The sequence below is a fragment of the Kitasatospora sp. NPDC002522 genome, from assembly GCF_053595195.1.
The window spans coordinates 1-55,344 of the sequence record NZ_JBSFXE010000029.1; the positions used below are offsets into that span (position 1 = coordinate 1).

A 55,344-nucleotide genomic window follows, 5' to 3' on the forward strand; every position below is an offset into this window, starting at 1 on the left:
TCCGGTGCGGTGCAGTCCTAGACAGCTCCACCACACCGGAGGTCTTCACGTTTGATCAAGCCAGACCACCGTCAACAACGCTCGTGGTCAATACATCTAGGGCCCCGAAAGGGGCCCGGGGAACGGCGGGAGTGCGTGGCAGTCGGAGTGACAGGGCGCTGAAGGTCTGGGCGCATAGAGGTCTCCAAGACGCCCAGCCGTACTGAGGCCATCCGCCACTCGCCTCGCAGTTCCCCGAGCCCCTGATAGTGCAACTTCCCCGAGCTCCCGAAGAAGATCCCCCCGGCGCGAAAGATCCTTCGCGCGCCGCCCCGCAGGGAATAGCGACCCGGGGTGCACCGTTCCGCTACCGGCGGTTCGCGCGCGACAATGGACGACGGCCGCTTTCCCCAGATCACCCGGAGGTGCCCCGCCATGCCCGACTCGTACCCGCAGGCGTCCGACCAGGACGGCACGCCGACCCAGGCCGCCGTGCCGGCCGTGCCGGGGCCGGGCGGTCAGGGGCGCCGGATCCGCCCGGCCCAGCTGATCTTCGAGCCGCCGGCCGAGGAGTCCGAGCAGGAGCGTTTCTTCGACCTGGAGTCGATCGCCGACCCGGCCGAACTGCTGACCCGTTCGACCGAGTTGGCGCTGGCGTTCCGCGCCGCGGCGGAGCGCGCCACCGACTTCCAGGCCATCGCCGCCGCCCAGCTCGCCGACCCGCGCCGGTTCGACGCCCTGTCCGCGGCCGAGATCGCCGCCCGCGCCGACTGGACTCCCGACTACGCGGTGAAGATGGTCGAGTACGGCCGGTCCCTGCAGCGCCGCCAGCGCGAGGAGTAGTCCGGCCGCCGAAAGGCCTCTGGCATATGCAGCGGGCGATGGTACGCCCGAGGACCACCCGCTGTCCGGCGAACGCCGCTTTCGCTCCGGTCGGCTTCGGCACCGGTCCACGCTGGTTCGGTGGACATCTGGACCTATCAATCCGTGGAGTACGTGACGGTGGCCGGGGAGGCCTGGCTGGCGTCCGCCAGTGAGTACCCCAGCAGCATGCGGGCGCTGTGGGGTGCCCGTCCGTGGGCGCCGGCGGTGCTGCCCTGCGGCCGGGTCTTCGACGTGATCAGCATGCCGGGCGTGTTCGGGCGGCGGGTGCTCGACGAGCTCTGGGCCTCCGGTCCGGGGTGCGGGCCGGTCGCCGCGTACCGCGGCCGCACGCTGCTGTTCGTCCAGCCCGGTACGGCCGGCCGGCTGCGCACCCTGCTGGCGTGGGAGGAGTGGGCGCGGGACGTGCCGCCGCTGCTGTGCCACGGCGTGGGGGACGCGGTCACCGTCCCGCCGGTGCAGCGCGAGATCGACGCGCCGGACAGCGGGACGGGCCGCTGGGTCGTCGCCCCGGACACCCGCGAGCCCTGGCTGCCGGGCGCGTCCGTGGTGCTGTGGGCCTGTGTCCGGGCGGCGCGCAGCCGGTCGCACGCCGGTGACGACGGGGCGCCGAACGCCTGCTGAACGCGGGGTGCCCGGCGCGTGCCCGGTCGGCGCGAATCGATTTTGGTTCCCGCCCGGGCCGCTGCTAGAGTCGTCACGTCAGCAAGCGCCGCTAGCTCAGTTGGTTAGAGCAGCTGACTCTTAATCAGCGGGTCCGGGGTTCGAGTCCCTGGCGGCGCACAGACGGTCGAAGGCCCCTCGCGGAAGCGGGGGGCCTTCGGCGTTCTTCCGTCGTGCCGACGTCCGTCATGTCCGGGTCTCCGGCGCGTAAAGGGCTGCTAATGTCCGGGTCATGGCGTCCGACGACCTCCACTCCGACTGGGCCGCCTGGCTCGACGCCGAGCTCGCCGACGCCGAGGCCGCCGCCCTTCGCGCCCACCACCGGGCCCGCCGCCACCGTTTCCTGCGCCGCGCCCTCGGCTGGACCGCCGCCGTCGCCCTGGCGGCCACGCTCGGCCTCGCCCTCGTCTACACCGCGCAGCACGGCCCTACTCCCGTCCCGGTCACCACGGCGTCCGCCGCCCCGTGACCGACGCACCGTCAGCCGGGCCGCGCCGGTCCGCTACGGCGTGATGACCACCGTCAGGCGGCGCGGGCCGTGGACGCCCTTGACCCGGATCATCTCGATGTCGGCGGTGGCGGAGGGTCCGCTGATGAAGGTGAGCGGGCGGCGCGGGTCGAGGACGGCGAGCGCGCCGGGCAGGGCGGAGTGGATCTGCGGCTCGCGGACCACGCAGACGTGCAGGTCCGGCAGGAGGGTGGCGGCGCGGCGGCCCTGACCGGGGCCGGCGTCCAGGACCAGCGTGCCGGACTCGGCGACGGCGGTCGCACAGACCGTCAGGACGGCGTCGGTGCCGTCGAGTTCGGTGGCGGACAGCGGCGGCGCGTCGGCACGCACCGCCCCCGGGTAGCCCTCCAGCCAGGCGGCGGGCAGCCCCTCGGGCACCACCACGCTCCGCACGCCGTCCAACGCGGCGGCCACCAGTTCGGCGGCGGACGGCCCGCGCAGCACCGTCGCGCCGTACTCCCCCACCCGCTCGGCGAACAGCTCCACCACGGCCGCCCGGTCTCCCGGCAGCTCCCGCAGGTACCCGCGCGGGACGTCGCCCGCCGGAGGCACCGCGGCGGCCCGGATCCGGCGCAGGATCTCCTCGCGCGCGCTCACTCGCTTCCTCCCTCGGACGGCACGTCGCTCCGCCTCTCGCCCTGCTTTTCGGCCTGCTTCACACCCTGCTTCTCGTTCCGTTTCCACCAGCTCCGGAACGACTCCTTCGGGACGGCGGGCACCGTCCGGCTGTCGGTCCAGCCGCCGAGGACGCCGGGCAGCCGCAGCCGCTCGGGCAGCAGCGGACCGACCAGGCCTGCGCTCTTCACGGCGGCCTTCCACGCCCGCTGATGCTCCATCACCGAGCCGACCGCGCCGAGTGCGACGCGCTCCACCGGGTGCCGGCCGCCGTCGGCGACCTGCGCGCGCAGGTCGAGCAGCACGTCGGTGAAGCGGATCCGGACGGGGCACACGTCGTTGCAGGCGCCGCACAGCGTGGAGGCGTAGGGCAGCGAGGCGGTCTGCGGTTCGTCGAGGCCGCGCAGCAGCGGGTTGAGGATGGCGCCGATCGGGCCGGGGTAGACGGAGCCGTAGGCGTGGCCGCCGGTGCGTTCGTAGACGGGGCAGATGTTCATGCAGGCGCCGCAGCGGATGCAGCGCAGGGCCTGGCGTCCGACCGGGTCGGCCAGGGCGCGGGTGCGGCCGTGGTCGACCAGGACCAGGTGGAAGGCGCGGGGTCCGTCGCCGTCGGTGACGCCGGTCCAGGTGCTGGTGTAGGGGGACATCCGCTCGCCGGTGGCGTTGCGGGCCAGCAGTTGCAGGAAGACCTCCAGGTCCTGCCAGGTGGGCACGGTCTTCTCGATGCCGACCACCGAGATCAGGGTGTCGGCGAGGGTCAGGCACATCCGCCCGTTGCCCTCGGACTCGACGACCACCAGGGTTCCGGTCTCGGCGACCACGAAGTTGGCGCCGGAGACCGCGACCTTGGCGGCGAGGAACTTCTCCCGCAGGTGCAGCCGGGCGGCCTCGGCGAGTTCGGCGGGGTCGTCGCTCAGCCCCTCCGGCGCGGGACGGCCGTGCCGGCCCATCTCGCGGACGAAGATGTCGCGGATCTCGGTGCGGTTGCGGTGCAGCGCGGGCACCACCACGTGCGAGGGCAGGTCGTCGCCCAACTGGACGATGGTGGCGGCCAGGTCGGTCTCCCGGGCGGTGATCCCGGCGGCCTCCAGCGCGGCGTCCAGGCCGATCTCCTCGGTCAGCATCGACTTGACCTTGACGATCTCCGTCTCGCCGGTGGCCCGGACCAGCCGGGTGACGATCAGGTTGGCCTCGGCGGCGTCCCGCGCCCAGTGCACGGTGCCGCCGGCCGCGGTCACCTTCTCCTCCACCTGGAGCAGGTACTCCTCCAGACCGGCCAGTACCCGGTCCTTGATCGCCGCGGCGGCGTCCCGCAGCTGCTCCCAGTCGGGGCGCTCCGCGGCCAGCACCGCCCGCTTGCCCCGGATGGTGTGGGTGGCCCGCCGCACGTTGGCCCGCAACTGCTCGTCCCCGACGGCACTCCGCGCGGCCGTCGGGAACTCCGGCCACCCCAGGAACGACCTGGTCATCGCACCGCCTCCACCGTCGGGACCCCGTCCAGCGGCCCGTCCACCTCGGTGCGGGCCAGGATCTCCGCCAGGTGCACGGTGCGCACCGGATGCCCGTCCCTGGTGAGCCGCCCGCCGATGTTCATCAGGCACGAGTTGTCGACGGCGGCCAGCACCGGCGCCCCGGTCTCCAGCACGTGCCGCGCCTTGTCGCCGTTCATCGCCCCGGACACCGCCGCGTTCTTCACCGCGAACGTGCCGCCGAAGCCGCAGCACTCCTCCTGCGCGGGCAGCTCCACGAAGTCGATCCCGCGCACCGCCCGCAGCAGCCGGTACGGCCGGTCCCCCAGCGCGGAGGCCCGCAGGCTGTGGCAGGTCGGGTGGTAGGTCACCCGGTGCGGGAAGTACGCCCCGACCTCGACCACACCCAGCCGGTCGGTCAGGTACGCCGTCAACTCCCATACGCGGGGCGCCATTTCCTCGACCGCCCGGAGCAGCCCCGGGTCGCCCGCCGCCTCCGCCGCGAGCGCGTACGCCTCCGCGGGCATCCCGGCGCAGGACGCCGAGGGCACCACGATCTCGTCGTAGCCCTCGAAGGTCTCCACGAAGTGCCGGGCCAGCCGCGCGGTCTCCCTGCGGTACCCGGTGTTGAAGTGCATCTGCCCGCAGCAGCTCTGTGCGGCCGGGAAGTCCACGGCCACGCCGAGCCGCTGCAGGAGCGCCACGGTGGCCCGGCCGGTCCCGGGGAAGAGCGTGTCGTTCAGGCAGGTCACGAACAGCGCGGTGCGCGGTGCCGGTGTCGGGGCACTCGGCGGTGTCGGGGCAACCATGCGGCACAGCATAGATGCAAGCTTGGATGCAACGATAGATGCATGCATGGATGCAAGACCGGGCCGCATGGCAGAATGACCACGTGACCGACGCCCAGACCACCGCCGACCGGGCCTACGACCACGTCCGCACCCGTCTCCTGGACGGCAGTTACCCCGGCGGCACCCTGCTCTCCGAAGGCACCGTCGCCACCGAGCTGGGTCTCTCCCGCACCCCGGTCCGCGAGGCCTTCCTCCGCCTCCAGTCCGAGGGCTTCCTGCGGCTCTACCCCAAACGCGGCGCCCAGGTCGTCCCGATCTCCCCCGGCGAGGCCAGGAACGTCCTGGACGCCCGGCTGCTCTTCGAACGCTCCGCGATCGAGGCGGTCGCCGCGCAGGGGCCGGACGCGATGCGAGCGGCTGCCGCCGAACTGCGCGCCGCCTGCGAGACCCCCGACCGCCACCCGGTCGAGGCCGGCCGCCGCTTCCACCTCACCCTGCTCCGGGCAGCCGGCAACCCCGTCCTGACCTCGCTGTACGAGTCCCTCTGGGACCGCCAACTCCGCATCTCGGCCGCCGCCACCGCCACCACCCGCCACGCAGCCACCGACCACACCGAACACCTCGCGATAGCCGACGCCCTCGCCGCAACGGACTCCGTCCTGGCGAACGAACTGGCCACCGCCCACGCCGAATCACTCCTGGCCAGAGTAGGCATCTAGGGACCCGGAACTGGCTTCGCCAGGGGCCGGGTGAGCGAAGCTCACAAGGGGCCCGGGGAACGGCGGGGGTGTGTGGCGGTCGGGGTCACGGGGCGCTGCGAGGTCTGGGCGCATGGAGGTCTCCAAGACGCCCAGCCAAGCTCAGACCACCAGTCACTCGCCTCGCAGTTCCCCGAGCCCCTGGATAGTGCAACTGACTCCTGGATTAACGGCCGCGCAGCGTCCGGTACGTGGCGACCAGGCCGGCCGTGGAGGCGTCCAGCGTCTCGGTGCCCTCGCCGGTGAGGAGGACGGGCTCGATGCGCTTGGCGAGGACCTTGCCGAGTTCGACGCCCCACTGGTCGAAGGAGTCGATGTTCCAGATCGCGCCTTGGACGAACACCTTGTGCTCGTAGAGGGCGATGAGCTGGCCGAGCACCCGGGGGGTGAGCTCGGTGGCGAGGATCGTGGTGGTGGGGTGGTTGCCGCGGAAGGTCTTGTGCGGGACCAGCTCGGCGGGGACGCCCTCCGCGGCGACCTCTTCGGCGGTCTTGCCGAAGGCCAGCGCCTGGGTCTGGGCGAAGAAGTTGGCCATCAGCAGGTCGTGCTGGGCGACCAGGCCGTCCTGCAGGTCGGCGACGGGGCGGGCGAAGCCGAGGAAGTCGGCGGGGATCACCTTCGTGCCCTGGTGCAGCAGCTGGTAGTAGGCGTGCTGGCCGTTGGTGCCGGGGGTGCCCCACACCACGGGGCCGGTCTGCCACTGCACCGGGTTGCCGTCGCGGTCGACCGACTTGCCGTTGGACTCCATGTCCAGCTGCTGCAGGTAGGCGGTGAACTTGGACAGGTAGTGCGAGTACGGCAGCACGGCGTGCGACTGGGCGTCGAAGAAGGCGCCGTACCAGACGCCGAGCAGGCCGAGCAGCAGCGGCGCGTTCTGCTCCGCCGGCGCGGTGCGGAAGTGCTCGTCCATGGCGTGGAAGCCTTCGAGCATCTCCTGGAAGTGCTCCGGCCCGATGGCGAGCATCAGCGAGAGGCCGATCGCCGAGTCGTAGGAGTAGCGGCCGCCCACCCAGTCCCAGAACTCGAACATGTTGGCGGTGTCGATGCCGAAGTCGGCGACGCCCTGGGCGTTGGTGGAGAGCGCCACGAAGTGCTTGGCCACCGCGTCGTCCCCGGTGCCGAGCTGGTCCAGCAGCCAGGTGCGCGCGGCGACGGCGTTGGTGATCGTCTCGATGGTGGTGAAGGTCTTGGAGGCGACGATGAAGAGGGTCTCCGCGGCGTCCAGGTCGCGGACGGCCTCGTGCAGGTCGGCGCCGTCGACGTTGGAGACGAAACGGACCGTCAGGTCGCGGTCGGTGTAGGAGCGCAGCACCTCGTAGGCCATGGCGGGGCCGAGGTCGGAGCCGCCGATGCCGATGTTGACGATGTTGCGGATCCGCTTGCCGGTGTGGCCGGTCCACTCGCCGGAGCGGACCCGGTTCGAGAAGGCGGCCATCTTGTCGAGCACGGCGTGCACGGCGGGGACGACGTTCTCGCCGTCGACCTCGATGACGGCGCCGCGGGGGGCGCGCAGCGCGGTGTGCAGGACGGCGCGGTCCTCGGTGATGTTGATCTTCTCGCCGCGGAACATCGCGTCGCGCAGCTCGGCGACGCCGGTGGCCTCGGCGAGTCCGCGCAGCAGGTCCAGGGTGCGGTCGGTGACCAGGTGCTTCGAGTAGTCGAGGAAGAGGTCGCCGACCTGGAGGGTGTAGCGGCTGCCGCGGTCGGCGTCGGCGGCGAACAGCTCGCGCAGGTGCTGTTCGCCGAGCTCGGCGCGGTGCTTCCCCAGCGCGGCCCACTGCGGGGTGCGGTCCAACGGGGTGCGGCCGTTGGCAGGGGTGTCCGACATCGGTTGCTCCTTGGTCGTCCGGGTGCAGATACCGGCGGGTTCCGGCGGGAGGGTCGCGCCTGGTCCGGCGGGTACGGTGCGTGCGCCGGCTTCGTCGACGGCCTTGCCCGGTCCAACCCTATGCCCTGCGGGGGCCCCGACCCGGTCGGCCGGCGAGTGGGGCGCGCAGGCGTCGACGGAGCGTCACTTCCGCGCCGACTGCAGGTCGAGTGCGCGCAGCACCTGGTCGGCCACCTCGGGGTCGGCGCCGAACTCGCCGCGGGCGACGAGCACCTCGCGCCGGGAGGCGGCGATCATCTCCTGTTCGACGGCGAACGCCTGACGCCACTTCTTGCCGCGGCGCTTGGCCTCCAGCGCCTCTTCCTCCTCGTACTTCTCCGGGCAGAGCCGGGCGAGTCGGTCGTGCTGGCGCTCGCGCAGGCGTTCGGAGATCTCGGCGGGGAGTTCGTCCTCGTCCTCGAGTTCGCCGAGCCGGTGCAGTCCGGCCTTGGCCGCACGCCACCAGAGTTCGCGGACGGCCTTCTCGTGGGCGTCGCTGCCGGTGTCCAGCCCGAGCAGCCGGACCACGTAAGGGAGGGTCAGGCCCTGGACCACCAGGGTGAAGAGGACGACGCTGAAGGCGATGAAGACGATCTCGTTGCGCGCGGGGAAGGGCAGCCCGTCGTGCAGGGTGAGCGGGACGCCGAGGGCGAGGGCGACGGTGGCGACGCCGCGCATGCCGGACCACCACAGCACGACGGTCTCCCGCCAGCTGATCGGGGTGTCCTCGTCGCCGTGGGTGACCCGCTTGGAGAGCCAGGCCGCGGGCAGCAGCCAGACCAGGCGCAGCAGGACGACCACGGCGATGACGATGGCGGTGTCGCCGATCATGGTCTCCCAGGTGTCGCGGACGTCGCGGAGCACGGTGGAGAGCTCCAGGCCGATCAGGCCGAAGGCGACGCCGGTGATCAGGGTCTCGACGATCTCCCAGAAGGCGTTGCCGACCAGGCGGTAGGAGACCTCGTCGGCGTCGGTGGCGCGGTCGGCGAGGTAGAGCGCGCAGACCACCACGGCGAGCACGCCGGAGCCGTGCGCCTCCTCGGCGAGGGTGTAGGCGGCGAACGGGACCAGCAGGTTGAGCGCGACCTGCTGGGTGGGGTCGTCGAGCAGTCCGGCGAGTTTGGCGTTGGCCCAGCCGAGGCCGATGCCGACGACGACCGCGACCACGGCGGAGAGCAGGAAGCGTTCGACCACCCGGCCGGCGGACAGGTTGCCGTCGACCACCGCCTCGACGGCGAGCGAGTAGATGACGATCGCGGTGACGTCGTTGAACAGGCCTTCGCTCTCCAGCACGGCGACCAGCCGGCGGGGCAGTCCGACCGAGCCGGCCACCGCGACGGCGGCGACCGGGTCGGGCGGGGAGACCAGCGCGCCGAGGGCGAGGGCGGCGGCGATCGGCGCGGCGGGCACCAGCCAGGAGAAGACGCCGGCCACGGCGGTGGTGGTGACCACCACCAGGGCGACGGCGAGCAGCAGGATGGAGCGGATGTTGGCCTTGAAGTAGCGCACCGAGGAGCGCCGGGCGACCGCGAAGATCAGCGGGGGCAGCACCATCGGCAGGATCAGTTCGGGGTTGATCTGCACGTTGGGGATCTGCGGGACGAGCGCGAAGACCAGGCCGACCAGGGTCATCAGCACCGGCTGCGGGATCCGGCTCCGGCGGGCGAGCGGCATCGTGATCACCGAGGCGAGCAGCACCAGGAAGAGCAGTGACAGCTGGCCCACGGTCGGTCCTCTCGGCAGGGCTGGGTTCGCCGGGCTCAGCATACGTCGGGCCCCGACCGGGCCGATTGTGTGTTTCGGCCGCTGACCAGGTAATGTTCTCTCCGTCAGCACGCGCCGCTAGCTCAGTTGGTTAGAGCAGCTGACTCTTAATCAGCGGGTCCGGGGTTCGAGTCCCTGGCGGCGCACAGACGGTCGAAGGCCCTCCGCGAGAGCGGGGGGCCTTCGGCGTGTCGCGGGGCGGCGCGGTCACTCGCGGAGCTCGTTGACGCACAGGACGTTGCCTTCGCTGTCCTTGAACCAGGCGGCGCGCATGCCGTCGTCCTCGGCGACCCCGTCGACGGTCTTCAGCCCGGGGAAGTCGTAGTCCTCGAACACCACGCCGCGGCCGCGCAGTTCGGCCATCTCGGCGTCCAGGTCGGAGACCTTCCAGCTGGCCAGGGTGTGTTCGGCCTTGCCTCCGTGGGGCGTCTCGTACAACTGGAACTCGCCGTCGCCGGAGCGGAAGCTGACAAACTCCGGACGATCGACGGCGAGGGTCAGGCCGAGCGTGTCGCGGTAGAACCGCTTGGCCCGGTCGAGATCGCTCGCGGGGATCACCGCGAACAGCGTGGCCTCTGCCAACATCGCCATCACCTCCTGCCCTCCAGGCTAGGCAGCGGCGCTGGGCCCCGCGAACGGCCGCGGGCCGGCCGCCGGGGAGGCGGCCGGCCCGCGGGGGGTGCCGGTGGAGCGGGGGGATCAGCCGAAGTACGAGTGGAAGTTGTTGGAGAACTCGTTCCCGTTGTACTTGTCCCAGTTGATCGACCAGGTCATCAGGCCGCGCAGGTTCGGCTGCTTGCCGGCCCGCGGGCTGTAGGAGCCGCAGCTGGTGCCCTTGGTGAGGCAGTCCAGCGCCTGGTTGACCGCGGCGGGCGCGACGTAGCCGTTGCCGGCGTAGCTGTTGGCGGGCATGCCGATGGCGACCTGGGACGGCTTCAGCGCCGGGAACATGTTGGCGGTGTTGCCGGCCACCGGGAAGCCGGCCAGCAGCATGTCGGTCATGGCGATGTGGAAGTCCGCGCCGCCCATGCTGTGGTACTGGTTGTCCAGGCCCATGATCGAGCCGGAGTTGTAGTCCTGGACGTGCAGCACGGTCAGGTCGTCGCGCAGTGCGTAGATCACCGGCAGGAACGCCCCGGCGCGCGGGTCCTGGCCGCCCCAGGGGCCGGATCCGTAGTACTGGTAGCCGAGTTGGACGAAGAAGGTCTCCGGCGCCATGGTCAGCTGGAACTTCGCGCCGTACTTGGCCTTCAGGCTCTTGACCGCGGAGATCAGGTTGGTGATCACCGGGGTGGTCGGGTTCTTGAAGTCGGTGTCGCCGGTGTTCAGCGACAGCGAGTGGCCCTCGAAGTCGATGTCGAGGCCGTCCAGGCCCCACTTGTCGATGATCGAGGAGACCGAGTTGACGAAGTTGTCGCGGGCGGCGGTGGTGGTGAGCTGCACCTCGCCGTTCTGGCCGCCGATCGACAGCAGCACCTTCTTGCCCTTGGCCTGCTTGGCGGCGATGGCCGCCTTGAAGTCGGCGTCGGACTCGACGCTCGGGCACTCGCTGACCGGGCAGCGGTTGAAGTGGATGGTGCCGCCGGTGATCGAGTCCGGCTCGCCGAAGGCGAGGTCGATGATGTCCCAGCTGTCCGGCACGTCCGCCATCCGCACGTAGCCCGCGCCGTTGGCGAAGCTGGCGTGCAGGTAGCCGACCAGGGCGTGGCCGCTCGGCGGCGGGGTGGTGGTCGGGGAGCTGGACGGGCTGGCGCTCGGGCTGGCGCTGGTCGACGGGCTGGCGCTGGCGGAGGGGCTGGCGCTGACCGAGGCCGACGGGCTGCTGGAGACCGACGCGGACGGGGACGGGCTGGGGGCGCCCGGTCCGTCCAGCGAGACGTCGTCCGCGTAGTAGGTGCCCTGGCCGTACCAGCCGTGGGTGAAGACGGTGGCGCTGGTCTGGGTGGCGGTGGTGGTGAAGCTCAGCGACAGCTTCTGGTAGGCGCCGCCGGTGCTCGGCGTCCAGGTCGAGCTGCCGCCGTTGACGCCGAGGTAGACGTACGCGCCGTTCACGTAGGCGCTCAGCGTGTAGGTGGTGTTCGGGGCGACCGCGACGGTCTGGGTGCACTGCGCGCTGTCGCTGGACGACGCCGCGCCGGCCAGCGCGTAGCCGCCGGTGTGCGCGTGGCCGGTGACCACGCTGCCGGTGCCGCCGGTGCAGCTCCACGGGCCCAGCGACCCGCTCTCGAAGCCGCCGTTCACCAGGAACTCGCCGGCCGACGCCGACGTGGCCAGCCCGAAGCTGATCGCGACAGCGCCCGCTGCCGCCACCGCCCAGGCCGTACCCGCGGCGAGCAGCCGCTTCCTACGGGGAGTACGCATGTGGGGATGCTCCTGCCTGTCTGTGGGGGACGCCTTCCTCCACCGGCCGGAGTGTGGGGTTTCCCGGCCGGGGCATGCCGCCGCACCGGCACGCACCAGGGAGTTGGACTAGACCACTGAAGCGGCTGAGCCCATCCCCTGTCAATGCGCCCGCAACCCCGGTTCACTGACCCCGCGTCAGCAGGCCACCGCCGCCGGAACCCGCTCGCGTTGCGACCCTCCACGCCGCACCGAACCATGGAATGGTGCCCGGTTACCTGCGATACCCCCATGTACGCGGCGGTCTGCTCGCCTTCACCGCCGAGGACGACGTCTGGGTCGCGCCGCTCGCGGCCGACGGGGAGGTGGGGCGGGCGTGGCGGGTGAGTTGCGACCGGACCCGGGTGAGTCATCCGCGGCTCTCGCCGGACGGCACGACGATCGCCTGGACCAGCTGGTTCGCGCTGACGCCGGAGGTGTTCACGGCGCCGGCGGCGGGCGGCGAGGCGGTGCGGCTGACCTACTGGGGCAGCCTGGACACCCGGGTGCGGGGCTGGCTGCCGAACGGCGAGGTGCTGGCGGTGACCTCGTACCACGAGCCGTTCGCGCACTACACCTGGGCGTGGGAGCTGCCCGTGGACGGCGCGCCGGGCCGCCGGATGCCGTGGGGGCCGGTCGCGGACGCCCAGATGGGCGAGGGCCACACCGTGCTGCTGACCGACGCGGCCCCGCACGAGCCGGCGTTCTGGAAGCGCTACCGCGGCGGCGCCACCGGCCGGCTCTGGCTCGACCACGACCTGCTGCTGCCCGGCCACCGCGGCCACCTGGCCTCCCCGATGCCCGTCGCCACCGAGCACGGCACCCGGATCGCCTTCCTCTCCGACCACGAGGGCGTCGGCAACCTCTACTCCGTCCGCCCCGACGGCGCCGACCTGCGCCGGCACACCGACCACGACGCCTTCTACGCCCGCGAGGCCGCCACCGACGGCACCCGGATCGTCTACCAGCACGCCGGCGACCTGTGGCTGCTGGACTCCCTGGACGCCCCCGCCCCGCGCCGCCTCGACGTCCCGCTCGGCGGCGCCCGCACCGGCCGCCGCCCGTACCAGGTGGGCGCCGCCAACAACGTCAAGGACCTGGCCTGCGACGCCACCGGCCGGGCCGGGGTGATCAACGTCCGCGGCAGCCTGTACTGGCTGACCCACCGGGACGGCCCGGCCCGAGTGCTCGCCGACACCCCGGGGGTGCGCTGCCGGCTCCCGGTCGTACTCGGCTACGGCGGCCAGGCCGCCTGGGTCACCGACGCCGAGGGCGAGGACGCGATCGAGCTCGCGCCGCTGCCGGGCAAGGACTCCGCGGGCGCCGAGGAGCCCGCCGAGCCCCGCCGGATCGCCGGCGGCCTGATCGGCCGCGTCCAGGAGCTGACCGCCGCCCCGGACGGCCGCCACCTCGCCGTCGCCTGCTCGGACGGCCGGCTGCTGCTGGTCGCCGTCGCCGACGGCGCGGTCACCGAGGTCGCCGCCTCCCGCTACGGCCCGGTCTCCAGCCCGTCGTTCTCCCCCGACTCGCAGTGGCTGACCTGGTCCCAGCCGGTGGCCGGCCGCTCCCTGCGCTCGATCCAACTCGCCCGGGTGGACCGCCCCGAGCGCACCGTCGACGTCACCGGCGGCCGCTTCGAGGACGAGCACCCGGTCTTCACCCGGGACGGCCGCTTCCTGGTGTTCCTCTCCTGGCGCGGCTTCGACCCGGTGCACGACGTGCACACCGGCGACCTCTCCTTCCCGCTCGGCTGCCGCCCGTACCTGGTGCCGCTCGCCGCCGACACCCCGTCACCGTTCGCCTCCCCCGCCGAGGGCCGCCCCCCGGTCGGCCTCGACCCGGAGGAGGCCACCGGCGACGGCACCGTGCACGTCGACGAGGAGGGGCTCAGCAAGCGGCTGGTGCCGTTCCCGGTGATCGCCTCCAAGTACTCGGCGACCGCGGCGGTCCGCGGCGGCGTGGTGTGGCTGCGCTGGCCGATCTCCGGCGCGCTCGGCCAGACCTTCGCCAACCCCGAGGACACCTCCGGACGCCCCGCCCTGGAGCACTTCGACCTGGCCCGCGGCCGCCGCACCACCCTGGTCGAACAGCTCGACGGGTTCGCGGTCTCCGCCGACGGCTCGGCGATCTCGGTCTTCTCGGCCGGCAGCCTCAAGCTCTACCCGCTGGCCGCCCCGTCCGCCCCGCTCCCGGTCGACCTGCGCCGGATCACCCACACCGTGCACCCCGCCGCGGAGTGGCGACAGTCCTACCACGAGGCCGCCCGGATCGTCCGCGACCAGTTCTGGGACGCCGACATGTGCGGCCTCGACTGGCCCGAACTCACCGACCAGTACGCCCCGTTGCTGGACCGCATCGCCTCCCCCGACGACTTCGCCGACCTGCTGCGCGAACTCCTCGGCGAACTCGGCACCTCGCACGCCTACGTCACCCCCGCCCGCCGCGGCGAGGGCCCCGCCATCGCCCAGCAGCCGCTCGGCCTGCTCGGCGCCAACGCGCACCGCGACCCGGACGGCCGCTGGCGGGTCGACCGCATCCTGCCCGGCGAGTCCTCCGACCCCAAGGCCCGCGCCCCGCTGGCCGGTTACGGCCTGCACGACGGCGACGAACTGCTCGCCGTCGACGGCCGCCCGCCCGACCCGGTCCGCGGCCCCTCCCCGCTGCTGGCCGGCACCGGCGGCACCACCGTCGAGCTGACCGTCCGCCACGAAGGCCGCACCCGGCGGATCGCGGTCACCCCGCTCACCGACGAACGGCCCATCCGCTACCAGGACTGGGTCGCCAAACGCCGCCACCTGGTACGGGAGTTCAGCAACGGTGTCTGCGGCTACCTGCACATCCCCGACCTCGGCGGCTCCGGCTGGGCCCAGTTCAACCGCGACCTGCGCTCCGAACTCGCGCGCCCCGCGCTGGTGCTGGACGTCCGCGGGAACGCCGGCGGGAACGTCTCCGAACTCGTCCTGGAGAAACTCCACCGCCGGGTCCTGGCCTGGGACTTCACCCGCGGCCGGCAGCCCGTCCGGTGGCCCCGCGACGCGCCCCGCGGTCCGGTGGTCGCCCTCGCCGACCACGCCACCAGCTCCGACGGCGACGTCATCATCACCGCCATCAAGGCCCTCGCCCTCGGCCCCGTCGTCGGCTCCCGCACCTGGGGCGGCGTGGTCGGCATGACCGGCCGCCACGCCCTCGGCGACGGCACCCAGATCTCCGTCCCCAAGAACGCCTCCTGGTTCACCGGCGGCATCGGCTTCTCCGTCGAGAACCACGGCGTCGCCCCCGACGTCGAGGTCATCCGCACCCCCCACGACTGGGCCCGCGGCGCCCACACCGACCTCGCCGCAGCGGTCACCCTCGCCCTCGACCTCCTCACCGCCAACCCCGCCGCCACCCCCCCACCCCCCTCCACCCCCCGCCCCGACCTCCGCCGCCCCCCACTCCCGCCCCGCGACGGCTGACGCGCAGAGCAGCAAGAACCGGGCGGCGGCCTGCGGCCGGCAGAGCGGAGAGGACGACCAGAGCTAGCCAACGGCCCGCGGCCTTCAGCCCGCGCAGCGACAAGTACCGGCCAATGACCTGCGGCCCGCGCAGCGACAAGTACCGGGCCACCGGCCTGCGGCCCGCGCAGCGACGAGAGCCGGGCGGCGGTCTGCGGCCTGCGGAGCGCGAGGCTGGTGCCCCGGGGCGGTGGGTGTGGTGTGCTGATCGCCGCGGGGCGAAACGCTTGGCGGGGCGAAATGCGGCGAACGCCGGTGCGAGGGGGTCGCAGCGGCGTTCGCCGGGGTGGGGGCGGGTCAGCCCCAGGGGTCTCCCTCGGCCGTCATGTCCTCGGCGGCCTGTTCGTCCTCGCGGGCCTGTTCCGCCGCGGAGCGGGCCTTCTCGGCACCGTCGCCGAACGCGTCGGCGGCTTCGTCGTGGGCGAGGGCCGCGCGCTCCGCGGACTCGGTGGCGGGCTGGGCCGCCTTGTGGCGGAACCTGTCGAAGATGCCCATGTCTCCTCCTCGGGTGGGCCTCCCCCCGGTGTCACTCACTGTTGTCACACTACGTCGCGGAACACGCCACCGGGACGGGCCGCCGTGGGCCCGTCCCGGTGTCACGGGGTTCGCGCGGGTTCAGGCGCCCTCGCCTTCCGGCGGTGCCTGCTCCGCGGACTCCTGGCCCTCGGGCATCATGCCCTCGGCCGTCTCGCGGGCTTTCCGTTCGGCCTCCTCGGCCTTCGAACTCCCGTCAGCGAGCGCCGACTTGGCCTGCTCGGCAAGCTGCTGCGCCTTGTCCTTGAACTGGTCAGACAGGCCCATCTCTCCTCCTGGGTTCTCCGGGCAACGGGCTCCACCCACCCTCGCACCGGCCTCCCGACCGCGCACCCGGGGCACCAGGAGTACCCCTGAGCACCCGCGAAAAGACCGCCGCCGAGCCCTCACCCGTCCGGCGGAAGCCCGCGCGCCGCCCGCACCGTACGCGAACTCCCCTGCGACGCACCGGAGAAGGACGTTGGTCCCGGGCACCTCGCGCCCAACGGCCGTCGCCGCCGAACGCCGTGCCGACCGAGGCTGGAGGCGTCAAGCCGGTCCCGGCAGCGCCGCCGGGGGCGCCCGCAAGCCGCATCCCCCAGCGAGGTGAGCGCGCATGTCCCGCCAGCCGTCCCCCGAGAGCGTCGAGACACCCGCCGAGACCGAGACCGAGACCGACACCGAGGCCGCCGCGGCGTTCGCCGCCGTCGACGCGCTGGTGCGCAACGGCCACAAGGCCCTGCAGGAGTACTCCGGGTTCACCCAGGAGAAGGTGGACCGGATCGTGAAGAAGGCGTCCCTGGCGGCGCTGGCCGCGCACACCCGGCTGGCGAAGCTGGCCGTCGAGGAGACCGGGCGGGGGGTGTTCGAGGACAAGGCGGTGAAGAACGTCTTCGCCTGCGAGCACGTCACGCACTCGATGGCCCGGATGCGGACGGTCGGGGTGATCAGCCGGGACGAGATCGACGGGATCACCGAGATCGCCGAGCCGGTCGGCGTGATCGCGGGCGTCACCCCGGTGACCAACCCGACCTCGACCACCCTGTTCAAGGCGCTGATCGCGCTGAAGACCCGCAACCCGATCGTCTTCGGCTTCCACCCGGCGGCGCAGCGCTGCTCCGCGGAGGCGGCCCGGATCGTCCGGGACGCGGCGATCGCGGCGGGCGCGCCCGCGCACTGCGTGCAGTGGATCGAGCAGCCGTCGATGGCGGCGACCGGTGCGCTGATGAAGCACGAGGGAGTGGCGACGATCCTGGCCACCGGCGGCAACGCGATGGTCCGGGCGGCGTACTCGTGCGGGAAGCCGGCGCTGGGCGTGGGGGCGGGCAACGTCCCGGCGTACGTGGAGAGGAGCGCGGACCTCAAGCAGGCGGTGAACGACATCGTGCTGTCGAAGTCCTTCGACAACGGGATGGTCTGCGCCTCCGAGCAGGCGGTGATCCTGGACGCCGAGGTGTACGGGCCGGCGCTGGCGGAGTTCCGGGCGCTGAAGGCGCACCTGGCGAGCCCGGAGGAGAAGGCGCTGCTGGAGCGGTACGTCTTCGGGGTCGGGGAGGACCGCAACTGCGCGGGGGCGAAGCTGAACGCGGTGGTGGTCGGGCAGTCGCCGACGGCGATCGCCGAGGCGGCGGGGTTCGAGGTGCCGGCCGACACCTCGATCATCCTGGTGGAGGTGGCCGAGGTCGGCGAGAGCGAGCCGCTGACCCGCGAGAAGCTCTGCCCGGTGCTGGCGGTGCTGCGCGCCGACTCCCGCGGGCAGGGCCTGAAGCTGGCGACCGAGATGGTGGAGTTCCACGGCCTGGGGCACTCGGCGGCGGTGCACACGGCGGACGCGGAGTTCGTGGAGGAGTTCGGCGCCGCGGTGAAGGCGTGCCGGATCATCTGGAACGCGCCGAGTTCGCAGGGCGGCATCGGGGACGTCTACAACGCCTTCATGCCCTCGCTGACGCTGGGCTGCGGCTCGTACGGCCACAACTCGGTGTCGGGCAACGTCTCGGCGCTGAACCTGATCAACGTCAAACGGATCGGGCGGCGCAACACCAACATGCAGTGGTTCAAGGTCCCGCCGAAGATCTTCTTCGAGCGGGGTTCCATCACCTACCTGGCGGACATGCGCGACACCCGCAGGGTCGTGGTGGTGACCGACCGGACGATGGTGGAGATCGGCCACCTGGAGCGGATCCGCGGCGTCCTGGGCCGGCGCGCCGAGCCGGTGGAGGTGCGGGTGGTGGACTTCGTCGAGCCGAACCCGAGCATCGGGACGGTGGAGAAGGGCGCGGAGCTGATGCGCGGCTTCCAACCGGACACCATCGTGGCGCTCGGCGGCGGTTCGCCGATGGACGCGGCCAAGGTGATGTGGCTGATGTACGAGCACCCGGAGGTCGAGTTCGCGGACCTGAAGGAGAAGTTCTTCGACATCCGCAAGCGCGCCTTCGCCTTCCCCGACCTGGGCGCCAAGGCGAAGCTGGTGTGCATCCCGACCACCTCGGGCACCGGCAGCGAGGTCACCCCGTTCGCGGTGATCACCGATCCGGAGAGCGGGCAGAAGTACCCGCTGGCGGACTACGCGCTGACCCCGACGGTGGCGATCGTCGACCCGGCGCTGACCACCGACCTGCCGACCGCGGTGACCGCGGACTCCGGCTTCGACGCGCTGACCCACTGCATCGAGACGTACGTGTCGGTGTACGCCAACGACTTCACCGACGGGCTCGCGCTGCAGGGCATCCGGCTGATCTTCGACCACCTGGAGTCGGCGGTCGTGAACGGCCCGCGGGACCCGGTGGCCAGGGAGAAGATGCACAACGCGGGGACCATCGCCGGCATGGCCTTCGGTTCGGCCTTCCTCGGCGTGGTGCACGCGATGGCGCACACCCTGGGCGCGACCTTCCACGTGGCGCACGGGCGCACCAACGCGCTGCTGCTGCCGCACGTGATCCGCTACAACGGGGCGGCCCCGACCAAGGTGACGAGCTGGCCGAAGTACCGCAGCTACGTGGCGCCGGAGCGCTACCGGCAGATCGCCCGGATGCTCGGCCTGCCCGCCGAGACGCCGGAGCAGGGCGTGGAGTCGCTGGCCGCGGCGGTGGAGGAACTGCGCGACCGGGTGGGCATCCCCCGCTCCTTCAAGGAGGCGGGGGTGGACGAGGCGGCGTTCCTGGCGGCGCTGCCGCAGCAGGCGATGAACGCCTACGAGGACCAGTGCGCCCCGGCCAACCCGCGGCTGCCGATGCTGCGGGACATGGAGCAGCTGATGACCCGGGCGTACTACGGCGACCGGCAGGTCTGAGGACGAGGCAGGAGCAGCGAAGCGATGAGCACGCAGCAAGCGGAGCGGACCGACAGCGGCGCCTGGGAGGGCTTCCGGGGCGGCCTGTGGCGGGACGCGATCGACGTCCGGGACTTCATCCAGCAGAACTACACCCCGTACGAGGGCGACGGCGGCTTCCTGGCCGGGCCGACCGGGCGGACCAGCGGGATCTGGCGGCGGATCACCGCGCTCTTCCCCGCGGAGCGGGCCAAGGGCGTGCTGGACGTCTCCTACGACACGCCGTCGACCATCACCGCGCACGCGCCCGGCTACATCGACCGGGCGAACGAGCTGATCGTCGGGCTGCAGACCGACGCGCCGCTGAAGCGGGCGATCATGCCGAACGGTGGCTGGCGGATGGTGGCGGGGGCGCTGCAGACCTACGGCTACCCGGTCGACCCGGAGCTGGAGAAGATCTTCACGGCGTACCGCAAGACCCACAACGCGGGCGTGTTCGACGCCTACACGCCGGAGATCCGGGCCGCCCGCAAGGCCGGCGTCGTCACCGGTCTGCCGGACGCCTACGGGCGCGGCCGGATCATCGGCGACTACCGGCGGGTGGCGCTGTACGGCGTGGACCGGCTGATCGAGGCGAAGCTGGCGGAGAAGGCCTCGCTGGACGCCGCGCCGGGCGACCCGCGCACCCTGGAGGAGGTGATCCGGGAGCGCGAGGAGCTCGCCGAGCAGATCCGCGCCCTCGGCGAGCTGAAGGAGATGGCGCTGGCCTACGGCCACGACGTCTCCGGCCCTGCGACCACCGCCCACCAGGCGGTCCAGTGGCTGTACTTCGCGTACCTGGCGGCGGTGAAGGAGCAGAACGGCGCGGCGATGTCGCTCGGCCGCACCTCCACCTTCCTCGACGTCTACCTGGAGCGGGACCTGGCGGCGGGCCGGCTGACGGAGAGCCAGGCCCAGGAGCTGGTCGACGACTTCATCGTCAAGCTGCGGATCGTCCGGTTCCTGCGCACCCCCGAGTACGACGAGCTGTTCTCCGGCGACCCGACCTGGGTGACCGAGTCGATCGGCGGCATCGGCGCGGACGGCCGCCCGCTGGTCACCCGCACCTCGTTCCGGTACCTGCAGACGCTGTACAACCTGGGCCCGGCACCTGAGCCGAACATGACGGTGCTGTGGTCGCCGGCGCTCCCGCAGGGCTTCAAGGAGTTCTGCGCGCAGGTCTCGATCGACACCTCCAGCGTCCAGTACGAGTCGGACGAGCTGATGCGCCCGCGCTTCGGCGACGACACGGCGATCGCGTGCTGCGTCTCGGCGATGGAGGTCGGGAAGCAGATGCAGTTCTTCGGCGCCCGGGTGAACCTCGCCAAGACGCTGCTCTACGCGATCAACGGCGGGCGGGACGAGAAGTCGGGCGCGCAGGTCGGTCCGGAGACCGGCCCGGTCACCGCCGAGGTCCTGGACTACGACGACGTGATGGCCCGCTTCGACCGGCAGTTGGAGTGGCTGGCCGAGACGTACGTGCACGCGCTGAACGTCATCCACTACATGCACGACAAGTACGCCTACGAGCGCCTGGAGATGGCCCTGCACGACCGCGTGGTGCGCCGCACCATGGCCTGCGGCATCGCCGGGCTGGCGGTCGCGGCGGACTCGCTGTCGGCGATCCGGTACGCCACGGTGCGGCCGGTGCGCGACGCGTCGGGCCTCGCGGTGGACTACGAGATCGAGGGCGAGTACCCGGCGTACGGCAACAACGACGACCGGGCGGACGGGCTCGCGGTATGGCTGGTCGAGGAGTTCATGGGCAAGGTGCGCAAGCACCCCACCTACCGGGGCGCCGAGCACACCCAGTCGGTGCTGACCATCACCTCCAACGTGGTGTACGGCCGGAAGACCGGCGCCACCCCGGACGGGCGCCGCGCCGGTGAGCCGTTCTCGCCGGGCGCCAACCCGATGAACGGGCGCGACGTCCACGGGTACGTGGCGTCCGCGCTGTCGGTGGCCAAGCTGCCGTACGACGCGGCACAGGACGGCATCTCGCTGACCAACACCGTCACGCCCGACGCGCTGGGCCGCACCCCCGAGGAGCGGGTGCGCAACCTGGCCGGCGTGCTGGACGGGTACACCGCGGTCGGCGGGTTCCACATGAACGTCAACGTGCTGAACCGGGAGACCCTGCTGGACGCCATGGAGCACCCGGAGAAGTACCCGCAGCTGACCATCCGGGTCAGCGGCTACGCGGTCAACTTCGTCCGGCTGACCCGTGAGCAGCAGTTGGACGTGCTGGGCCGGACCTTCCACGGATCGCCGTGATGGGCGTGCTGCTCCCCGCCGAGGTGCCGGTCGGCCCGCGGACCACCGGGTCGGTGCACTCCTGGGACCTCTCGACGGGGGTGGACGGCCCCGGCACCCGGTTCACGGTCTTCCTGGCCGGGTGCCCGCTGAACTGCCTGTACTGCCACAACCCGGACACCATGCGGATGGCGGGCGGGCGGCGCACCACCGCGGACGAGGTGGTCGCGGAGGCCGCCAAGTACACCGCCTTCATCGCGGCGGCCGGCGGCGGGGCGACCGTCAGCGGCGGGGAGCCGCTGCTGCAGCCGGACTTCAGCGGGGAGCTGTTCCACCGCTTCAAGCACGAACTCGGGCTGCACACCGCGCTGGACACCTCGGGCTTCCTCGGCGCCCGGGCCGGTGACCGGCTGCTGGCCGATGTCGACCTGGTGCTGCTGGACGTGAAGTCCTGGGACGAGGCGCTCTACCGCAAGGTCACCGGGCAGGAGTTGGCCCCCACCCTGGAGTTCGGGCGGCGGCTGGCCGACCTCGGCAAGGAGGTGTGGGTGCGCTTCGTGCTGGTGCCGGGCCTGACCGATCCGGCGGAGAACGTCGCCGGGGTGGCCGGGTACGCGGCCTCGCTGGGCAACGTCTCGCGGGTCGACGTGCTGCCGTTCCACAAGCTCGGCCGGTCCAAGTGGGCGGCGCTGGGGCGGGAGTTCACGCTGGCCGACACGCCGGTCCCGACCGCCGGGCAGGTGCGGGCCGTGCGCGAGGTGTTCGCCGCGCACGGCCTGCACGCCGTCTGACGGCGGATCAGCCGGAGGCGGAGGGCGCGCCGGTCTCCAGGTGGCCGGTGAACCGCTGCGACCAGCTGGTGTCGCCGCTGACCGTCACGGTGAAGTCGTACCAGCCGTTGTTGTACGCGACCGCGTTGAAGTAGTCGCTGACGCTCGCGCCGGCGGCCACCTGGTAGCTCCAGGGGCCGTCGGTGCGGTAGTTGTTCGAGGTGATGGTGAAGGTGACCGCGGACGTGCCGCTGTTGGTCAGCTTGAACCAGACCGCGAGCTTGCCGGTGTCCGGGGCGGCCGCGTAGCTGACCGCCGCCGCGGCGGTCTTGCCGGACTTCGTGGCGTCGCCGGTGAAGCGGCGCAGGAAGCGGTTCGGGCCGACCACCGTCAGGTCGTACTTGCCGGCGCCGTAGTTGGTGCCGCAGTTGAAGAAGTCGCTGGTGGAGCCGCCCGGGTCGACGGTGTACTGCCACGGGCCGCCGGTGCGGTAGGCGTTGGCGTAGGCGGCGAAGTGGCTGGCGGCGGTGCCGCCGTTGGCCATCGCGATCCACACCTTCATCACGCCGCCGGAGCCGAACTCCAGGTGGTCCAGGTCGGCGGTGGGCTGGTACGGCAGGGCGCGGGCCGGGCGGGTGCCCGCCTCCTGCACCGGCAGCTTGTTGTCGACCGGCGCCGGGTTGGGCAGCGGGCCGCAGGCGGACAGGCCGATGGTCTGCGAGGTGTCCGGCAGCCCGGGCAGCCCGTACACCGGGTTGGCGAAGTCGAACAGGCCGGTCAGGTCGCCGCACACCTTGCGGCGCCAGGCCGAGATGTTCGGGCAGGTGGCGGGCTTGCCGATGGCGGCGGTCCACTTCTCCAGGAAGCGCAGCACCGAGGTGTGGTCGAAGGTCTCCGAGCTCACCCAACCGCCGCGGGTCCAGGGCGAGATGGCCAGCATCGGGACCCGGAAGCCGAGGCCGATGTTGACGCCGTTGTAGAACTCGCCCGCGGTGCCGGCCGGCGCGGCCGGCGGCGGGACGTGGTCGAAGAAGCCGTCGTTCTCGTCGTAGTTGAGGAACAGCACCGAGGAGTTGAAGACGTTCGGGTCGGCGTTCAGCGCGTCGATCACGTTGTGGACGAAGTGCGCGCCGTCCGCCGGGGTGGCGTACGGGTGCTCGGAGGACGCCTGGTCGGGGACGATCCAGGAGACCTGGGGCAGGGTGCCGGCCAGCACGTCCGCCTTGATCGCGGCGACGATGTCGTCCGGGGTCCGCCCGGTGACCTTGGGCACCGAGCCCATGCCCTTGACCGCGAGGGGGCTGCCCGCCGGCGCCGAGGTGAAGGCGGTGAAGTAGGCGAGCGCGTTGTCGCCGTAGTTGTCGGCGGCGTTCTGGTAGACCTTCCAGCTCACCCCGGCGCCCTCCAGCGCCTCCGCGTAGGTCTGCCACCGCAGGCCCGACTCGTCGCCGCCGTCGTACGCCGGGCCGCCCGCCGCACCGGCCGGGTCGATCTGGCCGGACCAGTGGTAGGTGCGGTTCGGGCCGGTCGCGGAGATCACCGAGCAGTGGTACGCGTCGCAGATGGTCCAGTTCTCGGCCAGCGCGTAGTGGAACGGGATGTCGGCGCGGGTCAGGTAGCCGAGCGTGCGGACGTTGCCCTTGGCGGCCACCCAGGCGTCCATCTTGCCGCTGTTCCACGCCTTGTGCTGGTCGCTCCAGCCGTGGGCGAGGTCGCCGTTGCACTGCGCCAGGCGCTCCGGGTCCGCCCCGCCGGCCGGCTTGGTCGCGCTGAACTGCCACGGGTACTGCCGCCCGGTGCCGTTCGGCTGGTTGAATACGCTGTAGCCGCCGGCGATCTGGATCGCGCTGCGGTCCCCGAAGCCCCGCACGCCCTTCAGCAGGCCGAAGTAGTGGTCGAAGCTGCGGTTCTCCTGCATCAGGATCACGATGTGCTTCGCATCGGTGATCGTGCCGGTGGTCCCCGCCACCGCCGCCTGCGCGGACTCCGTCCCCGTCGCGATACCGGTCCCCACGACGGCCGCCCCGGCCGCCGCGCTCGCCGACAGCGCCATGAACTTCCTACGACTCAGCTCCGCCACTGACCCGACCATCCTTCGGCTGCTGCGTGATGTTGTCCAGACACCTTTTGGTGCGCCGAGCATCCTCACGCAGCTCGCGGCCGCTGGCCATGCCTTTCCATCAAGGGTTGTTGGACTGTTCACCGACCCCGGGACGGGCAGACGAGGAGTGAACGACGGACTGCGGGGCTGTGGGGAGAACGGGGAACCCGCTCCGCGGAGGGGGCGGGCCGCCGGCCGGACCGGACGAGAACCCCGCACCCGACCGAAGGCCGTCGCGGAGTGAACGGCCGGGTCGGGGGGTGCTCACGCGTCCTTCACGGTGATCCCCAGGGCGTGGGCGAACTGCGGTGCGAGGTCGAGGAGTTGGTGGGTGGAGATGGTGGCGCCGCGCAGGCCCTGGTGGGCGTCGGGCAGGTGCAGGCGGGTGGCGCCGCGCAGGTCGGTGGACTTGAGGGTGGCGCCGGCCAGGCGGACCTCGTCGAGGGTGGAGCCGGGGAAGGAGACGGCGGTGAGCTTGGCCTCGCCGAAGTCGACGTCGCGCAGCAGGCAGTCCTCGAAGACCACGTCGCGCAGCACCGCGCCGCGGAAGTTGACGGCCTCGAGCTTGCACTGCCGGAAGACGGTGCGGCGGATCGCGGAGCCGTAGGCGGCGATGCCGGCCAGCACGCTGGAGTCGACTTCGGCGTCCTGCCACTCGGTCTCGGCGAGGTCGGCGCCGACCAGCCGGCTGCCCTGGATCCAGACCTCGTTGAAGCCGGCCAGCCGGAGCTTGGCGCCTTCGATCCGGACGCCGGTGAACGCGCACTCCAGGAACCGGGCGCCGTGCAGCCCGCCGGTGAGCTCGAGGTCGTCGAAGTGCACGGTGTCGTAGCGCCCGTCGGCCCGCAGCGGACCGGTGTGCCGCTCCAACAGATGGGCGTACGGCAGGTCTTCGAACTGCACGGGGGTCAACTCCTCTTGGCCTCGAGCACCGTACCGGTCGCCACGGCGAGTGCGACCAGCAGGCCGGCGGCCGGCACGCCGCCCTCGCCGATGACGGTAACCGCCAGCACCGACACCGCGGCGACCGGCAGGATCCACTGGGCGACGCCGTGCTTGACGTGGCGGGAGTGCAGGGCCCAGACGGTGATCAGGAAGAGCGCGGTGGGGACGGTCACCGCGGCGGTGGCGGCGCGCGCCGAGACGTGGGCCGAGCCGATCGCGTGGTCGACCGCCACCTCGAGCCCGGCGCCGACCGCGGCGGCCGCCGCGAAGACCAGGAAGTGGCCGTAACCCCACGGCAGGGCCTGGCGGTTGGTGCGCAGGTGGTCGTGGATCTCGTCGGCGAAGTAGATCCACCAGGCGCCGAAGCAGATCAGCAGCCCGCCGAGGGCGATCGGCAGCAGCTCGGCGACCGCCTGGTGCTCGTCGAGCGCGGTCTGGGTGGCGACGGTGGCGGCGGCGACCGTCTCGCCGAGCACGATGATGGTGAACAGGCCGTAGCGCTCGGCGATGTGGTGCGGGTGCCAGGGGGTGGGGGCGTCCTTCTCGGCGTAGAGCGGGACGGCGAGTTCGGCCAGCCCGCCGAGGGCGAAGAGCGGGACGCGGGCGTCGTGCGGGACGAACAGCAGGACGATCCAGAAGAGTTGGACGAGGGTGATGCCGGCCGCGTACCGCAGGGCGGAGGTCCGCGCCGGGCCCTCCTCGCCGCGGGCGGCGCGCAGCCACTGGGTGACCATGGCGAGCCGCATCAGGACGTAGCCGGCCACGCCGAGGCGCAGGTCCTGGTCCTCGAAGATCCGCGGCACCCCGGCGGCGAGCACCAGCACGCCGGTGATCTGCACCAGCGTGGTGAGCCGGTAGGGCACGTCGTCGACGTCGTAGGCGGAGGCGAACCAGGTGAAGTTCATCCACGCCCACCAGATCGCGAAGAACGCCATCAGGTAGCCGGTGAGCGCCAGTCCGAGGTGGCCCTCGGCCAGCGCGTGCGCCAACTCCCGTCCGGCCTGGGCGATCGCGACCACGAAGCAGAGGTCGAAGAAGAGCTCCAGCGGGGTGGCGACCCGGTGCGCCTCGCGCTGGTCGCGGGCCAGCATCCGGCGGACCGGGCGGCGGCGTTCGGGGACGGCTGTCATCGGCGGGTGCCTCCGTTGCGGGCCGGGCGGCGGCCGGGTGCGGCCGGGGAGTCGGACATCGCGATCCTGGCATCCGGGGCGTGCGGGCGCACGCACCGTCCGCGGCACGCCGATTGACCCGGTTCCACCCGTTTTGACTAACCGTCAGGCAGAGTTGACGCCGTAGTGCGCGAACCGGGTGACAGCACGGCCGATCCCGGGCGTGTGCTGTGCACGTTGTCCCGTCCGCCCCGATTGGCCCGATAGATTCCTCCCAGATGGAAGGACGACACGGGCGCTCTGCGGGCAACGCGGAAGGTCAAGGACGAGGGGTGCGGACACGGGGGCGGGCTCACCGCTGCTCCCCGTGTCCGCCTGCCCGAACTCCTCGTGATCACCGCGCTGTCCGCCGGTGCCGCCTGCCGTCCTGCCGGGTCGGGCCCGCCCCACCCCGCTCCGCGCCCGCCGCCGGGCGCACCGCTCCCGACCGCCCCTCCCCCGTCCACGAGCAGAGCTTCGACCTGCGCCCCGCCGCCCGACCACACCGGGTGAGCGGGGCGCCACGATTCGGTGGATCGGCGGCGGGCGTGTAATGTTCTCCGGGTCAGCAGGCGCCGCTAGCTCAGTTGGTTAGAGCAGCTGACTCTTAATCAGCGGGTCCGGGGTTCGAGTCCCTGGCGGCGCACAGCGAGGCAATCGCCTGACCTGGGCGTTCTTCCTTCGGGAAGGACGCCCATTGGCGTTTCTGGGCCTCGGTGCTAGCGAGGGGCTAACGACACCGTCGGCCGTTCGCACGGGCCGAGGTTGAGGCACCAGCGCCACCGACGCCTCGGCGTTCTCGTGCGCGACCTCCGGCAACACCGAGGTGTACGTGTCCGCCGTGATCTGAATGGTGGAGTGTCTGAGCATGGCCGAAATCACCTTCATACTTCCTCCAGCGGCCAAGGCCAGCGTGGCCGCGTTGTGCCGCAGGTCGTGCAGACGGATCGGCGGCAGGTAGCCCGGGTGCGGGTAGGGCCGCAGCGGCTCGTCTGGGGTCAGTAGGTACCAGGTGTGCGGGTCCACGATGCCGTTGGCCGTGAGGCCGTGCTCGCGCTGGAACAAGAACACGGCCCGGCGCAGGTCGTCATCGAAGACGGCGGACTCAGCCAGCCCGAGCGCCCTCTGCATGTCGGCCACCGCCGGACCGACGTCACCAACCCGCAGCGTGTTGGCCCGCTTGATCATCCGGGCGAAGTGCCGGCTGACGTAGTCAGGGTGAAGCGGCTTGCCGTCGGCGGTGGTGAAGACGTGGTGGGTGTCGGGCCAGGCTGTGCCCGCCGCCAGCCGTTCAGCGGCTTGCCGCACCCGGTGCCGACGCAACACCTCAACCGTGACCGAGTCGAGCGCCACGACGCCCGCACTGTCATCCTTGGGCCGGGTGGTGGCCGTCTCCCAGCCGATCTGGATGATCTGCCACTCGATGGCCAGGGCAGCCGCCTCCAGGTCTACGTCTAGCCACGGCAACCCAACGCCTTCACCTCGGCGCAGACCACGGAAGACGAGCAGGTGGTAGTAGGCGTACAGCCGGTCGTCGGCCGCCACGTCGAGGAAGCTGCCGATCTGCGGCGGCAGCCACACCGCCACCTTGGGCCGCTTGCCGGTGGCCATCCACTCGATGATCCGCTGGGGCGTCCACAGCACCGGCTTGGGCCGAGGGGCCGCCTCGATCTCCACATACAGCGCCGGGTTGTCCACGATGCGGTGCTGGCGCTTGGCGTCGTTCAGCGCGCCTCGCAAAGTGGCGTGGATGCGCGCCAGGGTGGCCGGGCCCACCGGCCGGGCAGTGTTCGCCGTGGTGGCTAGGACGGCGTCGTAGGCGGTCCGGATGTGGCTCGGCCGCAGCTTCTCCAGGTCCAGGTCGCCCAGGTAGGGCTTGAGCCGCTGCTCGATGTGGCCCCGGTAGCTGCGGCGGGTATTGGCGGCCAGCTTGCGCTTGGACTTCAACCACTCGTCCAGCCACTCCCCCACGGTCTGCCGCACCGCCAGCGACAGGCCGGCCCCCAGCCGCCGCTTGGTCTCGCTGTAGTCGGGCAGCTGGCCAAAGCTGCGGTAGTGCTCGCGGATCGTGGCCAAGGTGTCGAGCCGACCGGCGTCGTCGTCTGCCTCGGAGAGGGCCAGCAGCCGGATCGCATGGTGGAGTTCGTCGGTGGCCTCGCGCTGGGTGGCGAAGCCGCCCCTGGTGAGCTGCTGCCGGCCGTGCTCACGGCGGCCTGAGTCCGTCAGCGGCACGTCCACCACGAACGACCAGGTGCCGTGCTTCTTGGTGCACGCCAGCTTCCGACCCGCCGCGTTGTACCGCGGCGGACACTTGCAGCGCTTATACGTTGTGCCCTTCATGGCGTGCTCTACTTTCGGGCTCCTCCGAGCCCTGGCTCGCCCCCGCCTTGAGATCTTCTTCCAGCTCAGTCAGCAGCTCGCGGGTGATGTGGCCCCGCAGGGCTTGGAGTTGACGCGGCGTGGCCTCAGCCGCCCGGCTGGACAAGCGCCAATCGCGCTCCTCGGACCACGTCCGCTTCCACCGCGCCAGCGCCACCAAGTTGACCCACTCCGGCGTCGTGCCGACCTTACGGGCAACGTGGCGCTCGGCATCGCTGACCGCAGCAACGGCTCGCTCGACCAGCACCGGGTCGTTCAAACCCGACCGGCGGGCCTCGGTCAGCAGCCCAGACATCTGCTCTGGCTCGACGCTGGAGAGGCTGGCTGGCCCGGGCCCGAGGCTGTGCAGAGTGGCCTGGTCGCCCGACAGCAGCGCCCGCAGGACGGCCGCCGTGAGGTGGGCACCCGGAGCCAACTCAACGAGCTGGTCGTCCGGCCCGGTGATGAAGTCGGCCGGAGCCGCGTTCAAGGCCAAGGCGAGCAGCAGCAGCTCCTCGACCGAGAACCGCCTCGCCCCGACTTCGGCCTGGCCCACAGTGCCCCGAATCCACGACGTGAGCCCCTGCTGCCGAATGCGGGCCGCTGCTTCCTCCTGGCGCAGGCCACGAGCCTGCCGCAGGGCCTTCAGACCGGCCGCCAGCACCTCGCGCAGGGGTGCTGCCGTGGGCTCCATGGATCACCTCTTCGACCAGCTGGAGCCATCCACGGTACACCTTCATTGGCTCGCATGCCAGAGCGTTTCATTTGTCATAAGTCGGGCATCATGCGCTCTGAAAGCAGAGCACCACCGATGAGGTGAGCCCCATGGGCGGCATGACCCGAGAAGAGCTGCTGCGGCTACCGGTCATCACCGACCTGGTCACGGCCGGCAAGGCGCTGGGCATTGGGCGGACGCGGGCGTTCGAGTTGGCCCGGCGGGGCGAGTTCCCCGTGCCGGTGCTGCGGGTCGGGGCGACATGGCGGGTGCCGACTGCGCCGCTGCTGGCGCTGCTGGGCGTCGGGTAGCACGGCAATTGCGCGTGCCAAGACGGGCACTTGCGCCGACAATTGAAGCATGATCGAAAATAGTGACCTAAGCCGCTTTAAGGATGCTCTTCATGCGTGGGCTAAAGCAGCCATCACACATCTGGGCACTCGATCGAATGCCGTGGATCTACATATGCGCCACCTATGGTCCCGCGACGCCACGTCATCTAATGTCTACCGCCACATGCAGACCGAAGAGAAGCGGTGGACCAGAGAAGCCATACAAGAGCTAACCGCCCTGTCGCAATTTCAAGATCTGGCACATGCATCTCAGGAAAATCCGGTGGTGTCAGACCATGTCGAGCGCCTGGTAGGCACACCACTTGGCGCCAGCCACTGCACTCTACTCACTCTCGCGCTCAGTACTCTTCCCACGCCTGGCGAAATCGAGAGCGGCTCGTTCGATGACTTCGAAGCTCGATGGCAGCGACTTGCCGATTTTCTCACGACGCAACAGCTGAAGTATAAGACTCTGCACCTACTGCATGGGCTCACCATTTCCGGCCAGGAGGAAATAGAGCTAGAGCCAGGTTTGACGATTGATCGCCTTACGAACCGAGACATCGAACAAGCAATGGGGCTCGGACTGATCAAGCCAGCCCTGCCGTCTAGCTACCCTTTGAGCATCCTGAGCGAGTCTCAGCTCTACGCCATCAAGAGTTCTATCCAGCTGCCCAAGGTGACGTCCCCACCCGACGGATCAGCAGACGGCGACCCGAAGGCGGTCGAAGCGGCTTTTCGGCAACTGGCGCAGGGCAATGAGGCGGCCGAGAGAGTCTTTCATTGTATGAGCCTCTTGACTGGCGATCGGATTGGTCTCGCCGGCACGATGACAACTGCCGATAGCTGGCTCCCCTTGGGCTCGGGAGTTCACTTCACCTCCAGTCCTACACCCTCTTCGATACCGCCAAAATGGCCAGTGGACTGCTCTGAGGCCGAGAGGCTAAAGGATATCTGGTCCCGCCTGAAGCGCCCAGAGAACAAAGCCATCCTCCTGCCTATCCGACGGCTTAGCTTTGCCTCACAGCGCAAGCTCGATCAAGACCGAATGCTTGACTTGTTCATTGCAGCCGAATCCTTCTACTTGACCGAGATAGGCAGCAAGGACAAGGGGGAGCTGAAATACCGCCTAGCCATCCGAGCCGCGGCCTGGTTCGACAAGGAGATTACAGAGTGGACCAAGCGGGACGTCTTCAAACACATGAAGACGGGATATGACCTTCGCAGCACTATCGCACATGGTGGCGAGTGCAGACCCAAGGACATCAAGATCGGAGAGGAACAGACATCCCTAAGTGAGTTTGCAAGCACCACGGAACAGATACTAAGAGCAGCGCTCATCAAAGCCATCAATCGATCCGATGGCCCGATACACTGGGATGACCTAGTGATTCCGGAGTAACATGAGGAAATCCGCGATCGATTTGAACCTTCCGCACCATAGCCCTTTCGGCTGTGGTCTGCTGGTACGTGCTGAATGGCGAATCAGCAGGTCATTCAGCCGCAGTGAGCAGCACGTCGTCGAGGTACTGCTGCACGGCCTCGAACAGTCCGTACGGCACGTACTCGGCGATCTGGTCGTGCTCCACCCAGGCCAGCTCGGCCAGTTCCTCGGTGTCGACCACCGTGGCCGTACCGCTCACCACCTCGCAGGCGGTGTATGACATCTGCCGACCGGTCTTCGGGTGTACGCGCTCGCCGAGCAGCCGGGTGGCCTTCACCGTCAGGCCGACCTCTTCCTCGGTCTCGCGCACGGCAGCTGCTTCCGGCGATTCGCTGGCCTCAACCTCACCGGCCGGGAACTGCCACGACAGCTCGCCCTCCTTCACTCGGCGCTGAACCATCAGGACGCGGCCGTCCTGGACGATGATGGCGGCGGCGATGCCCGGCTTGGTGCTGGTCTGCTCAGTCATGCTGCGGCTCCTCCAGGGTGGCCAGGATGGGCGGGAAGATCGTATCGACGGGGATGAACCGGGTCACGGCGTTTCTGGGAACCCACATCACGTCGGCGTTCTCGACCATGTCCTGGTTCTGGGCCACGCCTGCCAGGTACTCGGCCAGGTAGTACTGGCACCAGACTCCGGTGGTCGGGTGGAGCCGGCCACCGAGGTCTTCTCGCACCGCGCAGTGGACACCCGTCTCGGCGAGCGTTTCGCGGACTGCGGCCGACGCTGGGCTCCCACCCGGCTTGATCACACCGGCCGGAAACTGCCAGCGGATGCCGGCCGACTCATCGTCCCGGCGGCAGACGAGCAGCACCTCCGACTCGCGGACCACCACAGCGACGGCGACCCGCAGCGCCTGGGCGGTGGCCGCCTGACTGGCGTCGGCGGTGAGCAGTGCGAAGCGCTTCTGCACGGTGGGTGGCGCGGTCTCCAGCGCCTGGTCGAGCAGCTGCCGCATCTCGGTGCGCGGGACCAGCTCTGGGCTCTTGTGCCAGCTGGCCACCGTTCGCAGCCCGATACCCAGGCGGGCGGCGAAGGCCTCGTTGGTGTCACGCAGTGCCTCTTGGAGCTTGCAGGCGGATTCGCCGGTCCAGGTGTCGACGACGTCCACGCTGCCCTCGCTCTGTTGTGTGCCGTGGTGCAGTCAAGCTGCACCCTGACTGCACTGGTACTGCATGGTGACGTGGCCTGGCTCCGGCCAGACTCTGACCCATGCCAATCAAGACTCACGGCGGAAGCGCCAGTTGTAGGTGCTTCGCTCACCGAGCACGGGCGGGGCCGCAGCGATTCTAGGTGAGCACGAACCGCAAATCCGCCGCTTGCACAACCTCGTGACCGACCACGCAGCTCAAGCGACCGAACCGCTTCACCCACGCCGGTAACCTCAGTGCTGACGGGCTGATCGTTCGTCATATCGCCATGCCAGCAAGCACGAAAGGGAACCCATGGCCGACCAGGTCCAGACGGTCGAGCGCACGCTCGTCCTGCTCAAGCCCGATGCGCTGGTGCGCGGCTTCGCCGGCAAGATCATCGCTCGGTTCGAGGACGCGGCACTCAAGATCGTCGGCACCAAGATGAAGTGGCTGGACGACGAGTTCACCCGCAAGCACTACTTCGACCTGGAGGAGCGGCTCGGCGCCGACGTCTACAACCTGACCGCCACCTTCATGCAGCAGGGGCCGGTCATGGCGCTGGTGCTGGAGGGCTACGACGCCATCGCCACGGTGCGCAAGATCGTCGGTAGCACCTACCCGAACCAGGCGCCGGCTGGCACCATCCGCGGCGACTACTCGCACATGAGCTCTGGCGCCAGCCTGACCGTCGGCAAGGCCGTGGCCAACCTGGTCCACGCCTCCGGCAACAAGGAGGAGGCCGAGCAGGAAGTCGAGCTCTGGTTCGCCAAGGACGAGCTGTTCGAGTACAAGACCTTGGCCGAGTCCTACATCTACTGAGGCCTTGGGCGTCACTCCGGTGGCGCTGCCCGAGTTCAACAGCACGTAAGCGACTGTCACGACGAGAGGGCACCAGATGACCAACCAGACCCGCCTGGCTTCGCCGGCTGAGCTGGAGGCGGCGTTCCAGCAGGAACTGGCGACCGACCGCTGGGCGGCGGCCGAGACGGCATTCGCCTTGGCCCTGCTGCTGCGCGACGCTGGCGAGTGGGACACCTCGCGCCCCTGGGTGAAGCAGTGTCTCGACCTGCTGGAGGGCTTCCCCGCCGACAGCCTGGAGCAGGTAGCCACCAAGCGCACCAGCATCGGCGGCGTGCCGCTGCCGAACTACCTGCACGAGGGTGTCGTTCGCGAGCGGTTCGGCGAGCTGGCCTGACGTAGCTGCTGGTGGTGCGGTCAGGGAAGCAGTGACCGGCCGCACCACCAGTGCACCACACCAACTGAATTCAGTGACTGCTTGGGCAGGGGGTACCTGGCGCCAGCTCGGCCCCATCCGGCATGCCCAAAACTGGAAGGAAGACCGTTGGCCATCGAGATCGAGATGCGCGCCCGGTTCGACAAGACCACCCACGACGCGCTGGTGGAGCGGCTGGCCAGCGAGGGCGAGGACCTGGGCCAGGACAACAAGCTGATCCACTTCTTCGTGCTGCCGAACCAGCTACTGAAGATCACCGACAACCAGTCGGCTGGCACCGCCAAGATCACGCTCAAGGACAGCAAGATCGGCCAGGGCGCTGCCTTCGGCGAGACCGAGTTCCCGATCGCTCAGGAGGACGTGGCCAAGGCCGTCCAGCTCTTCGGCGCGCTCGGCTTCGAGGACACCCGACACGAGGCGTTCAACTTCCGTCGCAACTTCCAATTTCGGGGCGTCGAGATCGCAGTGAAGTGGAGCGACGCCTGGGGCTACCACGCCGAATTCGAGCGTCTGCTGCCCGACGACGCGTCGGACGCGGCCCGTGACGAGGCTGCCGCCGAGATCATCGATGTGGCCGCTGAGTTGGGCATCCGGCTGATGAGCGAGCAGGAGCTGGCCGAGTTCACCGCCTCCTTCGAGGCCGCCGAGCAGGCCCGCAAGGCCGCCGCTCAAGTTTCGGCGCCGGTCGAACTCCGGTAGGTCTGCCCGTCTCAACCACCAAGGGGGTGGGCTGCACCATGAGCACGACACACACGGCCAGCCTGGTCGAGTTGGCTGCCCGCAAGCAGTTACCGCACCACCAGTTCACCGACGCCGCCACGGTTGAATGGATCAAGGCCAACCGGCCCGACTTCCTGCCGGCCTGGCCGCCGCCGCTGCGCCTCACCACCAAGGCCTTGGTCGAGCAGGCCTCGATCCCCGCCGAGTGGTGGGCCGAGCCGCAGCTGGCCGACTCCATTCACGGCCGCCGTCACGGCCTGCGCGTCGCCACCCTCACAGCGCTGCTGGCCGACTGGTACACCCTGGACGAACCGGACACGGCCAGCGCGGTCATCGCGGCGGCCGTGCACGACTGCCAGCGTCACCACGACAAGGACGACCCGGGACACGGCGCTCGGGCAGCGGTCGCGCTGGCGGCCAACGCCGACGTGGTCTGGTCTCACTTCGGGGCAACGCCCAACCCGCGGGACGTGATCCGCGCGGCTACGGCGGTCCGACTGCACGAGGTGCCCTACGAGGAGTTCACCGCCGATGACCGAGCTGACTACGCCCGGGCCGAGCGGATCTGCGACCTGGTGAAGGTGGCTGACGCCTTGGACCGGTTCCGCCTGCCGAAGTTGTCGTGGTGGCCGGACAGCCGGTTCGTCCGTGAGCCGACCTTCGAGCAGCTGAAGCCGCTGGCCTTCGACCTGGTGGTCATCTCCGAAGCGGCGTTCCTGGCTGGCGCCTCGAATGTCGAGGCAGTCCGGTTCGCCTGCGCCGATAAGGGGCTGCTGTAGGCCATGGACTTCCTCAACTCCTACGAGCTCTGGGCCGACGCGCACGCCTTCTTCGGGGCCAGCCTCGTCCCAACCCTGCCCAACACCGACGATCCGCTCGGCGTGCAGAAGGCCGCCTGGACCGATCGGTTGGCCCTCGGCACTCCCAACGGCCACCTGTTGCGCCGCAACGCGCTGTTCGACGCCCTGGCCAGCGGTGGCAAGCTGCACCTGCTGCACGTCACCCACGCCCTGGAGAAGATCAGCCAGGACGGCGTGCTGTACCCGTCCGGCGGCTGCTTGGTGGGCAGCATCTACTGTGCACCTCTCACCGCGACGAACTGCGGCTTCCGGCCGCACAATCTCGGCTCGTACGTGCTCACCCGTGAGGCGCCGGCCTTCCTGGCGAAGATCGGGCAACCAGACCATGCGCCCACCCCACTGATCTTCGAGCTGAACCTGCCGCCGCAGGCGTACTCGGGGCTGGCCGGGGTGGACTACCTCCGGCTCGGCTCGATTCACCTGGCCATCTACACCCACCTCGAATACCTGCTGAGCAAGGCCGAACGCCACCAGCTGCGCGAGACGGTGGTCAGCCGGGTGAAGAACTCCACCGCCTTCCTAGCGCTGGCCGCCGCCATCGCCTACCAGGGGGCGACCGTGGAGCCGGCAGACTTCTTACGCCAGCTCGATGCCACCATCCCGCGGCTGCCGATCCTCGGCTACCTGTTCTTCGAGGCGCTGTCCGAGTACGTGATGCTGCACTCCACCAGCTCGCGCACGCGGCGGCTGGCCGAGCTGGGCGAGTTCAACAACTGGCTCTACAAGGAGATGCTGTTCGCGGTGCCGGGGATGATCGGCCGGTTCGACTTGGCCAAGTTCCACGTGCCCGACCTTGCCGACATGCTGCAGAACGTCGACCGTACGCTCGACCCGAACGCGGCGGCGGCCTACCTCACCGACCGCATCAGCCATCTGGTAGCCGCCCGCCTCTTCACCCCGGGCCAGGTGCCGGACCGCTGGCGTCACACCAAGTGGGAGTTCGACAGCCTCAGCAGCCAGCTCGGTCCCCTGCTCGGCCACCTCATCCACCGCGAGCTTCGCACCTTCGGCCGTTCACCGGACTTCTACTTCTACTTCGACCAGGTCAAGGCGCTCCAGGCCTGGAACTACTGGAACCACCTCGACATCCCCGTGCCGTTCAACGGCACCATCCCCAAGGGCGAGATCGGCATCAACCCGGCCTATCCGGACCTCGAGTACCGGGTCTGGCGTGCTGAAGCCGACGAGGCCGGCCACCTCCACCCGACCGAGCAACTGGACCTCACCGTTGCTCCCCGCCTGGTTGATCTCCGCGCCACTCTGATGCGCAACAACCAGTGGTCCGCCGCCACTGCGGCCTGACCCACTTCGCGCCGCCGCGCTCCTGCGGCTCGACGCCCGCCATCGCCATCACCTGCCAGATGGGAGACGTTTGCCATGCCGCGGAACATTTCCGGCATATCGTCCATTGACCTGCTCGGCGAGCAGATGACCGCGCTGCTGGCCGACCCCGCCCTGGGCCATGGTCTGACGCGCACGTTGCGAGCTGCCCTCAAGGAAGTCGAGCTCAGCCGCTACCACCGGGCCAGCCAGCGGGCCTACCCGAACGGCTTGGACGAGCAGCCGACCAAGGTGCAGATCGGCGGCGGCAACCACCAGATCGACGGCTTCTTCAACATCGACTTGGTGCCACCGGCCGACCTGCTCTGGGATGTACGTGAAGGCCTCCCGTTGAAGGACAACAGCGTCGAGCTGCTGTTCAACGAGCACATCCTGGAACACCTCGACTACCCGCGGTCGGCCAAGGGCTTCGCCCGCGAGGCCTTCCGTGTGCTTGGCAGCGGTGGCCAGATCATCACCGGTATGCCGGACGCCGCCTACGTGCTCAACCGCTACCCGGCTGCCCCGGCCGGGGCCACCGAGATGATCGACCGCTGGTACTCCAAGCGCAGCTGCGTTGGGGACATCAACACCTTCCTCGACCTCATCAACTACGTCTTCCGCGACCAGGACGACGACCCTAGCTACACCCCGCACCTGTGGGCGTACGACTTCGAGAAGCTGGCCCAACTGTTCACCGAGGCCGGCTTCACCACCGTGAAGCGCTGGCCCTTCGACCCCACCCTGGCCAACCCGAAGCGCGAGTGGGCCAGCATCTACGTCATCGCCACGAAGTAGCTCCGCCCCAACCAGCGCGGTGGTCTGGGCGCACCGGGCCACCGCCTCGCCGGGAGGCGTCTGCAATGCCGCAAGTCCCCACTGCGCCCCGAAGCTACCTGTTGCTGGCCGACACCCCCAACGCCGTCGGCTGGGCCAGGCGCCACACTCGCGACATGCTGACCCGCTGGCGGATGCCGCCCGACCTGACCGACAAGGTGCTGGTGGTCGTGTCGGAGCTGGCCACCAACGCGGTTCAACACCCCGGCTCGAAGCAGCCGGAGCGGCTGACCTCAGCCGAGCTCTCGAAAGTGCACGCCTTCGGGCTGGACCTTCATCTGAATGGACAGGCCATCCTGGTGCAGGTCGCCGACCGTGACCCACGCCCGCCGGTGCTTCAGCACGTCAGCGAAGATGCCCAGAGCGGGCGCGGCATCTTCTTGGTCGAAGAGATGAGCAGCCAGTGGGGCTTCTACTACCCGCCGAGCGGCGGCAAGGTGGTCTGGGCCGAGCTGACGCCCAGCACGCAGGAGCCACCGGCTGAGCCCTCGACAGCCGTTCCACGGCCAGTGTCGAACCGCGCGGGTCGAGCCAAGCCACTCCAGCCCCTCACCAACGAGCAGCTACGGCTTGACGACCCACTCCTTATGGGCCGAGTACTGGTCGGGCTGCGGGAACTGTAAGGCCGTCGCGCAACTGATCTGATTCAGCCCGAGGAGCAAAGAAGAGCCCCCGAAGCTGTCGCTGCGGGGGTTCTTAGGTTGCAGATGCACGAGGCATTGCGGCCCATTAGGGCCATGCATCCGGCTAAGCCGACCCGCTCCTGTGGGGCCAGCTCTGCGACCCTTATGCCATCCGCCCGGCTCCACACCTATTTCGGTGTTATTCCGCGCTCCCGCAACTCCGCGTACAGTTGCTCCGACCGCTCAAAAACCCAATGAGCAAGCCTAAGAGCGTTAATGGGTGTATGACCTTCAACCTTGTGCCGCGAAAGCCACGTATCCAATACCATGGAGACCCACCCAGAAAGCTGGCCAAGCAGCCCCAGCGGGTGATCGCCGATGGCGCCAAATTCGGTATCCCGATTCATGGCTCGGATGATCTGAACTATCGCTTCGTAGCGAGTCAAGAAGTCGGGATGAGTCTCTTGAGAACCGCTGCCAGCTATCCAGGAGTCATTGATATGCGCCAGTGCAGTGAGGCCGATAATCGAGCCGATGGTGGCGCGGTAGGTTCGCTCCCTTGATCGCACCCCAGCAAGCTCGCCAGTAATGATAAGCACCGCCAGAGCATCCGCTCGCAACTCATCGACCTGAGCCGCATTCAGCTCCTCACTGCCCATCGGAGCACTATACTGCTTCAAGGCGTCATCTAAGGCCTTGTTGATATGGGCAGCTTGTCGATATCCATCATCTGTGTGACCGAGAAGGTGATGGGCAAACTCATGCGCAATCACAAACTCTTCGATGGACACGACAGCCTTGGCGTAACTTTCTTGGCTGCGGCCTGCTGGAAGCTCTCGCAAGAGCGGATGGGCAGCGCGAATTGATCCCTGCCGAAGCCAGCTGGCTCTAGACTGTTCCGCCACAAGGATGGGCTCGAAACCGCCGCGCTCGACCTCCTCAAGGATCATCAGCAAAATCTCATTATCCTCGTCATCCTGGTCGTCCCAGTCGATCTTTGAGCCGAGAGTCTCGATCATGGCGAAGTACTTGCTGTACAGGACCGCATAAATCATTGCGGCGGCCGTGATGCCATAGTTCATTTCAACTACGCCCACCTCGCCCGATCGCCATGCTTCAGCGTTGGCAGCACCGAATAGATTTCTACCTACGTAGATATTCCGAACGCGCGCCTTCCACGGCCCTGGGAGCAGGTTGATGAGATCCTCGGCCACGGCAGCAATTTCCGGGCAATTTGACCGTTCAGGCACGGTCTCCAGATACTCGGCGAACCGAGGGTTCTTGAGCAGCTCCGTGTTGCCCTGCGACTGAAAGAGCGTCTTCCAGATATTCTGGTCAGGCAGCCTCCGGACCTCATGGAATGACTTCCTGGATTGCGCAAGGTTGAGCACATCTACCCCCAGACTCAAAGCACTGGTCACCCGCCCAGGTGAAGATACACCCGCAAAAGAGCCTGCCGCACGAGATCCAGGAAGTTGATCACCCGAGACATCGAAGCTGCGGAGCCGACCAACTTGCTCGCTCATCGCCAATCTGCCCAACCGCCTGGCTATTGAAAGGGGCTCGATGTTCATATATCTTGAGAGCTGGCGACCTTAAGGGCCGCCAGCTCGGCAGCTATGCGCCGCATCTACTCCACACGGGGAAACGTGGAAAGATGCGAAGCATCAAAGGCTAATTAGCTATTGACGTCACTGGTCGAACAGTGCTCGAATAGTATTCGCAGCTGCCCGCCAAGAGAAACGAAGAGTCCCAGTAGGGGCTTTTTTCGTTTCTGTACAGCCTAAATTGCCAGGTTCGAATTTATCGCTATTGGGCCCGTCCAGCGGCAGGACCTCGGCCAGCAGCCACCTCGCACGCTGGTTGTACGTCGGTTCAAGCTGCTCACCGTCGAGGGTGAGCCTGTCGAACAACTCACCCATGAGCTCCCGCTTCCGGTCGTTGTCTTGCGACTGCCGGAACTCGTCGGCCGCCTGCTGGGTCATCTCCACGAAGCTGAATGCCTTGTCGAGGTACGACGTGTCGTCGGCCTCCATCGCCCTCAACTGCCTTGAGATATCAGCTTGCTGGGCATGTAGCGATACGGCCTTCACGTCGTAGTCACCTGCACTGATGCGGCCATCCAGCCGGTCGTCGTACAGGACGGTCAGCTTGGCCTTGATTCGCTCGACTTCTTGCTTCAGCCCTTCCTGGGCGACCTCCTGGAGCGACAGCTGCGCTCGTAGGCCGGCCTCGATCTCTGCCTTGAGCCATGCGGCCAGACGTGGCCGTGGAGCCCGGAGCCCGCTCATCGCGCTGACCACCTGCCGCTCGACCAGCTCTTGCCGGACGAAGCGTCGCCGGCTGCACGCCCGCGGCTTCGGGCACTTGCCGTACCAGGAGCCTTTCTGGTTCTCCCAGACAAGCAAGCCCTGGCAGGCCGAGCAGGTCACCAGGCCCTGGAACAGCGGGTGATGTGTCCGGTACCGCTGGATCTCGTGGCTGCTGCGCGACAACGCCCGCTGCACCTTCTCGAACAACTCCACCGCGATCATCGGGTCGTGGCTGCCGGGGTACTGCTTGCCGTTCCACCGGATCACGCCGATGTAGTACGGGTTGTGCAGCATCCGGAAGACCCGGTCGCGCTTCAGCGGCTTGCCGTCGATCAGCAGGCCGCGCCGGGTCATCTCATCGGCTAACGACGTTATGGTGAAGTGCTTGGTCGCTGCCAGCTTGAACATCTCCACGATAAGCGGCGTCATCTTTGCCATCGGCCGATGAAGCTTCCGACCCCCATCCAGCACGGTTTCGTATCCGGGTGGTGGCGGCGCTGGCAGCCAGCCTTGGCGCAGCTTCTCTGTCTGCCCTTTGCGGACTTCCTCGCTCAAGTTGTCGGTGTAATTCTTAGCGACCACAACATGCATACCCCAGACGAACTTGTCCTGCGAGGACGAGTTCTTGTGGAGTACGAGCGAGTTCTTAGGGCAATGCAGCCGACGGCGCTCGTCCGTCTCCAGCCACGCTTCGACCATGACGGCGTCCGTCAGGTTGCGCAACAGGCGGTCGACCTTCTCACACACAAAGTGGAGGATGTTCTGCTTCTTCAAGTAGGCCATAGCCTCGTTAAACGTCTTGCGCTGCACCGCTTTGGATGCGCTTTCCGAGATGAAGAAGACTTTGACGACCTTCAAGCCGGCTCGCTCGCAGTAGTCGCGCAGGTAACGCTCCTGCGCTTCGAGTGAGTACCCTTCTTGCTCTTGTTCTTTGCTCGACACCCTCACCAGGATGACGACTTGTGTTAAGTTGCTACTCGTAGAACCTCCTTCTCCGGCATTGCCGGATAGTTACTGAAAGTTCCCCGTGCGCGCATTATGCGACATTCCCATGGGGAGTCAAGCATTAGCACGACGCTTCGCGGCTTCATGCTCAGCCACTCGACGCTGCACGGCCAGCTTGGTGAGGGCGGTATAAAAGCGAGTGAGCCAGTCGGCGACCTCAGCGACTTCCTTCGAGCTGAAGCGCCGACCGTACTCGTCGCGCAGGATAGACCGGAGTTCGTCCAGTGATTGAGCATGACTCCGAGAAAGGTTGGGCATGTGGAACCTCCTTGATAAATAAAGAAACCTGCCCGGACCAGATAACTGGGCCGGGCAGTTGATGTGTTACGCCCGGACGACTTCTCGCGCGAGCTTCAGCGCCTGAGCCTTCAGCGGCTCGGGCTTGATGAGCGTCCGGTTGAGCTTGGTTTCCCAGCTGTGGCACCGCCGTACGTGGTCCAGGTACTCGCCAGCGGCCTGTACGAGGCCGTAGGCGCTTTCCGAAATCGGAGCGGTAGTCGGAGACGCCAGAATGTCCCGAACGGCCTTACGGGCCTCCTCGACGTTTCTGGCGACTCGGTCAGTCACCAGCCCCTCGGGCGGCATGGGGATGAACTCCCGGACGAACAGCTCGCGCTGCTTGGGGGTGACGCGGATGCCCAGCAGCTCAGTGGCCAGTTCCTCGTACGCCTTCAGTTCTCGCCTGGCCCCGGTGACGGCTCGGCGGGCTTCTTCGAGCCGGTCGCGCCAGCGGCGCTTGTGGACGAACGAGAAGGTGGTGCCGGTACGCTCACCCTCCAGCTCGGCCGCGCGGAAGGTGTTGGCGCAGACGATGCGCACCGCCGTGGCGCGCAGGTTGCAACCGCCGGGTTGACCGTGTCGGTTGGTGATGCCGAGGTACGGCAGGGTCAGCGAGTCATCGCCGGGCAGCTGGATCGGTTCGTCCAGCAGCGCCAGGCACCAGACCGAGCGGCCACCGTCCAGCGCGCCGGCCGTTTCCCACTTCACGTTGGGTTGGGCCAGGACGGCTTCTACGATCTCGCCCATCTCCTGGTGGTCGATGACCGTGTAGCTTTCCCGGTTGATCCACAGCGTGGCGTGGGTGTCGGACCGCACGATGCGCTGCCAGCCCTCAACAGGTTGGTACAGCGACTGGCCGTGCTCATCTACCCCGACCAGCTCGAACACCGGCTCGGTGGTGGGGTTCCAGGTGAGGCCGGCAAGCTGCCGAGCCTCCTCCCAGGTGGTGGGGTGCTGATCGAGGACCAGGCCTTCGCGGTGCCAGGGCATCTCCCGGACCGAGAACATCGAGTCAACGTTGGCAGGCATGGTTGCTTTCCTTGATCTTGAGCATGAGAAAGGCAGCCCACCTGGGGTTGATGAGCTGCCGGTTGGTTGAAGGAGGGGCTACCGCAGACGACCGCGCAGGTCGTTCCAGCCGTAGCCGCAGTTGGGGCTGGGCTCGCCGATGAGCACTTCTACGGGCACCACGTCGGTGTCCTCGTTCTCCCAGCGGTGACGCGCCAGCACGTGGAGGACGGCGTCGAGGGCGCAGCAGTAGTCGAGGACGTAGGTGTACGGCTTCTCGCCGTCGTAGCGTTCGACGCCCGCGACGGTCACCGTGTAGGTGCTCATCACGGTTCGCCGGCCTGCTCAGCGGTGAAGTTGAGCAGCGCCCGGTCGACCAGCACCTCGTAGTCGAGGCCTTCGGCCACGGCCAGGTGGTACAGGTCGGCGAGCAGGTCGCTGATCTGGGTCTCGATGGATTCGATGTGCTCCCAGTCCCCATCCGGAAACTGGTCAACGTACGCCTCCACCGCAACTCGGGCCGCCTCAATCATGATCACGGTGACCACTCCGTTCCGCCGGTGGGCTGCTCGACGTCGACGTACTCGAGCGCAGCAACCTCGAAGGTGCTGGCCGGGTGGACGGCATCGGCGTAGCCGGCCACAGCCAGACCGGTGAAGAACCGGATCTGCTCGGCCAGCCAGCGGCGGGCGAGCTCCTGGTCCACCTCCTTACAGCCGGAGGCGAAGGTGATACGCAGCAGCAGGTCCATGACGGCCTACAGCTCGGTCACCGTGCTGATGTGCACGTCATACGAGGAGGAGTCGGTATCGACGTTGTCCAGCTCGGACAGGTCCGGCGTCAGGTAGTGCTGAGCGTCGTCCTCGGCAGCGTCGATGCTGCTGTTGTCGACCTCGTAGGAGCCGGAGATCGTGTACTCGACCTTGACTCTGGTGCTGTAGGGCGCGAAGTCGAAGGCGGCCAGGAATTCGTCCAGCCCGCCGCGGCAGATCAGCCCCTCCTCGTGCCGCTCGATCGCGTACTCGCGGATCTCCTCCAGCTGAACCTCGTGCGCTCGGTCCTGTTCGACGATCTTCTGCAGGGCGGTCTCCTGCACCAGCTTCAGCGCGCCGTGCAGCTGTTCAGCCTGGACAGCGTGGTCGGTGACGAAGTCGGCTCCCAGCGAGGTGGTGGCGGTAGTGGTGACACGGCCGGCCTGGAACAGCTCGACCAGGCCAGTGGCCGGGTCGAGCAGGCGCAGGATGACGCCGGTCTGGTCGCCCATCTGGACGACGGCGGGCAGCATGGCTGCCAGGTCCCGCGGCGCGATCTCGCGCAGTATTTCAACGGTCAGCTCAGACATGGCTGACGCTCCTTCATACATGAAAGTGCAAGTGCTGATTCCGGTTTGAGGCCCAGCACTCGTGGCCCCGGGCAAACGCCCGCCCGGACGGCCGAGGGTGCTGCTCGGCGGGCCAGGTGGACGTTCGATGTGGTGAAGGAAGGTGGAGCCCGTGCTGGCGGGCACGGGCTCCGGTTGGTGTGGGGCAGCCACTACAGCTCCTCGGTGGCGACGTTGAGCACGAAGTCCACCTCCTGATCGGCGACATCGAGCACGCCCATCAGGTCGGGGCCGAGGTGCGCTTCGGCTTCGCGGATCGCGGCCAACGGGCTGCTGTTGACCTCGTAGCTGCCGGAGATGGTGTAGGTGACCTTGGTACGGCAGCCGTACGGCTCGAACCCGAACTCCTCCAGGAAGGCGTCCAGTCCCTGCTGGTCGATGACGCCCTGCTCCCGGGCGGCGATGGCGTACTGCCGGATCGCGGCGAGTTGCTCAGTGTGGGCCTGGCGCTGCTCGGCGTGAGCCTCGAAGGCCACCCGCCGGCAGATGGTCAAGGCCTCGACGGCCTCAGCCAGCGCGGCGGCTTGGGCGGCCGGGTCGGTGATGGGCTCGAAGTCGAGAGCGGCTACGGCAACCTGGACGATCTGGGCGGCGTGGTACAGCTCAACGCGGTGATCGCCGAGCTGGCGCAGGATGACACCAGCTCGTCCGTCGATCTGGACAGCAGCCGGCAACAGCCCCGCCAGCCCTTCGGGTGCAATCTCGCGCAGGGTTTGGACGGTCAGCTCGGACATGGCTGACTCCACTTCGTTGCAAGGTGCAAGCGCTGATTCGGAGACGGGCTCAGCACTCAGTGGCCCCGGGCAGACGCCCGCCGAACTGGCCATCGCGATGGCCAGTCGGGGTGGACGGCCGCTACAAGCGGGCCTGGCAGCGGTAGCAGCGCTCGTTGTCCGTGCGCTCCCACTCAGGCATCACCTTCGGAAAGCGGTATGTGCTGAAGCTGTTCTCATCGAGGCGGTTGATATCCAACCGCTTCGCTTCGTGATCGAGGCATTGCTCGGCGCTGGGCCATTGTGTGCCGAAGAGGTCAATGTCGTTGGGGGTGAATAATTCCCTTATGCAATCGGCGCAGTATGACTGCTCGCCGTAGTAATAGGCAGGTGCGTAGTATGTTCTCATCGGGGGTCGTCTCCATGCCACATGTGGCAGTTAGGTTGGCGTGACCGGACGTGAGCTTGTATGGCACAAGCAGGAACCAGCCCCCTTCTGGTTGCATATATTGTGGAATCGAGCTACGTGAAGCCGAGGAGCGAAATGGCGTCGGCTGGCGTGGCCACTGTGAACAAATTTCTTATTCGCTCTGGCCGGTTGCCGACCACGGCCTGGATACGGGCGACCTCATCGGCCGTCGGGGCAAGCAGCAGAATGCGGGGCAGCCGGCTATCCAGGCGCTGCTGGCAGAAGCAGGCATATTGATAGAAGTTAGCACATGCCGTTGAAATCCGGCCGCCTTTCTCATCGTTGTGATACGCAGCTACGAGCCAAGGTTGTTCCGCACCCCCTCTGGCCACCGAGAACATCGCGTCTGGCTTGACCAGAATTTCGTCTTCTACGTCCTCTCGGTCAAGGCCGTGATACTTCCGCCAAGCATCGGGATAAGCCTGAAAGCGCAGCGGGCTGACTCCTCCTCGGCGGGCGTTATCAGCGAGCCGTACAAACAGCTCGGTCACGGCTAACCGATGCCGTAAGGCCGTCCCGTACGGCGCGGCGGTCGGCGACAAGGCAACCCGTGTATCGGCAGCAACGCCACTGAGCCAGCGGCCGACCTCGGTAGGGATAAGGACATAGCCCATGACCAAAGGTCGTTTTTCGCGCTTTATGAGATGGAGCTGTTCCAGCCGCTTGGCACAGAGGCTGGCCTTACGGGTGCGCTTGGCGACGTCGGCCTCAGCGGGAAACACGTAGCGACCTAACTGCGCCACGGTGGCGGCATGGACAGTCGCGAGCATCACCAGTGCGCTCTTTTCGTCCTCCAGGAGCCCAGTGGCTGTGGCTCGATACGGCACCAGGAGGTAGCGGGTGGCGACTTCCCGGCTGACCGAGCGCTGAAGTAGGCGATCGGCATGAGCCTCAATATCGTAATTTCGCTTGACGAAGTTCAGCATTAGTACGGTGCGTCCTTGTTTAGGTGTTGCTCGTAGTGGCAGCGGGAAGGGGCTGGTGCAGCGCCTCGACGGCCGCCGCCTCGGTGGTGACGACAAACAGCCCTTGGGCATCGGCTGGCTGCTGAGTGACCACGTGGCGGATGACGGCGGCTCGGGCTTCATCAGGGACGATGAACATGACGCCAGGGAAGACGCGGTGTCGTTCCTGCTCCACCCCGGTCAACTCGTACGCCCGGTACACGCGGCACTTCTCGTCCAACCGCTTCGGTGGCTCGGTGGCGCGGTCGATCTCAACGAACCAGTTCAGTCGCGGCTGGTCTTCGACGCGGAGTCTGACCAGTGCGTCGGGGCGGCAGTACTCCTGCCCGTAGGTCATGGGGTTGCGATACACCCGCCAGGCGGCCGTCTCGGCCTGGAACTCGATCACTTCCGAGGTGCCGTCCCGTGCCCGCTCGGCCAAGCGGACGTACAGCTCGGTGATGGCCAGCCGGTGGGTCAGGAAGGCATCGGCTGGTCGCCAGTCGCGGCGCTTGCCGGCCCCGGGCACGTTGGTCGCGCCGATCAGCTTGGTGCCGACGGGCGTCAGCACGTGCACGTAGCCCGGCTTGCCCGGCCAGCGCTGGCGGGACAGATCGCGGTAGCGCCGCACCAGTCCGCAGTCGATCAGTCGTCGCAGGTTCCGGTGAGCCAGGGGACGAGCAGTCGTCGGCTGGTAGTCAGCGAAGGCGACCCGGGCGACTTGCGCCGCGGTGGCCAGGTGCACGGTGCCCAGCACCCGCAACACGGCCAGCTCCCCAGACGTGAGGCTGTCGGCCAGCACGGCGAGGCGTGAGGCAGTGATGCGACGGACCGACGGCTTGGGCGCTTGGGACATAAGGAGTTCTCCAGTGAGCTAAAGATGATGAAGCGAGAGGGAGATAGTCGGCTCGCTTAAGGTCTGGGATCAGGGCTCTGACCAGGTATGACGGCCGATGAGGCCAGGCGGGCTTTTGGCAGGGTTTCGAACACCCGCCGCCTCGCTCTACCCGCTGCCGCGAGGGCTCTCGGCACCACTGGCCGGACGGGCTTGCCGGCGTTCAGCGATCTCCTGCTCAACTTCGGCACGGTCACGTCCGAAGGCCTGCCTCGAGTAGGCGCGGGCCTGCTGGCCGAAACCCGTGGTCGGCGGCGGAGCGCTGGTGGCGATGGTCACCGGCTCGCTCACCTGGCCGTTCGTCACGACGGCCGCCACGGCGGTGCGCGGCTCCAGCGTCAGCAGGTCCTCGGGCTTCACCAGCGGCCCAAGCGACCGGGCCAGCGTAGTGGCGTCGTCCGCCCCAGGCTGGAGCACCACCTTGGTGCGGGCCTCGCTCAACAAGGCGGCTCGTAGGTGCGGCGGCACCTGGGTGATGTGCTGGAGGGCAGCCACGATGCCGAGGAAGTGTCCACGGGCCCGAGCCAACATGTCGGACAGGTCAGCCCCACTGCGCAGGAAGCGCGCAGCTTCATCGATGTAGAGGAACGTCGGCCGGCGCTGCTCACGGCTGACGGCTGCCCGGCGCATGGCCGTGTTCCAGACCATCCCGACCAGCAGCCCACCGAGCAGGTCCACGGCGTACGAGCCGGCCAACCCCGAAGGCAAGGCCACGAGCAGGATCTTGCCCTGGTCAATGACCTGCTGCATGGTCCAGGCCGGCCGCGCTTGGCCGAGCATGGCCCGCAGCTGGCGGCGATCGGTCAGGGGTGACACCTTGTTGATGACCGCTGACACCGCTTGGCCTCGTTCGCCTTCGCTCCACGCGTTGAAGCGGGAAAAGAACGCTCCTACGGTCGGAGCGAAGGCAGGATCGAGGCGGGCCAGCAGCGAGGCACGGAAGGCGTCGTTGGTCAGCACCGGCTGCAGCTCGACTAGCGTCATGCCGGGCGTGGCGGCCAGCAGCACCAAGGCCGACTTGAGGACTTCCTCCAGCCGCGGTCCCCAGCTGTCGGCGTTGGCCCGGATCAGCTCCAGCACCTGGTCGGCCACCAGCTCAGCATCTTCCTTGGCACAGGCCAGTGGGTTGACGCCCACCGGCCGGTCGTCGGCCGCGTCGAGGTAGATCAGGTCGTGAACCCGGTGCTCGGGGATGCGGTCGGCTACGTCGCGCGCCAGATCACCACCGGGGTCGAGCAGGATGACGCCGCGGCCGGCCTGGATGTCCTGGGTCAGCTGGCCCAGCAGCAGCGTGCTCTTACCGGAACCAGTTGGTCCGGTAACGAGCTGGTGCATCAGCCCGTCGGTGGCGGTGACCGCGATGGGTCGCTGCATGCCATCGTAGACGGCGGTGCCCAGCACTCGGCCCTGCGAGGTCAGCTGGCGGCTCGGCGGAAAGACTCGACCACCCCGCAGGCTCAAGCCCGGCACGGTGGGGCCGGCCAACGGCCAGCCGATCATGGTGGCGACTTCGCGAGCGTTGACGTGCATCGGTGCCGCCGGCCAGCCGGTAGTGGCGTTGGCCAGCAGCTTGGCCGCGCGCCGGGGCAACCAGCGCGGCACCAACGCCGCGCCATTCTGGTCAAGCTGGTGCAGGGTGGCCATGAGCCGGCCGACCAGGAAGTGGGCCCGGGCTTGGTTCGGCGCAGTGGCTCCAGCCGTACCGACGACGGCGAACCAGGGCTCGGCGGTCTTGGCGGCGAAGTCGGCCAACACCTGCCTGTTCGGCTTGGGCGGTGGGGCGGCCGTGAACAGCCGCGCCACCTCTTGCAGCCACGGTGGTAGCAGTTCCCCTTCAGCCCGGTGGTGGGCCAACGGCTTCGCTGGCGTCCGCACGGGAGCAACGACGAGCTGGTACAGCAGCGTCTCGCCCCGGCCGATCGGTTGGAAGGTGCTGAGCAGGCTGGTGGCGAACACCTCAGCCGCGTCCGTCCGCAGGGGGCGGGCCGTCGTGGTGAGGTGAATGCGCCGCAGCCAACGGGCCTCCGGCAACGCCGGGGCCACCAGCTCGGTGGTGCGCAGACCCGACACGATGCCGCGCAGCTGGCGCAGCAGCACGTCGGCCTGGTGCTCGGGCAGCCGCAGCCGGTACTCGATGCGGCCGACGAGGCCCACCGTCTCGAACACGGCGGAGTCGCGGCCGAACAGCCAGCCTCGCTCCGGGCGCAACCGCGTCAAGGCGTGCAGAAAGGCAGTGACCTGCTGGATAGACAGGTCACGCGGGAATTCGAGCCGGTAGGTCAACCGGCCAGCGTCTCGGGCTTGTTGATCGCGCAGGCGCAGAATCAGGATGAATGCGGTAGTGGCGCTAAAAAGCGCAGCGCTGGCGACCAGCGAGGTTGTGTCGCTCATGGACGCCCTCCAGCATAAGAAGAGCGTTCATGAGTGGCACCGGAGCCCGAGACGCTGCAATTCTGCAACGTCTCACCTGGCACATACCCCCCAGAGCCACAAAAATCCGCCGAGGCGAACTTTGTGGCGGTTGTGTAGATTGATGACTGCTCGCTCAACCCACAGTTAAATATTAGCATGAAATTGCCCCATTTGTCAATAGCCTTAAGGCTTAGCCAAGCCTTTTCTATCTGTTGGGGGATGCCGTTTCGGCGGGCTATTCAGCACTGCGATCGGTCATTTTGCGGCCCGCGGGCAGAAGGTGCGACACCACTTTGTTCGGGCCAAATACCCGAACACTTCGCTATGGTCGGCGGATGAGTCGGCTGATGATCGCCCAGACCACCAGCCCCAGCACGAGGTAGCCGATGAAGTGCTGGAGCAGCTGGCCGGCGATGATGACGCCCACCGCCAGGGCGACCACCCGCAGCAGCGTGCCGCGGTCGGGCATCACGACGGCTGCTCGGGCGTGAAGTCGGCCAGGGTTCCAGCCAGCGCGTAGGCGATGGCCAGGACCTCGGTCACCTCGCTGTACGCCGCTTCCAGCAGCTCACTGGCCTCGGTCGAGAGCATCTGCTTGGTGACGATGAAGGCCCGCAGGCGCGAGCTGGCCGTGATGACGGCCGAAGCATCGGCGTGAGCGGATTCCCGTAGAGCGTCGTAGGCGGCGATGGTGGACTTGAGGCCGGCCAGATCGGTGGCAGTCGGGTTGGGCTGAGCAGGCATGGCGATGTCCCCTACTGGTGCTGCGTGACGGCCAAGGAGCCGTCAACTGAAGACACCACCAGGCTCACGCCCTCTTCAGAGCTCTTGAAGTACAACCTCTGCCAGTTGCTTCGCTACGGTGCCGAGCCCAGCCGGGCCAGTCACAGCGGAGGGCACATGTTGCGGCGAAGCCGGACTAACCGCAACATCTTGCCGTGGAGGGTCTGCGCGTGCTCATCGCCTCAGCCCTGGGCCGGATCGTCGTGCCGATCCTGGAACAGCAGATCCCCGGTGCCACCGTAGTGGTGGCCACCAGCGAAGCCGAGATCCGGAAGGCCGTCGAGCACCAGGTCCGCTTCGACGTCATCGTGATCGACCTGACGTGGAACGACTACCGGGTCGAGCACGACTTCGACGGCCTCGACGTCTTATCCCTGCTCCGGGTCTGCGACCGTACTGGCCCGGTTATCTTCGCTGCTCAGGGCCATACCACCGAGCAGGAGCACTTCCAAGAAGCCATTCTTCAGCCCGAGGTCGTGGCCATCGTCCAGAAGGCCGACGGCACCGGGCCGCTCATCCGGTGCGTTCAAGCTGCCGCCTATCGGCACCCTCTACCGGCGGCGAACGCGGCCCATCAGTTCAAGACCAACCCCTGGTCGATCTACGCGTACTTCAGCCGGCCTCGTGGCGGAGCCACCGCTGCCCGGATCGCCGGGGCCATCGCGGCCGGCCGCGCCACAGATGCCGAGTCCTTGGCCTCCGCAGCCGGCTTACCGCTCAACACGGTCAACAAGCTGGTGCAGGTGCTCGGCCCCTTGATCCAGGCCCGCAGCGAGCACAACCCCTCCCTGCGCATGAACGCCCAGGTGATCTATCGCTGGTGTGGCGAACACTCCTGCTACATCCGCAGTTGGTGTCGGCGGAACATCTAAAGGGCAGACGATTCTCACCGGTCCCTTACCCGCCTGCCCATTGATCGCATTCATGATCGACTGGCAAAGTTCGACATCCACGAAGAACTGAGCGCCCAATACTACAGAGGGTACTTGACAGGCTACGCAATGCGCATGCGATGATCATTTTGCGGGCCGTCAAGAGTGGGAGGTACCTTGAGAAAGATCACCGCAAAATATTCACATCGACTGTGCCGGTTTGCGCGGCACCTCACGACACACTACCTGGCCAAGGTGATGCAAATGTCGCAATCTCCGGATGGGCCACGACGTAATCTTCTGCCAGAAACTATAGGCAGGAGGCTCTGGCACCGCAGATCAGCTCATCGTGCGCAGTTCACCGATCAGCTTCCTCTATCCGCAGAAGAAGTCAGGGCAAAGTTTTTCGTCGTTTCGGAGTCACGCGAGGAGCACCCGTCACCACAATGGCTGTCGGCATTCGGCATAGGGGCTTCGATGGCGGATGCAGATCGCCAGCTTGTTGTTAATCACCTTAGCGGCAAGTGTCAGTCCTGCAAAGATGCCGTTGATTGGGCACGCTCACACGCCGATCAGCTTCGCGGCCTGCCTCCCGTCCCGGAATAACGGCCCGATGCGGCGTATCGTCCTCGATACGCCGCCCGACCTGAACCTTGGAGAAACATCTCGAAGTGTCAGGTCGTTCTTTCTCCAATAGTAACAAAACCTACCACAGGTTCTGGCTGAGCGAGAAGGAATTTAACATGCAGCATCTCCATCTTGGAGCTGGAGGTCTGGGCCTAGGGCTTGTGGTTTGCACTACTGCCGCTATCCCTGAGATTGACGTAACGCTGGTGCAGCGAGCGGTAGGCGGTCCGCAGTGCAAGCTCGCACTGCTGAAGTCTCGCCAGAAGTACTACAGGCAAGTCTTCCCCGGCAGCGACCTGAAAGAAATTAGCGTTCCCAGGGTCCTCGACTCCTCTGATCTCGACGCCATACGAGCAGTTGTGATGCATCCCGACGATATTCTGCTCACAACAGCCCTAAGGGAGGGCGCCCTTGAAACGCAAACCGATCTGATCGGGCGACTCCTGTCCGAAAGGTCTTCCCTAGACCTCTCTGGCAAACAGATCTACATAGTCCCTTGCGAGAACACAGTGGGCCAGCTCTACAAGAATTTGGAAGGTTGCGACTTTGGGCCGAATGTTCACTTCCTCCGTTGCATCGTCGACCGTACCTGTAAGTACCCGATAATAAATGGCGAACTAGTAGTTCATACGGAAGAGTACGGCCGGTGGACCATAGAGAAAAAACCGCCTTTCACTGATCCTCTCATTCAAGCCTTAAGTCCTTATGGGGTGGAATTTGTCGAGGATCTGCAACCGCATCTGAAGAAGAAGCAGTGGCTGGTCAATGGCCCGCATCTAGCCCTAGCGGCCATGGCTTGGAGCTACCCCGCCAGAACGGATAGGCTTAACGAATTTGCCTCCAGTGAAGCCGGGCAGCATCTTCTCCTCGGTGTCCTCGCCGAGTCTAGCGATGCATATGTGCTAACCGAGCCCACCGCGGACCCATCAGGCGTGTTCCAGTTTTCTCAATCGATAAACCACCGTTTTTCATCCTTCCCGGATCGAACGTCCCGAGTTCTTTCTCGACTTCACCCAGACTCGCTGGAAAGTTTCTTGCGAGCTACCTATGAGCGGGTCGTCAGGCCTGCTACGGCTTTTCAGGAGACTCTGGACCGCCCGCCCGGTTATCTTTACTTAACGCTACGCACCGTGCATCGACTCATCTACGACAGGCTTTGGGTTTATCCTGAAATTCAAAGCTAGATCTATTTGCATTCGGGTGCGCTCAACTGGTCCACCCACCCTCCAAGAAAGCTCTGTCGCCCAGCCGCCTCCGCCTTTGAATCCAGGCCGTTTCGGACGAAGAAGCCTGACAGCGACTGCCAGCCGGTTATCTCCGAGCGGTCTATCTCGATGCGCTCGTACGGCTTGTAGAGTTGCCCATTCACCGTCATGTGGTGTTTGTTGGCCCGCTCCCAATACGGAAAATCTGGCGTCCACCAGTCCACCCACGGATCGGCTTTGCGTTGCGGTGATGACTCCCACAGCTCCACACCAGTCTTGGTGGTCGTGCCCGGCACCGTGGCGTAGTACGAGAGCACTTGGCCGTCGTCGGACGGGACGGAGCAGAAGCGGTTGGGCCCAGCGCTGGCAGTTGGCAGAGCCGCTTGGTCGCCCGAGCCGCCGCCGATCCCGCTCAGCACATTGCTCGCCATCACTCCTACAGCCACGGCGAGGACCAGCACCAGCACAGCTACCACACAGCGGGCCCAGTACCGGTATCCGCGTCGGGCCCGTGCTCCCTGCCTCGTAGGAGGCGGCGACGGTTTCGGCGCGGCTGGCTTGCGGATCGGCTCGGCGAGCTGGGCCGTGAGCGTGATGCTGGCCATGACCTCATCGAGCTGAACTCGGAGCTGGTCAGTCATGACGCCGATCGGTGCATCGGTCGGGATGCGCTGGCTGTAGAGGTACAGCGTCACCTCGGAGACGTCGCGGAACTCAGCCGGCCCCACGAACCAGAACAGCCCTGACTCATCCAGCACCGTGGCACGCCGGATGGTGGAGCCGTCCTCGAACCGCACCGTCACGACCCGCTCGGCGGACCGCTGGCCCGTAAAGGCCACTCCGAAGTCGACCGCCGGCGGTGTCCAGAGTGCCCGACGTGGTGCTGGTGGAGGAGGAGGTGGAGGCGGCTTCGGCCGCGAGCCAGCCGAGCTGGTGGTGCTGGCGTCGTAGTCAGCCCGCTTGGCCGGGTCGCTCAAGATCTCCCACGCCTGGTTGATGCGCACCATGTCGTCGTGAGCGCGGGTGGCGTCACCTTCGGGGCGACCGTCCGGGTGGGCGTGGCGCACCGCAGCCCGGTAGGCCCGGCGGATGGTGACCAGGTCGGCATCTGGCCGGACGCCGAGCACGGCGTAGTAGTCAGTGGAGTGGTCGGTCCTCATGGCCGTCGCCCCAGCACCACGGCAAGGGCCACGCGGCGCAACCGTGCTAGCACCGGGCTAACGGCTGCGCTGAACCACGCCAGGCGAACCCGGTTGTGACCGATACAACCCGACAGCTGCTGACCTGCGAAAACGGTACGGTGCGACATCACTCGTCACCGTCCGACTCGTCGTCCATCGGACTCTTAATCAGCGGGTCCGGGGTTCGAGTCCCTGGCGGCGCACAGACGGTCGAAGGCCCCTCGCGGAAGCGGGGGGCCTTCGGCGTTCCCGGGGCCTACGCGGCGATCAGGCCGTGCAGGGCGGTCTTGAAGGCGGCGGTGAAGGACTCCCGGACGGCCGGCGGCACGAGGTCGAGGGAGAGGTAGGGGTTGAGGTCCTCGAGTTCGACCAGCAGCAGGGCGCCCTCGGGGGTGCGGCAGGCGTCGACCCGCTGGATGCCGCGTTCCATGGTGTTCCAGGCGATGATCCGGTCGGCGAAGGCGAGGTCCTCGGCGGTCGGGTCGTACACCGCGAGCTCCCAGCGGCGGGCCGGGTCGGGGGCGTACAGCGCGTACTGGAAGGCGCGGTCGAGGTAGTAGAAGGAGACCTCGTACCGCAGGGGTATCCGCGGCTGGATCAGCATGCCGTCCAGCGGGAGGCCGGGGAGCTCCTCGGCGGTGGCGAAGACCAGGCCGATGGAGTCGGCGCCGAGCCTGGGCTTCACGGCGTACGCGGCGGCGGGCCCGAGGACGTCGAGGTCGGCGAGGCGGTCGACGGTGGGGATCACCGGGAGGCCCTCGGCGGTGAGGTCGAGCAGGTACTGCTTCCCGGCCATGTCCCCGCGGCCGGTCGGCTCGTTGTACACGCGGGTGCCGCGCTCCCGCGCCGCCGCGCGGAAGGCCGCGTACTCGGCGGGGTAGTTCAGCACCGGGCCGCTGTTGCGCACCACGACGGCGTCGAAGGCGTCCATCAGGGCGGCGGCGTCGAGCGGGTGGCACAGCGCGAGGTCGAAGTCCTCGCGCAGGCGGGCGGCGAGGGCGGTGTCCTCGTCGCCGTAGCGGCGGCCCTGCGCCGGATAGCTGAGGTCGGTGACGTAGAGGAGGTTCGGCCGCTTCATGGCGGCACCCTACTCGGCCGGACAGGAGGGGAGTTCTCGACTGTAAGGCGGATTTAAAGATCGTCTTAGGAGAAATGGGACATAGGTCCCTAACATCTGACAAGTCGATCAGTAAGGCTGGCGAGGTTCATGCCGTCGCCCGAGCGAGCAGCCCGTCCGGGGACTGCGGGAAGGTCTCCGTTGCCTCGAAAGCCTCGTGAACGAACGAAGCGGACCGGCTGGCGTCGGCTGATACCGACCTGGCGGATGACGCTGCTCGGGCTGGCCGCGTCGGTGGTGCTGGGCGTCGGCCTGTTCGCGCTCGGCGTGGTCCTGGTGAAGGTGCCGGACGCGCACGCGGCGGCCACCGCCCAGTCGAACACCTGGCTGTACTCGGACGGCACCGTGCTGGCCCGGA

At 68.3% G+C, this 55,344-nt stretch carries 53 protein-coding genes, 3 tRNA genes and 1 pseudogene (1 of these 57 only partly in view); 24 read left to right on the forward strand and 33 right to left on the reverse strand.

Going from position 1 to position 55,344, the window contains the following annotated elements; translation table 11 throughout:
- Positions 1-414 precede the first annotated feature (414 nt).
- The 4 genes from ACWD4U_RS23300 to ACWD4U_RS23315 all read left to right on the forward strand — a co-directional run bounded on the left by ACWD4U_RS23300 (position 415) and on the right by ACWD4U_RS23315 (position 1,993).
- On the forward strand, positions 415-822 hold the full coding sequence (locus tag ACWD4U_RS23300) for a hypothetical protein (RefSeq protein ID WP_363460599.1): 408 nt from the start codon (positions 415-417) through the stop codon (positions 820-822).
- Between the two features lie 120 nt (positions 823-942).
- The gene (locus ACWD4U_RS23305) at positions 943-1,485 is read left to right on the forward strand and encodes a bifunctional DNA primase/polymerase (RefSeq protein WP_363460602.1); all 543 of its coding nucleotides are present in this window, start codon (positions 943-945) and stop codon (positions 1,483-1,485) included.
- Positions 1,486-1,570: 85 nt separating this feature from the next.
- Positions 1,571-1,644, forward strand: a tRNA-Lys gene (locus ACWD4U_RS23310).
- 112 nt (positions 1,645-1,756) lie between these two features.
- Positions 1,757-1,993 carry a hypothetical protein gene (locus tag ACWD4U_RS23315; protein WP_363460604.1) on the forward strand — a complete coding sequence of 79 codons (237 nt, stop codon included), beginning with the start codon at positions 1,757-1,759 and terminating at the stop codon, positions 1,991-1,993.
- 33 nt (positions 1,994-2,026) lie between these two features.
- Here the strand turns inward: ACWD4U_RS23315 and ACWD4U_RS23320 are convergent, their stop codons facing one another.
- Genes ACWD4U_RS23320 through ACWD4U_RS23330 form a run of 3 tightly spaced genes read right to left on the reverse strand, consistent with a single transcriptional unit; the run spans position 2,027 to position 4,925 of the window.
- Positions 2,027-2,629 (reverse strand): LutC/YkgG family protein, encoded by a 603-nt coding sequence (locus ACWD4U_RS23320; RefSeq protein ID WP_363460606.1) that lies wholly within the window; start codon positions 2,627-2,629, stop codon positions 2,027-2,029.
- Positions 2,626-4,116: a lactate utilization protein B gene (locus ACWD4U_RS23325; protein WP_363460608.1), complete on the reverse strand. Its 1,491-nt coding sequence runs from the start codon at positions 4,114-4,116 to the stop codon at positions 2,626-2,628. Before ACWD4U_RS23325 ends, ACWD4U_RS23320 begins: the two co-directional genes overlap by 4 nt.
- Complete coding sequence (locus tag ACWD4U_RS23330) at positions 4,113-4,925, reverse strand: (Fe-S)-binding protein (protein ID WP_363460610.1); 813 nt, start codon at positions 4,923-4,925, stop codon at positions 4,113-4,115. Before ACWD4U_RS23330 ends, ACWD4U_RS23325 begins: the two co-directional genes overlap by 4 nt.
- Before the next feature lie 83 nt (positions 4,926-5,008).
- Between ACWD4U_RS23330 and ACWD4U_RS23335 the strand changes: the two genes are divergently transcribed.
- The gene (locus tag ACWD4U_RS23335) at positions 5,009-5,626 is read left to right on the forward strand and encodes a GntR family transcriptional regulator (RefSeq protein ID WP_363460612.1); all 618 of its coding nucleotides are present in this window, start codon (positions 5,009-5,011) and stop codon (positions 5,624-5,626) included.
- A 205-nt stretch (positions 5,627-5,831) separates the two neighbouring features.
- Here ACWD4U_RS23335 and pgi read toward each other — a convergent pair whose 3' ends face one another.
- Together pgi and ACWD4U_RS23345 are read right to left on the reverse strand one after the other, a co-directional pair.
- Positions 5,832-7,493, reverse strand: a complete 1,662-nt coding sequence (gene pgi / locus ACWD4U_RS23340; protein WP_363460614.1) for a glucose-6-phosphate isomerase — start codon at positions 7,491-7,493, stop codon at positions 5,832-5,834.
- Positions 7,494-7,676: 183 nt separating this feature from the next.
- Positions 7,677-9,257, reverse strand: a complete 1,581-nt coding sequence (locus tag ACWD4U_RS23345) for a Na+/H+ antiporter (protein ID WP_363460616.1) — start codon at positions 9,255-9,257, stop codon at positions 7,677-7,679.
- 111 nt (positions 9,258-9,368) lie between these two features.
- Here ACWD4U_RS23345 and ACWD4U_RS23350 point away from each other — a divergent pair.
- A tRNA-Lys gene (locus ACWD4U_RS23350) sits at positions 9,369-9,442 on the forward strand.
- Positions 9,443-9,503: 61 nt separating this feature from the next.
- Here ACWD4U_RS23350 and ACWD4U_RS23355 read toward each other — a convergent pair.
- Together ACWD4U_RS23355 and ACWD4U_RS23360 are read right to left on the reverse strand one after the other, a co-directional pair.
- Positions 9,504-9,887, reverse strand: coding sequence for a VOC family protein (locus ACWD4U_RS23355; RefSeq protein WP_363460618.1), 384 nt, complete (start codon positions 9,885-9,887; stop codon positions 9,504-9,506).
- Positions 9,888-9,995: 108 nt separating this feature from the next.
- The gene (locus ACWD4U_RS23360; protein WP_363460620.1) at positions 9,996-11,657 is read right to left on the reverse strand and encodes a chitinase; all 1,662 of its coding nucleotides are present in this window, start codon (positions 11,655-11,657) and stop codon (positions 9,996-9,998) included.
- Between the two features lie 242 nt (positions 11,658-11,899).
- Here ACWD4U_RS23360 and ACWD4U_RS23365 point away from each other — a divergent pair, with 242 nt between their 5' ends.
- Positions 11,900-15,130 carry a S41 family peptidase gene (locus ACWD4U_RS23365; protein ID WP_363460622.1) on the forward strand — a complete coding sequence of 1,077 codons (3,231 nt, stop codon included), beginning with the start codon at positions 11,900-11,902 and terminating at the stop codon, positions 15,128-15,130.
- 336 nt (positions 15,131-15,466) lie between these two features.
- Here the strand turns inward: ACWD4U_RS23365 and ACWD4U_RS23370 are convergent, their stop codons facing one another.
- Together ACWD4U_RS23370 and ACWD4U_RS23375 are read right to left on the reverse strand one after the other, a co-directional pair.
- Complete coding sequence (locus ACWD4U_RS23370; RefSeq protein ID WP_363460624.1) at positions 15,467-15,664, reverse strand: hypothetical protein; 198 nt, start codon at positions 15,662-15,664, stop codon at positions 15,467-15,469.
- A 120-nt stretch (positions 15,665-15,784) separates the two neighbouring features.
- On the reverse strand, positions 15,785-15,970 hold the full coding sequence (locus ACWD4U_RS23375; RefSeq protein WP_363460626.1) for a hypothetical protein: 186 nt from the start codon (positions 15,968-15,970) through the stop codon (positions 15,785-15,787).
- Positions 15,971-16,298: 328 nt separating this feature from the next.
- Between ACWD4U_RS23375 and adhE the strand changes: the two genes are divergently transcribed.
- From adhE to pflA, 3 genes are read left to right on the forward strand one after another with little or no spacing between them, the layout of a single operon-like run.
- Positions 16,299-18,971 (forward strand): bifunctional acetaldehyde-CoA/alcohol dehydrogenase, encoded by a 2,673-nt coding sequence (gene adhE / locus ACWD4U_RS23380; RefSeq protein ID WP_363460628.1) that lies wholly within the window; start codon positions 16,299-16,301, stop codon positions 18,969-18,971.
- Positions 18,972-18,995: 24 nt separating this feature from the next.
- Positions 18,996-21,263: a formate C-acetyltransferase gene (gene pflB, locus ACWD4U_RS23385; protein WP_363460630.1), complete on the forward strand. Its 2,268-nt coding sequence runs from the start codon at positions 18,996-18,998 to the stop codon at positions 21,261-21,263.
- Positions 21,263-22,033, forward strand: coding sequence for a pyruvate formate-lyase-activating protein (pflA, locus tag ACWD4U_RS23390; protein ID WP_363460632.1), 771 nt, complete (start codon positions 21,263-21,265; stop codon positions 22,031-22,033). The genes pflB and pflA overlap by 1 nt, the downstream gene beginning before the upstream one ends.
- A 7-nt stretch (positions 22,034-22,040) precedes the next feature.
- Here pflA and ACWD4U_RS23395 read toward each other — a convergent pair whose 3' ends face one another.
- The 3 genes from ACWD4U_RS23395 to ACWD4U_RS23405 form a co-directional block, all read right to left on the reverse strand.
- Positions 22,041-24,092 (reverse strand): phosphocholine-specific phospholipase C, encoded by a 2,052-nt coding sequence (locus tag ACWD4U_RS23395; protein ID WP_363460634.1) that lies wholly within the window; start codon positions 24,090-24,092, stop codon positions 22,041-22,043.
- Between the two features lie 285 nt (positions 24,093-24,377).
- Positions 24,378-25,016 carry a pentapeptide repeat-containing protein gene (locus ACWD4U_RS23400; protein WP_363460636.1) on the reverse strand — a complete coding sequence of 213 codons (639 nt, stop codon included), beginning with the start codon at positions 25,014-25,016 and terminating at the stop codon, positions 24,378-24,380.
- 5 nt (positions 25,017-25,021) lie between these two features.
- Positions 25,022-26,188: a low temperature requirement protein A gene (locus tag ACWD4U_RS23405; RefSeq protein ID WP_363460639.1), complete on the reverse strand. Its 1,167-nt coding sequence runs from the start codon at positions 26,186-26,188 to the stop codon at positions 25,022-25,024.
- Positions 26,189-26,778: 590 nt separating this feature from the next.
- On the opposite strand from ACWD4U_RS23405, the gene ACWD4U_RS23410 reads away from it, so the two are divergent.
- Positions 26,779-26,852, forward strand: a tRNA-Lys gene (locus ACWD4U_RS23410).
- 404 nt (positions 26,853-27,256) lie between these two features.
- Here ACWD4U_RS23410 and ACWD4U_RS23415 read toward each other — a convergent pair.
- Positions 27,257-28,189, reverse strand: a pseudogene (locus ACWD4U_RS23415) (site-specific integrase); the annotation flags it as partial.
- Positions 28,190-28,261: 72 nt separating this feature from the next.
- On the opposite strand from ACWD4U_RS23415, the gene ACWD4U_RS23420 reads away from it, so the two are divergent.
- Complete coding sequence (locus tag ACWD4U_RS23420; protein ID WP_363460642.1) at positions 28,262-28,423, forward strand: hypothetical protein; 162 nt, start codon at positions 28,262-28,264, stop codon at positions 28,421-28,423.
- 103 nt (positions 28,424-28,526) lie between these two features.
- On the opposite strand, the gene ACWD4U_RS23425 is transcribed toward ACWD4U_RS23420, so the two are convergent.
- Positions 28,527-29,258: a hypothetical protein gene (locus ACWD4U_RS23425; RefSeq protein WP_449787286.1), complete on the reverse strand. Its 732-nt coding sequence runs from the start codon at positions 29,256-29,258 to the stop codon at positions 28,527-28,529.
- Positions 29,259-29,398: 140 nt separating this feature from the next.
- Between ACWD4U_RS23425 and ACWD4U_RS23430 the strand changes: the two genes are divergently transcribed.
- A complete protein-coding gene (locus tag ACWD4U_RS23430; protein WP_363460647.1) occupies positions 29,399-29,590 on the forward strand; it encodes a hypothetical protein in 192 nt (63 codons plus the stop codon).
- 49 nt (positions 29,591-29,639) lie between these two features.
- Entirely contained in the window at positions 29,640-31,013 is a 1,374-nt protein-coding gene (locus ACWD4U_RS23435) for a hypothetical protein (protein WP_363460649.1), read from the forward strand.
- A 91-nt stretch (positions 31,014-31,104) separates the two neighbouring features.
- Here ACWD4U_RS23435 and ACWD4U_RS23440 read toward each other — a convergent pair whose 3' ends face one another.
- Both ACWD4U_RS23440 and ACWD4U_RS23445 read right to left on the reverse strand, forming a co-directional pair.
- On the reverse strand, positions 31,105-31,524 hold the full coding sequence (locus ACWD4U_RS23440) for an NUDIX hydrolase (protein ID WP_363460651.1): 420 nt from the start codon (positions 31,522-31,524) through the stop codon (positions 31,105-31,107).
- Positions 31,517-32,167, reverse strand: a complete 651-nt coding sequence (locus ACWD4U_RS23445) for an NUDIX hydrolase (protein ID WP_363460653.1) — start codon at positions 32,165-32,167, stop codon at positions 31,517-31,519. The genes ACWD4U_RS23440 and ACWD4U_RS23445 overlap by 8 nt, the downstream gene beginning before the upstream one ends.
- 334 nt (positions 32,168-32,501) lie before the next feature.
- Between ACWD4U_RS23445 and ACWD4U_RS23450 the strand changes: the two genes are divergently transcribed.
- The 7 genes from ACWD4U_RS23450 to ACWD4U_RS23480 all read left to right on the forward strand — a co-directional run bounded on the left by ACWD4U_RS23450 (position 32,502) and on the right by ACWD4U_RS23480 (position 37,783).
- Positions 32,502-33,008, forward strand: coding sequence for a nucleoside-diphosphate kinase (locus ACWD4U_RS23450; RefSeq protein ID WP_363460655.1), 507 nt, complete (start codon positions 32,502-32,504; stop codon positions 33,006-33,008).
- Between the two features lie 76 nt (positions 33,009-33,084).
- Positions 33,085-33,384 carry a hypothetical protein gene (locus ACWD4U_RS23455; RefSeq protein ID WP_363460657.1) on the forward strand — a complete coding sequence of 100 codons (300 nt, stop codon included), beginning with the start codon at positions 33,085-33,087 and terminating at the stop codon, positions 33,382-33,384.
- A 147-nt stretch (positions 33,385-33,531) separates the two neighbouring features.
- Positions 33,532-34,122, forward strand: coding sequence for a hypothetical protein (locus ACWD4U_RS23460; protein ID WP_363460659.1), 591 nt, complete (start codon positions 33,532-33,534; stop codon positions 34,120-34,122).
- Positions 34,123-34,160: 38 nt separating this feature from the next.
- Entirely contained in the window at positions 34,161-34,922 is a 762-nt protein-coding gene (locus tag ACWD4U_RS23465) for an HD domain-containing protein (protein ID WP_363460661.1), read from the forward strand.
- A 3-nt stretch (positions 34,923-34,925) separates the two neighbouring features.
- A complete protein-coding gene (locus tag ACWD4U_RS23470; RefSeq protein ID WP_449787287.1) occupies positions 34,926-36,305 on the forward strand; it encodes a hypothetical protein in 1,380 nt (459 codons plus the stop codon).
- A gap of 75 nt (positions 36,306-36,380) precedes the next feature.
- Complete coding sequence (locus tag ACWD4U_RS23475) at positions 36,381-37,121, forward strand: class I SAM-dependent methyltransferase (RefSeq protein ID WP_363459752.1); 741 nt, start codon at positions 36,381-36,383, stop codon at positions 37,119-37,121.
- A gap of 65 nt (positions 37,122-37,186) precedes the next feature.
- The gene (locus ACWD4U_RS23480) at positions 37,187-37,783 is read left to right on the forward strand and encodes an ATP-binding protein (RefSeq protein ID WP_363459753.1); all 597 of its coding nucleotides are present in this window, start codon (positions 37,187-37,189) and stop codon (positions 37,781-37,783) included.
- Positions 37,784-37,971: 188 nt separating this feature from the next.
- Here the strand turns inward: ACWD4U_RS23480 and ACWD4U_RS23485 are convergent, their stop codons facing one another.
- The 15 genes from ACWD4U_RS23485 to ACWD4U_RS23555 form a co-directional block, all read right to left on the reverse strand.
- A complete protein-coding gene (locus ACWD4U_RS23485) occupies positions 37,972-39,309 on the reverse strand; it encodes a hypothetical protein (RefSeq protein WP_363459754.1) in 1,338 nt (445 codons plus the stop codon).
- A 165-nt stretch (positions 39,310-39,474) separates the two neighbouring features.
- Positions 39,475-41,043 carry a recombinase family protein gene (locus ACWD4U_RS23490; protein WP_363459755.1) on the reverse strand — a complete coding sequence of 523 codons (1,569 nt, stop codon included), beginning with the start codon at positions 41,041-41,043 and terminating at the stop codon, positions 39,475-39,477.
- A 111-nt stretch (positions 41,044-41,154) separates the two neighbouring features.
- The gene (locus ACWD4U_RS23495) at positions 41,155-41,358 is read right to left on the reverse strand and encodes a hypothetical protein (RefSeq protein ID WP_363459756.1); all 204 of its coding nucleotides are present in this window, start codon (positions 41,356-41,358) and stop codon (positions 41,155-41,157) included.
- Positions 41,359-41,424: 66 nt separating this feature from the next.
- Positions 41,425-42,408, reverse strand: a complete 984-nt coding sequence (locus ACWD4U_RS23500) for a DUF932 domain-containing protein (RefSeq protein WP_363459757.1) — start codon at positions 42,406-42,408, stop codon at positions 41,425-41,427.
- A 78-nt stretch (positions 42,409-42,486) separates the two neighbouring features.
- Positions 42,487-42,714, reverse strand: coding sequence for a hypothetical protein (locus ACWD4U_RS23505; protein WP_363459758.1), 228 nt, complete (start codon positions 42,712-42,714; stop codon positions 42,487-42,489).
- Complete coding sequence (locus tag ACWD4U_RS23510) at positions 42,714-42,926, reverse strand: hypothetical protein (RefSeq protein ID WP_363459759.1); 213 nt, start codon at positions 42,924-42,926, stop codon at positions 42,714-42,716. Before ACWD4U_RS23510 ends, ACWD4U_RS23505 begins: the two co-directional genes overlap by 1 nt.
- Complete coding sequence (locus ACWD4U_RS23515) at positions 42,923-43,138, reverse strand: hypothetical protein (RefSeq protein ID WP_363459760.1); 216 nt, start codon at positions 43,136-43,138, stop codon at positions 42,923-42,925. Before ACWD4U_RS23515 ends, ACWD4U_RS23510 begins: the two co-directional genes overlap by 4 nt.
- A gap of 6 nt (positions 43,139-43,144) precedes the next feature.
- The gene (locus tag ACWD4U_RS23520) at positions 43,145-43,729 is read right to left on the reverse strand and encodes an acyl-CoA dehydrogenase family protein (RefSeq protein ID WP_363459761.1); all 585 of its coding nucleotides are present in this window, start codon (positions 43,727-43,729) and stop codon (positions 43,145-43,147) included.
- Positions 43,730-43,920: 191 nt separating this feature from the next.
- Positions 43,921-44,502: a hypothetical protein gene (locus ACWD4U_RS23525; protein WP_363459762.1), complete on the reverse strand. Its 582-nt coding sequence runs from the start codon at positions 44,500-44,502 to the stop codon at positions 43,921-43,923.
- Between the two features lie 121 nt (positions 44,503-44,623).
- Entirely contained in the window at positions 44,624-44,890 is a 267-nt protein-coding gene (locus tag ACWD4U_RS23530) for a hypothetical protein (RefSeq protein WP_363459763.1), read from the reverse strand.
- Between the two features lie 113 nt (positions 44,891-45,003).
- Positions 45,004-45,876 carry a replication-relaxation family protein gene (locus ACWD4U_RS23535; protein WP_363459764.1) on the reverse strand — a complete coding sequence of 291 codons (873 nt, stop codon included), beginning with the start codon at positions 45,874-45,876 and terminating at the stop codon, positions 45,004-45,006.
- Positions 45,877-45,895: 19 nt separating this feature from the next.
- Positions 45,896-46,750: a replication-relaxation family protein gene (locus tag ACWD4U_RS23540; protein ID WP_363459765.1), complete on the reverse strand. Its 855-nt coding sequence runs from the start codon at positions 46,748-46,750 to the stop codon at positions 45,896-45,898.
- Positions 46,751-46,897: 147 nt separating this feature from the next.
- Positions 46,898-49,180, reverse strand: a complete 2,283-nt coding sequence (locus tag ACWD4U_RS23545) for a type IV secretory system conjugative DNA transfer family protein (RefSeq protein WP_363459766.1) — start codon at positions 49,178-49,180, stop codon at positions 46,898-46,900.
- A 343-nt stretch (positions 49,181-49,523) separates the two neighbouring features.
- On the reverse strand, positions 49,524-49,670 hold the full coding sequence (locus ACWD4U_RS23550; protein WP_363459767.1) for a hypothetical protein: 147 nt from the start codon (positions 49,668-49,670) through the stop codon (positions 49,524-49,526).
- The gene (locus ACWD4U_RS23555; protein WP_363459768.1) at positions 49,670-49,945 is read right to left on the reverse strand and encodes a hypothetical protein; all 276 of its coding nucleotides are present in this window, start codon (positions 49,943-49,945) and stop codon (positions 49,670-49,672) included. Before ACWD4U_RS23555 ends, ACWD4U_RS23550 begins: the two co-directional genes overlap by 1 nt.
- Before the next feature lie 194 nt (positions 49,946-50,139).
- Here ACWD4U_RS23555 and ACWD4U_RS23560 point away from each other — a divergent pair, with 194 nt between their 5' ends.
- Together ACWD4U_RS23560 and ACWD4U_RS23565 are read left to right on the forward strand one after the other, a co-directional pair.
- A complete protein-coding gene (locus ACWD4U_RS23560) occupies positions 50,140-50,856 on the forward strand; it encodes a response regulator transcription factor (protein WP_363459769.1) in 717 nt (238 codons plus the stop codon).
- Positions 50,857-51,599: 743 nt separating this feature from the next.
- Positions 51,600-52,667 carry a mannitol-1-phosphate 5-dehydrogenase gene (locus ACWD4U_RS23565; protein WP_363459770.1) on the forward strand — a complete coding sequence of 356 codons (1,068 nt, stop codon included), beginning with the start codon at positions 51,600-51,602 and terminating at the stop codon, positions 52,665-52,667.
- Between the two features lie 2 nt (positions 52,668-52,669).
- On the opposite strand, the gene ACWD4U_RS23570 is transcribed toward ACWD4U_RS23565, so the two are convergent.
- Together ACWD4U_RS23570 and ACWD4U_RS23575 are read right to left on the reverse strand one after the other, a co-directional pair.
- Positions 52,670-53,848 (reverse strand): J domain-containing protein, encoded by a 1,179-nt coding sequence (locus tag ACWD4U_RS23570; RefSeq protein WP_363459771.1) that lies wholly within the window; start codon positions 53,846-53,848, stop codon positions 52,670-52,672.
- 277 nt (positions 53,849-54,125) lie between these two features.
- Positions 54,126-54,947 carry an ATP-grasp domain-containing protein gene (locus ACWD4U_RS23575; protein WP_363459772.1) on the reverse strand — a complete coding sequence of 274 codons (822 nt, stop codon included), beginning with the start codon at positions 54,945-54,947 and terminating at the stop codon, positions 54,126-54,128.
- Positions 54,948-55,193: 246 nt separating this feature from the next.
- Here ACWD4U_RS23575 and ACWD4U_RS23580 point away from each other — a divergent pair, with 246 nt between their 5' ends.
- A protein-coding gene (locus tag ACWD4U_RS23580; protein ID WP_363459773.1) for a transglycosylase domain-containing protein crosses the window boundary here: on the forward strand, positions 55,194-55,344 show its 5' end (the start). Its footprint extends 2,036 nt past the window's final position; 151 of the gene's 2,187 nt are visible here — the first part of the coding sequence; the start codon lies at positions 55,194-55,196; its stop codon lies beyond the right edge, outside the window.

What these genes read in the sequence shown, in the direction of transcription:
- ACWD4U_RS23365 (WP_363460622.1), top strand. Translation starts at nt 11,900, where the DNA reads ATGGTGCCCGGTTACCTGCGATACCCCCATGTACGCGGCGGTCTGCTC.
- ACWD4U_RS23480 (WP_363459753.1), top strand. Translation starts at nt 37,187, where the DNA reads ATGCCGCAAGTCCCCACTGCGCCCCGAAGCTACCTGTTGCTGGCCGAC.
- ACWD4U_RS23535 (WP_363459764.1), bottom strand. Translation starts at nt 45,876, where the DNA reads ATGCTGAACTTCGTCAAGCGAAATTACGATATTGAGGCTCATGCCGAT.
- ACWD4U_RS23565 (WP_363459770.1), top strand. Translation starts at nt 51,600, where the DNA reads ATGCAGCATCTCCATCTTGGAGCTGGAGGTCTGGGCCTAGGGCTTGTG.
- ACWD4U_RS23455 (WP_363460657.1), top strand. Translation starts at nt 33,085, where the DNA reads ATGACCAACCAGACCCGCCTGGCTTCGCCGGCTGAGCTGGAGGCGGCG.
- ACWD4U_RS23555 (WP_363459768.1), bottom strand. Translation starts at nt 49,945, where the DNA reads ATGCCTGCTCAGCCCAACCCGACTGCCACCGATCTGGCCGGCCTCAAG.
- ACWD4U_RS23485 (WP_363459754.1), bottom strand. Translation starts at nt 39,309, where the DNA reads ATGAGCGAGCAAGTTGGTCGGCTCCGCAGCTTCGATGTCTCGGGTGAT.
- ACWD4U_RS23520 (WP_363459761.1), bottom strand. Translation starts at nt 43,729, where the DNA reads ATGTCTGAGCTGACCGTTGAAATACTGCGCGAGATCGCGCCGCGGGAC.
- ACWD4U_RS23505 (WP_363459758.1), bottom strand. Translation starts at nt 42,714, where the DNA reads ATGAGCACCTACACGGTGACCGTCGCGGGCGTCGAACGCTACGACGGC.
- pgi (WP_363460614.1), bottom strand. Translation starts at nt 7,493, where the DNA reads ATGTCGGACACCCCTGCCAACGGCCGCACCCCGTTGGACCGCACCCCG.
- ACWD4U_RS23425 (WP_449787286.1), bottom strand. Translation starts at nt 29,258, where the DNA reads ATGGAGCCCACGGCAGCACCCCTGCGCGAGGTGCTGGCGGCCGGTCTG.
- ACWD4U_RS23540 (WP_363459765.1), bottom strand. Translation starts at nt 46,750, where the DNA reads ATGTCCCAAGCGCCCAAGCCGTCGGTCCGTCGCATCACTGCCTCACGC.
- ACWD4U_RS23440 (WP_363460651.1), bottom strand. Translation starts at nt 31,524, where the DNA reads ATGACTGAGCAGACCAGCACCAAGCCGGGCATCGCCGCCGCCATCATC.
- ACWD4U_RS23430 (WP_363460647.1), top strand. Translation starts at nt 29,399, where the DNA reads ATGACCCGAGAAGAGCTGCTGCGGCTACCGGTCATCACCGACCTGGTC.
- ACWD4U_RS23450 (WP_363460655.1), top strand. Translation starts at nt 32,502, where the DNA reads ATGGCCGACCAGGTCCAGACGGTCGAGCGCACGCTCGTCCTGCTCAAG.
- ACWD4U_RS23370 (WP_363460624.1), bottom strand. Translation starts at nt 15,664, where the DNA reads ATGGGCATCTTCGACAGGTTCCGCCACAAGGCGGCCCAGCCCGCCACC.
- ACWD4U_RS23495 (WP_363459756.1), bottom strand. Translation starts at nt 41,358, where the DNA reads ATGCCCAACCTTTCTCGGAGTCATGCTCAATCACTGGACGAACTCCGG.
- ACWD4U_RS23355 (WP_363460618.1), bottom strand. Translation starts at nt 9,887, where the DNA reads ATGGCGATGTTGGCAGAGGCCACGCTGTTCGCGGTGATCCCCGCGAGC.
- ACWD4U_RS23570 (WP_363459771.1), bottom strand. Translation starts at nt 53,848, where the DNA reads ATGAGGACCGACCACTCCACTGACTACTACGCCGTGCTCGGCGTCCGG.
- ACWD4U_RS23300 (WP_363460599.1), top strand. Translation starts at nt 415, where the DNA reads ATGCCCGACTCGTACCCGCAGGCGTCCGACCAGGACGGCACGCCGACC.
- ACWD4U_RS23515 (WP_363459760.1), bottom strand. Translation starts at nt 43,138, where the DNA reads ATGGACCTGCTGCTGCGTATCACCTTCGCCTCCGGCTGTAAGGAGGTG.
- ACWD4U_RS23405 (WP_363460639.1), bottom strand. Translation starts at nt 26,188, where the DNA reads ATGACAGCCGTCCCCGAACGCCGCCGCCCGGTCCGCCGGATGCTGGCC.
- ACWD4U_RS23325 (WP_363460608.1), bottom strand. Translation starts at nt 4,116, where the DNA reads ATGACCAGGTCGTTCCTGGGGTGGCCGGAGTTCCCGACGGCCGCGCGG.
- ACWD4U_RS23465 (WP_363460661.1), top strand. Translation starts at nt 34,161, where the DNA reads ATGAGCACGACACACACGGCCAGCCTGGTCGAGTTGGCTGCCCGCAAG.
- ACWD4U_RS23435 (WP_363460649.1), top strand. Translation starts at nt 29,640, where the DNA reads ATGATCGAAAATAGTGACCTAAGCCGCTTTAAGGATGCTCTTCATGCG.
- ACWD4U_RS23330 (WP_363460610.1), bottom strand. Translation starts at nt 4,925, where the DNA reads ATGGTTGCCCCGACACCGCCGAGTGCCCCGACACCGGCACCGCGCACC.
- ACWD4U_RS23375 (WP_363460626.1), bottom strand. Translation starts at nt 15,970, where the DNA reads ATGGGCCTGTCTGACCAGTTCAAGGACAAGGCGCAGCAGCTTGCCGAG.
- ACWD4U_RS23530 (WP_363459763.1), bottom strand. Translation starts at nt 44,890, where the DNA reads ATGAGAACATACTACGCACCTGCCTATTACTACGGCGAGCAGTCATAC.
- ACWD4U_RS23315 (WP_363460604.1), top strand. Translation starts at nt 1,757, where the DNA reads ATGGCGTCCGACGACCTCCACTCCGACTGGGCCGCCTGGCTCGACGCC.
- ACWD4U_RS23360 (WP_363460620.1), bottom strand. Translation starts at nt 11,657, where the DNA reads ATGCGTACTCCCCGTAGGAAGCGGCTGCTCGCCGCGGGTACGGCCTGG.
- pflA (WP_363460632.1), top strand. Translation starts at nt 21,263, where the DNA reads ATGGGCGTGCTGCTCCCCGCCGAGGTGCCGGTCGGCCCGCGGACCACC.
- pflB (WP_363460630.1), top strand. Translation starts at nt 18,996, where the DNA reads ATGAGCACGCAGCAAGCGGAGCGGACCGACAGCGGCGCCTGGGAGGGC.
- ACWD4U_RS23500 (WP_363459757.1), bottom strand. Translation starts at nt 42,408, where the DNA reads ATGCCTGCCAACGTTGACTCGATGTTCTCGGTCCGGGAGATGCCCTGG.
- ACWD4U_RS23525 (WP_363459762.1), bottom strand. Translation starts at nt 44,502, where the DNA reads ATGTCCGAGCTGACCGTCCAAACCCTGCGCGAGATTGCACCCGAAGGG.
- ACWD4U_RS23550 (WP_363459767.1), bottom strand. Translation starts at nt 49,670, where the DNA reads ATGCCCGACCGCGGCACGCTGCTGCGGGTGGTCGCCCTGGCGGTGGGC.
- adhE (WP_363460628.1), top strand. Translation starts at nt 16,299, where the DNA reads ATGTCCCGCCAGCCGTCCCCCGAGAGCGTCGAGACACCCGCCGAGACC.
- ACWD4U_RS23470 (WP_449787287.1), top strand. Translation starts at nt 34,926, where the DNA reads ATGGACTTCCTCAACTCCTACGAGCTCTGGGCCGACGCGCACGCCTTC.
- ACWD4U_RS23545 (WP_363459766.1), bottom strand. Translation starts at nt 49,180, where the DNA reads ATGAGCGACACAACCTCGCTGGTCGCCAGCGCTGCGCTTTTTAGCGCC.
- ACWD4U_RS23575 (WP_363459772.1), bottom strand. Translation starts at nt 54,947, where the DNA reads ATGAAGCGGCCGAACCTCCTCTACGTCACCGACCTCAGCTATCCGGCG.
- ACWD4U_RS23475 (WP_363459752.1), top strand. Translation starts at nt 36,381, where the DNA reads ATGCCGCGGAACATTTCCGGCATATCGTCCATTGACCTGCTCGGCGAG.